Source organism: Neorhizobium sp. T25_13 (genome assembly GCF_002968675.1).
In the GTDB taxonomy this organism is placed as follows: Bacteria; Pseudomonadota; Alphaproteobacteria; order Rhizobiales; family Rhizobiaceae; genus Neorhizobium; species Neorhizobium tomejilense.
Genome location: NZ_PVBI01000021.1, coordinates 1 through 50,758 on the forward strand (window position 1 = coordinate 1; position 50,758 = coordinate 50,758).

A 50,758-nucleotide genomic window follows, 5' to 3' on the forward strand; every position below is an offset into this window, starting at 1 on the left:
GCATGGTCGATCGGGCGCTGATAGGCGGCAGCGGCGCGACCATCTCCGGGCCTCGTCTTGCGACCGCACGCATCCCGGGTGCGGACGAGGGTACGGCGATCAACCGCATCTACGGGACGGCGCGGATCGGCGGCACGCTGATCTGGGCGACACGTTTCGAGGAGGAGGTGACGCGCGAGCGCTCCGGCGGCAAGACGACCAGCGGGCCGCGGGTGGAGACGTTCCGTTATTTCGCAAACCTGGCGGTCGGGCTCTGCGAGGGCCCGATCGCCGGCGTGCGGCGGGTCTGGGCCGATGGACGTGAGCTCGATCTGACGGCGATCGAGATGCGGGTCTATCGTGGCGACGGGGAGCAATTGCCCGATCCGCTGATCGAGGCGAAGCAGGGTGAGGGCAATGCGCCGGCCTATCGCGGACTGGCCTATGTGGTGTTCGAACGGCTGCCGCTCGACAGTTTCGGCAATCGCATCCCGCTCCTGCAGTTCGAGGTGCTGCGGCCGGTGGGCAGGCTCGAGCATCAGATACGCGCCGTGACGATCACTCCGGGCGCGACCGAACATGGTTATGCGACCGTGCCGGTGACGGAGAAGACCGGCGAGGGCAGCGCGCGCATTCTCAATCGCCATACGCTCGCGACCGGAACCGACTGGCAGGCGCCGCTCGACGAGTTGCAGGCGCTCTGCCCGAACCTCGAGCGGGTGGCGCTGGTGGTCTCCTGGTTCGGGACGGACCTCAGGGCAGGACATTGCCGGATCGTGCCGGGTGTCGAAGTGCTCGAGCGGTGGGAGGAGAGCGCGGAGTGGTCCGTGGCCGGGATGTCGCGCGGCGGCGCGCATCTGGTGAGCCAGCTCAGCGGGCCGGCTTTCGGCGGCACGCCGAGCGATGCGAGCGTGGCGCAGGCGATCGCCGACCTCAAGGCGCGTGAGCTGAAGGTCTATCTTTATCCGTTCTTGATGATGGATATCCCGCCAGGCAATGGCCGACCGGACCCCTATGGCGGGGTGGAGCAGGCGGCCTTTCCCTGGCGCGGGCGGATCACCTGTTATCCGTTGTCGGCGGACAAGACTGCAGAAGCGCGGGCGCAGGTGCAGGCTTTCAGCGCGAGTTCCGAGGGATACCGGCGCATGGTGCTGCATTACGCCGGCCTGGCGGCGGCCACGGGCGGGGTCGACGGTTTCATCCTCGGCTCGGAGCTGCGCGGGCTGACGCAATTGCGCGACGAGACGGGGACCTTTCCTTTCGTGCAGGAGCTGGTTCAGCTTGCGGCGAATGTGCGGGCGATCGTCGGGCCGGGGACGAAGCTCACCTACGGCGCCGACTGGAGCGAATATTTCGGTTATCACCCGCAGGACGGTTCGGGCGAGGTGCATTTCCACCTCGATCCGCTCTGGGCTTCGGCGGATATCGATGCGGTCGGCATCGACAACTACATACCGCTCGGCGATTGGCGCGACGAAGATCTTTCGGAGAAAAATCCAGATGGTTTTCGTCTTGCGGATGATGCCCAAGCGATGGCGGCGCAGATCGCCGCCGGCGAGGGTTTCGACTGGTATTATGCGAGCGATGCGGACCGGCGGAACCGGGTGCGGTCGCAGATCAGCGACGGACTGGCGGGTAAGCCGTGGGTCTATCGTTACAAGGACCTCTTGGGCTGGTGGTCGAACCGGCATCATGACCGTGCGGGCGGTGCCGAGACTGCAATGCCCACGGCCTGGGTGCCTGGCATGAAGCCGATCTGGTTTACCGAACTCGGGTGCCCGGCGGTCGACAAGGGCGCCAATCAGCCGAACGTCTTTACCGACCCAAAATCGGCCGAAAGCGCGCTGCCGCATTTCTCGAGCGGCGGGCGGTCGGACAGCATACAGCGTCGGTTTCTGGAAGCGCATCATGGCTGGTGGCAGGGTGACGCGCCGCCGACCGGCATGGTCGATCCAGGCCACGTCTTTGTCTGGACATGGGATGCCCGGCCTGTTCCGGCCTTTCCCGGCGATCTTTCGGCCTGGAGTGATGGCGGCAACTGGCGCACGGGCCATTGGCTCAATGGCCGGCTGGGAGGAACCACGCTTGCCGATGCGATCGCCGCGATCCTGACCGAACATGGTTTTCAAGATTTCGACGTTTCTGAAGTGAGCGGTGACCTGACTGGCTACGTGCAGGGCGAGGTGACTTCCGCGAGAGCGCTTCTGGAGCCGTTGCTCGAGGTCTTTCAAGTGGATGTCGCCGAAGACGGCGGCAGGCTGCGCTTTCGGTCGCGGTTGACGGCGAGCCTGGCGGCGAAGGAGATCGCCATCATTGCCGATATCGAGGATGAGCCGCTGTGGTCGGAAAACCGCGGGCATGACAGCGATTTTGCGGCGGAGGCGGTGCTGACCTCCTACAATCCGAGCCTGGACTACGAACAGGCGGGCGTGCGATCGCGGCGGGCGCGTGCGGAAAGCCAGCGCATCCTCAGTTACGACTTGCCGGCCGTGCTGCCGGAGGAGACGTCGCTCGGTGCGGTCGAGACGCTGCTGCGCACGCACAGGGTCGCGAGGCGGTCGTTGAGTTTTGCGCTTTCGCCGGTGGATATTGCCGTCAAGCCCGGCGATGCGGTGCGGCTGGCTCTGCCGGATGCCGCTGGTCCGGAGGGAACGTTCATCGTCGAACGGATCGAAGAGGGTGCGGCGCGGCGGATCGAGGCGCGGCACCACGCGCCGCTTGCGCCGTTGAATTATGCGATCGGCGAGGGGTACAGGAATGGCGGTAGCGCCGTCTCCGACGCATTTGCGCCGCTACTGCACTTTCTCGATCTGCCGCGGTTTGCGCCCGGCGAGGCAGCGAGCTTCGCCCGCGTTGCGGGTTTCTGCCGGCCGTGGCGGCGGATGGCGCTATCCTCCTCCGTGACGACGGAAGGGTATCGCACGCGCTCGGTGCTCGACCGGCCGGCAAGGGTCGGCATTCTGGCGGCGCCGCTTTCGGGCGGCGCGATCGGGCGCTTCGATCGTGGTCTGACCATGGAGATCGAACTGTTTTTCGGCGGCCTGTCGTCGGCGGACGAGCAGGCGGTGTTGAACGGCGAAAACCGTATTGCCGTGAAAGCGCAGAACGGCGCCTGGGAAGTGCTCGGCTTTGCTGCAGCCGAAGAGACCAGCCCGAATCGCTGGTCGCTGTCGAACCTGTTGCGCGGGCTGGCGGGGACCGAGGATGCCATGTTGGCGGGCGCCGCAGCGGGCGCGGCCGTCGTCGTGCTCGACGAGGCGGTTGTACCGCTGGGGCTGTCGGCGGAGGAGCGCGGCCTGGCCATGAACTGGCTGGCGGAAAGCCTGGGGCAGGCGGGCGGGCGTTCCGGCCCGCATGGATTTGCGGGCGGCATGCGAGCCGAGACGCCGCTTTCGCCGGTACATATCCGCGGCGAGCGGCAGGTCGACGGCGATGCCCGGCTGACCTGGGTGAGGCGTGGCAGGGTCGAGGCGGACAATTGGGACGGGATCGAAATTCCTCTGGACGAGCCGGAGGAGCGCTACCGGCTCGAGGTGCTGGACGGGCCCGTCGTCAGGCGGATGGTCGAGGTGACGGAACCCGCATTCACCTATCCGGCGGCCGACGAGATTGCCGATTTCGGCGGTATCCGATCGAGCCTTTCGTTGCGGGTCCGGCAGATGGGCCGGGCGGTCCCGCTCGGCGTCCCCGCGGAGGCGGCCGTTGTATTCTAGGTTGAAACAAGGAGATGAACATGGATGGCATGAAGGTGTGGTATCAGTCGAAAACGGTCTGGGGCGGGTTGATTGCGGTTGCCGCCTCGCTTCTGCAAGTCATGGGAATTCAGCTCGGAGCGGATGTCCAGGCAGACCTCGCAGAGCTTGCGGTGACGCTGGCGGGGGCTGCCGGCGGGTTTTTCGCGATCTACGGTCGTATCGCGGCCCAGACCGGAATCAGGGGAAAATAGTCCCATGAAGGAAAGCATTACGGACCATTCATTTGCCATTCAGCCGCCTTTGGCTACATAATCCATCACATGCTTTGGACATGAATCCTGTTTGTCTTGTGAGTGGAAATTGTAACCATGGCGCGACTGCCAATCATCGCGATATTGACCGCCGGGCTTGCCGGTTTCGCCGGCTTTTTGCCGGAAAAGGTCTCTGCGAGTGATTATCTCGTCCTCGTCGCAGGCGATTGCGGCTCGGCGGCGTCGCGCGTGGTGCGCGAAACCGGCGGGCGGCTTCTTTCCGCTCAGCCCTCCTCCGATGGCCAGACCTGTGTCGTGACGGTGCTCGTCCAAGGCGATGGCAATCAAAGACCGCGCAAGGTGACCGTCAGGGTTCCGATGTAAAGCGGCTCCGGCGGCGATCATCTGCCGGCATATCATTCGAGGGGCGGTGCATGCGCATTCTGGTGGTCGAAGACGACGTCAATCTCAACCGGCAGCTTTCCGACGCCCTGAAGGAGTCGGGGTATGTGGTCGACCAGGCCTTCGATGGCGAGGAAGGCCATTATCTGGGCGAAACCGAGCCTTATGACGCGGTGATCCTCGATATCGGCCTGCCGGTCATGGACGGCATCACCGTCGTCGAGAAATGGCGTGCCGGAGGCAAGGGCATGCCGGTTCTGATGCTGACGGCCCGCGACCGCTGGAGCGACAAGGTGGCAGGCATCGATGCCGGTGCCGACGACTATGTCGCAAAACCCTTCCATGTGGAGGAAGTGCTGGCCCGCGTTCGGGCGCTGATCCGCCGGGCGGCGGGGCATTCGTCCTCCGAAATCGTCTGCGGGCCCGTGCGGCTCGATACCAAGGCTTCCAAGGCGAGCGTCGAAGGCATCGCGCTGAAGCTCACCTCGCACGAATTCAGGCTGCTGTCCTACCTGATGCATCACATGGGGCAGGTCGTTTCCCGCACCGAGCTTGTGGAGCATATGTATGATCAGGATTTCGACCGCGATTCCAATACGATCGAAGTTTTCGTGGGCCGGCTTCGCAAGAAGCTCGGTGTCGACCTCATCGAGACGGTCCGCGGACTCGGCTACAGGATGCAAGCGCCAAACGATGCGCCCTAAATTCCGGATGATCGGACCAAGATCGCTGACTGCCCGCGTGCTGCTTCTGGCCACGTTGTGGTCGGCGCTGGCTCTGGTCGTCATTTCGATCGTCATCTCGCAGCTCTACCGGCAGTCGGCCGAACGCGCCTTCACCGACCTCCTGCGCGCCCAGCTCTATAACGTCATCAACTCGATCACGATCGGTGACGACAACAAGCTGGCCGGCAGCCCTCAGCTCGGCGACCTGCGTTTCTCGCAGCCCGAGACCGGCTGGTACTGGATCATCGAGCCCCTCGGCACCTTCGCAGCCACGCCGCTGTCCTCCTCCTCGCTCGGCACCTCGAACATCAGCGTGCCGTCGATCCTGGCGGTACCCTTCAACAATCGCTACGAGCGCTTCTACCCCGCGATCGACGCCTACAAGAACCATGTTCTGGTCGCTGAAACCGAAGTCGTACTCGACGGCGAAGGCCGCGCCGCGCGCTTCCGCGTGTCGGGCAATCTCGCGGTTGTCGAGGAGGATATCCAGGCCTTTACCCGCAGTCTCTATATCGCTCTTGCCGTCTTCGGTTTCGGCAGCCTGGTCGTCAACGGCCTGGCGATCCTTTACGGGCTGCAGCCGCTCGACGGCGCGCGACGCTCGCTCGAAAAGGTGCGGCGCGGCGAGGCGGAACGCCTGGAAGGCGAGTTTCCGCGCGAAATCATGCCGCTTGCCAGCGATATCAACGCGCTGATCGAAAGCAACCGCCGCATCGTCGAGCGGGCACGCATGCAGGTCGGCAATCTCGCCCATTCGCTGAAGACGCCGATCGCGGTTCTGCTCAACGAATCGCGTGCCGTCGAAAAGGTGCAGTCGGACATGGTTCGGTCGCAGGCGGAGGGAATGCAGGCGCAGGTGCAATCCTACCTGAACCGTGCGCGCATCGCCGCCCAACGCGAATCGCTGCTTGCCCGGACCGAGCTCGAGCCGGCGCTGGAACGCCTGGTCAGGGTGATGCGACGGCTCAATCCGGAAAAGGAGTTCCACCTGTCGGTCTTCCCGCCGGGCGTGGCGCTTGCCATGGAACAGCAGGACGTCGAGGAGACGGTCGGCAACCTGCTCGAAAATGCCGCACGCTTCTGCGAAACCGGCGTCTGGATCACCGCGACGCCCACATCCGGACCTCAATCCGGCGAAGGCGAAACCGCGCGCCGCTCTTGGGTCGAGGTCGCTGTCGAGGACGATGGCCCGGGACTGGAGCCGGATCAGATCCATGAAGCGATGAAACGCGGCAGGCGCCTCGACGAGAGCAAGCCGGGCGCCGGGCTCGGACTGTCGATCGTGCGGGAGATTACCGGCGAGTATCAGGGTTCGGTCGAGCTGACGCGCGGTACGCGGGGTGGCCTGAGGGCGCAGCTTCTGCTTCCGAGCATCGCCAAGGAAGCCCCGTGATCGTCTGAAATTCACAACAAGGTCCAGCATGACTGTGGCGTAAGGGCAACATCGGCCTATTCCCTGCCGTTGCTTATGGACGGATGGATCGCCTGCTATATCTTTGTCGGAAGAGGCATTTCTATATGTCTGCTAATATGCGGGGAGACTGAAAGATCGTCGGATTTGTGTGTTTTCCCAATGACGCCATAATGATGCCATGCCGGGACCGGACCAGTCTCGGCGAGCTTTCCGAAGAAAACGAGCCGCGACCGGTTTCCGACACGATGCGATTATTGAGCCTTCGAAATACCGTTTCATCGCTTGTGGTTGCCGGCCTGCTGGCAGGTTGCGGCACGTCTTCAGGAGCGGGGACAGGCGGCACGCGCGGCCTGCTGACACCGCGGCCCTCGCCATCCACATCCTATATTTCCGCGCTGCAGGGCGGCATCGTCGGCCGTAGCGGCGCAACGCTTTCGTCAAGCGACCGTTCCCGCGCCCTCGAGGCGGAATATCGCGCCCTGGAAGGGGCGGCGGGCGGCGAGGTAATCACCTGGAAGGGTGACGACGCGAACGGCCAGGTGATCGCCAGCGCCCCCTATCAGGTAGGCACCCAGAACTGCCGTCAGTATCGCCATACGGTAATCATGAATGGCCGCGACATGACGGCGCGGGGCGCTGCCTGCCGCAATTCCAACGGCACCTGGACGCCGCTCACCTGATTTCCTCTGCGGCCGTTTGACATGGGTCATGGCCGCCAGATCGGATCGGCCCCATATGCAGGCTTGAACTTGCGGCCAAAGGCCTCAAATTCGCGTCAACGCCGGCTGCGCTGTTGGAAAGCGCGGGCCGTTGCAGTATTGGGCCACTATGGTTTTATGGATCATCCTCGCAGCTCTGACGGCGGCCGTTGCGGCAATCCTCATTCTGCCTTTCGCCCGAGCCACCAAAACAGCGTCTGCTGACCGTGCCGGAGAGGTCGCCGTCTATCGCGACCAGCTGGCCGAACTGGACCGCGACCGGGCCCAGGGCCTGATCAACGCGGAGGAAGCGGAATACGCCCGCGCCGAAATCGGCCGCCGGCTGCTGGCCGCGGCCGGTGCCGGGGAGGGCAGGGAGATCGCCGCTCCGAAGGCGCGAAAATATGCGCTCGCCACCACTGTGGTCACGCTGGTGCCGCCCCTCGTCGGGCTCTGTCTTTACCTGGCGCTCGGCAATCCCGGGCTGCCGGACCAGCCGCTTGAAGCGCGGCTTGCCAACCCCGGCAACAATGTCGCGCTGCTGGTCGCCAAGGCGGAGCGGCATCTGGCCGAAAATCCCAATGACGGCGCCGGCTGGGATCTGCTTGCGCCGATCTATTTCCGCTCCATGCGGCTTGGCGATGCCGAGATGGCCTACCGAAATGCGATCCGCGTTCTTGGGCCAAGTCCCGTCCGGCTGGCCGGGCTCGGCGAAACGCTGGTCGCATCGAATGACGGGATCGTCACCGAGGACGCGCGTTCCGCCTTCGAGCAGGCGGTGAAGCTGGATCCGAACAATCCGCGTTCACGTTTCTATGTCGGCCTCGGCTTCGAACAGGCCGGCAGGGCGGCAGAAGCGAGGGCGCAGTTCGAGACGATTGCCAAGGGTTCGCCGGCCGATGCGCCGTGGATGCAGCTGATCAACCAGCATATCGTCAAGAACGGCGGCACCATCGTGACGGGACAGGGCACGGCGCAGGCGCCCGGCAATCCGTCCCAGGCAGATATGGCGGCGGCCGCAAACATGTCGCAGGGCGATCGGCAGGCGATGATCCGCGGCATGGTCGACAGCCTTGCGGAACGGCTGAAACAGGACCCGAACAATCTCGAAGGCTGGGTGAGGCTGGTACGCTCCTATTCCGTGCTCGGCGACAAATCCAGGGCCGAGGACGCCTTGAAGAGCGGCCTCAAGCAGTTCCCGTCCTCAGGCGAGCTGGTGGCGCTCGCCAACGAGATGGGGATCACCGTCGAAGGAGTGGCGCAATGACGCGCAAACAGAAACGGCTGGCGGTGATCGCGGGCGGCATGAGCTTCATCCTCGTCGCAGTGCTGCTCGTCATGTTCGCCTTCAGCCAGTCGGTCGCCTATTTCTTCATGCCGGCCGATCTCGCCAAGGCCGACCTCAAGCCTGGCACCCGCATCAGGCTCGGCGGGCTGGTGGCCGAAGGATCGGTAAAGCGCGGCCAGGGCTCGACGGTGAATTTTACGATAACGGACGGAACCGGCAGCGTGCCCGTCACCTACACGGGCATCCTGCCGGACCTGTTTCGCGAGGGCCAGGGCGTGGTGACCGAAGGCGCGTTCGATGCGGCATCGCGCGGTTTCGTGGCCGACAGCGTGCTCGCCAAGCACGACGAGAACTACATGCCCAAGGACGTCGCGGACCGACTGAAGGCGCAGGGCGTCTGGAACGAGGGCCAAGGCAACCAGGGTCAGCCTGATGGCGCCAAGGGGACGGCAACGAGATGATCATCGAGATCGGCCATTATGCACTTGTTCTGGCGCTCGCAACCGCGCTGATCGTCTCGGTGCTGCCGGTCGTCGGCGCTCGGCGCCGCGATGTCGCGATGATGGCGCTGGCCCCGACCGGCTCGCTGGTACTGTTCGCGCTCGTGGCCTTTTCCTTCGGCGTGCTGACCTGGGCCTACATGGTCTCGGATTTCTCGGTCGCGAACGTCTGGGAGAATTCCCACTCGCTAATGCCGCTGATCTACAAGTTCTCGGGCGTCTGGGGCAATCACGAAGGGTCGATGCTGCTCTGGCTGCTGATCCTGGTGTTCTTCAGCGCGCTCGTCGCTGTCTTCGGCCGCAATCTGCCGGATACGTTGAGGGCCAATGTTCTGGCCGTTCAGGCCTGGATCTCGACCGCCTTCCTGTTCTTCATCCTCCTGACCTCCAATCCGTTCCTGCGCCTCGATCCGGCGCCGGCCGAGGGACAGGATCTCAATCCGGTGCTGCAGGATCTCGGCCTCGCCGTACATCCGCCGCTACTCTACCTCGGTTATGTGGGCTTCTCGGTCTGTTTCTCGTTTGCCGTTGCGGCGCTGATGGAAGGCCGCATCGATGCCGCCTGGGCCCGCTGGGTGCGGCCGTGGACGCTCGCCGCCTGGACCTTCCTGACCGCCGGCATCGCCATGGGTTCCTACTGGGCCTATTACGAGCTCGGCTGGGGCGGCTGGTGGTTCTGGGATCCGGTCGAGAACGCCTCCTTCATGCCCTGGCTCGCGGGCACGGCGCTCCTCCATTCGGCGCTGGTCATGGAAAAGCGCGAGGCGCTGAAGATCTGGACCGTGCTCCTGGCGATCATGACCTTTTCGCTGTCGCTGCTCGGCACCTTCCTGGTGCGCTCGGGCGTACTGACCTCGGTGCATTCGTTTGCGACCGATCCGACCCGCGGGATATTCATCCTCTGCATTCTCGGCATCTTCATCGGCGGCGCCTTCGCGCTGTTTGCCTGGCGGGCGCCGATGCTGAAGGCGGGCGGCATTTTCGCACCGATCTCGCGCGAGGGTGCATTGGTGCTCAACAACCTGATCCTGACGGTGGCGACGGCAACGGTGCTGACCGGCACGCTCTATCCGCTCGTCCTCGAAACGCTGACCGGCGAAAAGATCTCGGTCGGCGCGCCGTTCTTCAACATGACCTTCGGCCTGCTGATGCTGCCGCTCCTGGTCGCCGTGCCGTTCGGCCCGGTGCTTGCCTGGAAGCGCGGCGATCTCCTGGGCGCCCTGCAGCGGCTCTATGTCTTTGCCGGCCTGGCATTGGCTGCGGGCCTTGCCTTCTTTTATATCCAGAACGGCGGACCGGTTCTGGCGATCTTCGGCCTGGTGCTGGGTTTCTGGGGCATGATCGGTGCATTCGCCGACCTCTGGTATCGCGGCAATTTTATCAAAGTCGGGCTGTCGGTCGGCCTGAAACGGCTGGCCGGGCTGCCGCGCTCGGTATTCGGCACGGCGATCGCCCATTTCGGCCTCGGAGTGACGGTGCTCGGCATTTTCGCAGCGACGACCTTCGGCACCGAGACGGTGGTCGAGATGAAGCAGGGTGCTTCCGTCGATGCCGGCGGTTATTCGCTGACCTATGACGGGCTGCGCGATGCAGTCGGGCCGAACTATACCGAACAGCGCGGCCATTTCGCCGTCAGCCGCGGCGGGGTCCAGGTGGCGGATGTCTGGTCGTCGAAACGGCTCTATACGGCGCGGCGCATGCCGACGACGGAGGCCGGCATCCTCACCTTCGGGCTCAGCCAGCTCTATGTCTCGCTCGGCGACGCGATGGAAAGCGGCGGCATGGTCGTGCGCATCTGGTGGAAGCCGTTCATTCTCTGCATCTGGGGCGGCGCTCTGGTGATGATGGTCGGCGGGTTTGTCTCACTTTCGGATCGGAGACTGCGTGTGGGCGCGCCGAGCCGGAAGGCGAAGCCGGTCAAGGCCAGGCTGGAGGCGGCGGAGTGATGAAGAGCTATGTCGATAAAGACCCCTCCCCAACCCCTCCCCACAAGGGGGAGGGGCTTCCCCGCTCCATTGTACCCTTGAGATGGATTCGAGGCGTCGCCGCTAGTTTTCTCCCCCCTTGTGGGGGAGATGGCCGGCAGGCCAGAAGGGGATTTTTCTCGTTTCTTCTGCTTTTTCTTGTCTTCCTCGCCCCCCTCCCGGCTTTTGCCGTCAACCCCGACGAAGTGCTCTCCAACCCCGTGCTCGAGCAGCGTGCCCGAAATCTTTCGGCGCAGTTGCGCTGCATGGTGTGCCAGAACCAGTCGATCGACGACTCCAATGCGGAGCTTGCCCGCGACCTGCGCGTGCTGGTGCGCGAGCGGCTGGCGAACGGCGACACGGACGATCAGGTGATCGACTACGTCGTGTCCCGCTACGGCGAGTTCGTGCTCCTGAAGCCGCGGCTCAGCGCCAAGACGGTGATCCTGTGGGCCACTCCCGTCCTGCTACTGCTGGTCGGTGGCGTGGCGATCCTGGTTTTTGTCCGTACGCGTCCCAGCCAACGCGCGGTTGCGGCGCTGACCACTGAGGAACAGGCGCGCATCGAAGAGCTTTTGAAAAAATAGGCGGCGCAAACAGACCGCCGCAAACATTACCAATATTTCATTCGTCCGCCACCTGCAGTTAACCTGCGAGCGCCTATATCTCTTGTCATCCACCGCCTGGCTGACCTCCAGCCAAAATGACTGAAGAGAAGAAGGTAGCTTAAAACATGCGCAATATCGGACGTCCCTCTCTGAAGACCGTCTTGAAGACCACCACGGTTGCTGGTCTTGCCGCGGTCATGCTCTCGAGCGGCATCCCGGCTCAGGTCACGCAGTCCCTTGCTGCTCCGGTCAGCGTCACCGCACCGCAGGCCCCGAGCTTTGCCGATGTCGTTTCGGCCGTTTCCCCCGCCGTCGTTTCCGTGCGCGTCCAGTCTGACGCCCAGCCCGTTTCCGATGACACCAGTTCCTTCAGTTTCGGCGGCCGCGGTTTCGACCAGCTTCCCGACGACCATCCGCTGAAGCGGTTCTTCCGTGAATTCGGCGGCCAGGTGCCGGGCGCTCCCGGTGCTCCGGGCGACCGCAACAACCGCAACCAGGATCGCGCCGACCGCAACGGCCCGCGGGGCCAGGACGGCAACCGTCCTCACCGTCTGCGCCCGGCGGCACAGGGCTCCGGGTTCTTCATCTCCGAAGACGGTTACGTCGTCACCAACAACCACGTCGTTTCGGATGGTTCCGCCTACACGGTCGTCATGAACGATGGTACGGAACTCGAAGCCAAGCTGGTCGGCAAGGACAGCCGTACCGATCTCGCCGTGCTCAAGGTCGACGCCACCAGCCGCAAGTTCACCTATGTCAATTTCGCGGATGACTCGAAGGTCCGCGTCGGCGACTGGGTGGTTGCCGTCGGCAACCCGTTCGGCCTCGGCGGTACGGTCACCGCAGGCATCGTTTCGGCCCGCGGCCGCGACATCGGCTCCGGTCCCTATGACGACTATATCCAGGTGGATGCGGCGGTGAACCGCGGCAATTCCGGCGGCCCGACCTTCAACCTCTCCGGCGAAGTGGTCGGCATCAACACCGCGATCTTCTCGCCGTCGGGCGGCAATGTCGGCATTGCGTTCGCGATCCCGTCTTCCACCGCCAAGGACGTCGTTGCCGACCTGATGAAGGACGGCAAGGTCGATCGCGGCTGGCTCGGCGTGCAGATTCAGCCGGTCACCCAGGATATCGCCGATTCGCTCGGCCTCAAGGAAGCGACCGGCGCCCTCGTCGTTGCTCCGCAGGAAGGCTCTCCGGGTCAGAAGGCCGGCATCAAGGAAGGCGACGTCATCACCGCCGTCAACGGCCAGCCGATCAAGGATGCCCGTGACCTCGCCAAGCGCGTCGCCGCCTTCGGCCCCAACACCAAGGTCGATGTCGACCTGTGGCGCGACGGCAAGGCGCAGAAGATCCCGGTCACGCTCGGCAACCTCCAGAGCGACGAAGCCGCCGCGGCCACGCCGAAGCAGCCCGACGCCCCGGCGCCCTCCAGCGACAAGGCGCTCGCCAGCCTCGGCATCACCGTCGCTCCGGCCGAGGACGGTTCCGGTCTCTCGGTCACCGATGTCGATCCGGACAGCGAAGCCGCTGCCCGCGGCCTGAAGACCGGAGAAAAGATCGTCTCGGTCAACAACCGCAAGGTCACCAGCGCCGCCGATGTCGGCAAGGTTCTCGACCAGGCCCGAAAGGACGGCCGCACCCGCGCGCTGTTCCAGGTGGCCGGTGAAAACAACACCAGCCGCTTCGTCGCCCTGCCGATCAACGAAGGCTGATTTTTTAAAACTAGGTCGCAAGGTCAGGGGCGCCGCCGGCAACGGTCGGCGCCCTTCTTCTTTCCATGGAGCGAGTGATGGAGACGGATACCCGATATTCTGCCGGCACCGCAGATTCCCGTAGTGCAAAGACAGGCGCGGACGCTATTGTCCCGCACATGAAGATTCTGGTGATAGAAGACGACTTGGAGGCGGCAGCCTACATGACCAAGGCCTTTCGCGAGGCCGGGATAGTGGTCGACCATGCAAGCGACGGCGAGAGCGGCCTGTTCATGGGGACCGAGAATTCCTACGACGTGATGGTCATCGACCGCATGCTGCCGCGCCGCGACGGGCTGTCCGTCATCAGCGAACTGAGAAAGCGCGGCGTCAATGCGCCTGTGCTGATCCTTTCGGCGCTCGGCCAGGTGGACGACCGCGTGACCGGCCTGCGCGCCGGCGGCGACGACTATCTGCCGAAGCCCTACGCCTTCTCCGAGCTTCTCGCCCGCGTCGAGGTGCTTGGCCGCCGCAAGGGGACGCCTGAACAGGACATGGTCTACCGGGTCGGCGACCTGGAGCTTGATAGGCTGTCGCACGAAGTGAAGCGCGCCGGCAAGGAAGTGCTGCTACAGCCACGCGAATTCCGCCTGCTCGAATATCTGATGAAGAACGCCGGCCAGGTGGTGACCCGCACCATGCTGCTCGAAAACGTCTGGGACTATCACTTCGATCCCCAGACCAATGTCATCGACGTGCATGTCTCGCGGCTGAGATCGAAGATCGAGAAGGATTTCGAAAAGCCGCTTCTGAAGACGATCCGCGGCGCCGGTTACATGATCAAGGACGAGGGGTAAGCCGAGTTGCTGGCACGCGCCCGCCTGATGTTCCGCTCGACGGCCGTGCGGCTGTCGGCGCTCTATATCCTGCTCTTCGCCTTGTGTGCTGCCTTCCTGGTCATTTACGTGACGGCGATGTCCGAACGGCTGCTGGCGCAGCAGACGCGCCAGTCGCTGCAGGAGGAAGTGCAGGAGATACAGCGCGCCTATGAACGGGGCGGCGTCAGCCTGCTCCTGCGGATGATGGAGCGGCGTGCCCGCCAGCCGGGTGCCAATCTCTATGTGATTGCCGGTCCCAACGGCGAAATGCTCGCCGGCAACGTCGCCGCGGTGCAGCCCGGCGTGCTCGACGAGCAGGGCTGGACGGACATTCCCTTCACCTATGAACCCTATACGGAAGTGGATCGCCGCGGCCGGCATCTGGCGATCGCCAACGTCATCCGCCTCGACAACGGTCTGCGGCTGCTGGTCGGCCGCGATCTCGGCGACCCGAGCCGGTTCCGCGGCATCGTGCGTCGGGCGCTAATGGTGGCGCTGGCCATCATGGGCGTTGGTGCGCTGGTGATCTGGTTCGGCATCGGCCGCAATGCGTTGAAACGCATCGACCGCATGTCGGCGGCGAGCCAGAAGATCATGGCGGGTGACCTTTCGCAGCGCCTGCCGGTCGGCAAGTCCGGGGACGAATTCGACCGGCTGTCGGATTCGCTGAACGCCATGCTCGGACGCATCGAGAAGCTGAACGAGGGTCTGCGCCAGGTCTCCGACAACATCGCCCATGATCTCAAGACGCCGCTGACGAGATTGCGCAACAAGGCGGCCGATGCGCTGGGCGAGGATCGTGCGGACGTGCGCCGGACAGCCCTCGAAGGCATCATCGCAGAGTCCGACCAGCTTATCCGCACCTTCAACGCCCTGCTGATGATCTCCCGTGTCGAGGCGGGCTCGATCGCCGCGGAAATGTCCGATGTCGATCTGTCGGCGATCTCCGCCGACAGCGCCGAGCTCTACGAGCCGGCGGCGGAGGAGGCGGGTCTTTCGCTCAGCACCGAACTCGAACCGGGTCTCGTCGTCACCGGCAACCGGGAGCTCATCGGCCAGGCGATCTTCAATCTCCTCGACAATGCGATCAAATATGCTTCCGAGGGAAGCCAGACGCCGAAGATCGGCGTGAAGCTCGCCAGGAGCGACGGCACGCTCAGGCTCTCCGTCTGCGACAACGGCCCCGGCATCCCGGCCAACAAGCGGGCCGAGGTGACCAAGCGGTTCTTTCGCCTGGACGAAAGTCGTTCCAAACCTGGCACCGGCCTCGGCCTCTCGCTGGTCGAAGCGGTGATGGAACTGCATGGTGGCTCGCTGGAATTCTCCGCCACCGACGAGACGAATGCCGCAGCACCTGGCCTGACGGTCACCATGGTCTTTCCCGTGCCGAAGCCCTAAGTTTCGCCAGGGAAGAATCACGGGAGGTGCCAGTGTCGGAGACCGGAAATCGGCTCGATACGGTGAAGGCGGAGGTGATCCGCCCGCTGAACCAGACGGAAACCAAGGCGGCGATGGCAGCCTTGAAGGATATCGGCAAGTCCGAGCCTTCGGTGGCGGAACTGCTTGGAAAGGACAGCGCGCTTAAGGATTTCATCGTCGCTGCCTTCACCCTCTCGCCTTACCTGCGCGATACTGCGGTCATCACGCCAAGGCTTTTGACGATCGCAATCACCGAGCCGCTGGAGCCGACGCTGGAGCGTCTGGTGGATACGGCCCGCCGGGCCTGGCAGAAGAAGGATGGCAAGGCGCCATCCGAAAACGAGGTGATGGCCGCGTTGCGGGCCGGCAAGCGGGCCTTGAGCTTCCTCGTTGCGCTCGCCGATCTCGCCCGTATCTTTTCCGCCAGGGACACGACGCGTTGGCTGAGCCTGTTTGCCGAAGCCTCCGTCGCGGCGGCGATCGACCACCTTCTGGCCGCCGGTCATGAGAGCGGCAAACTGAAGCTCGCCGACCTCGAAGAACCGAGCATGGACTCGGGCCTGATCGTACTCGGCATGGGCAAGCTCGGCGGCCGCGAGCTCAACTATTCCTCCGATATCGATATCGTCGTCTTCTTCGACCCTGAAACGGGCATCCTTGCCGATCCGCTCGACGGGTCGGAAGTCTACGGGCGGATGATGCGGCGGCTGATCCGCATCCTGCAGGAACGCACGGCAGACGGCTACGTGTTCCGCACCGACCTGCGCCTGCGCCCGGATCCCGGCTCGACGCCGCTCGCCGTCTCGCTCGATGCGGCGCTGATCTACTACGAGGGCCGCGGCCAGAACTGGGAGCGGGCGGCCTTCATCAAGGCGCGGCCGATTGCCGGCGATATCGCGGCCGGCGAAAATTTCATGCGGCTGCTCACCCCCTTCGTGTTTCGCAAATATCTCGATTATGCGGCGATCGCCGACATCCATTCGATCAAGCGGCAGATCCACGTCCACAAGGGCCACGGCGCGATCGCCGTGAAGGGCCATGACGTCAAACTCGGCCGTGGCGGCATCCGCGAGATCGAGTTCTTCGCCCAGACCCAGCAGCTGATTGCCGGCGGCCGCATGCCGCCCCTGCGGGCGCGCGAAACGGAAACGGCGCTGAAGGCGCTCGCCGAGGCGCGGTGGATCGCGCCTGACATCGCCGCCGAATTGACCGAGGCCTACTGGTTCCTGCGCGATGTCGAACACCGAATCCAGATGGTCCACGACGAACAGACCCATAACCTGCCGCAAACCGAGCCCGAACTGAAGCGTATCGCCTTCATGCTCGGTTTTGCCGACACCGCCAGCTTTTCCGCCAGGTTGGAACATGCGCTGAAGACCGTCGAAAAACGTTATGCCCGGCTGTTCGAACAGGAGGCAAAACTGTCCGGCGGCGACGGCAATCTCGTCTTCACCGGCCAGCAGGACGATCCGGGCACGCTGAAGACGCTCGCCTCGCTCGGCTTCGAGCGCCCGGCAGACATTTCCCGCGTTATCCGCACCTGGCACTACGGCCGCTATCGCGCCACCCAATCGGCCGAGGCGCGCGAGCGGCTGACCGAGCTGATGCCGGCGCTGCTGATGGCATTCGGCGAGAGCAAACGTGCCGACGAGGCGCTGCTGCGGTTCGACAGTTTTCTGAGGGGGCTGCCGGCCGGCATCCAGCTCTTTTCGCTGATCGGCAACAATCCGCCGCTTCTGGCGCTGATCGTCACGATCATGTCCTCGGCGCCGCGGCTTGCCGACATCATCGCCTCCAAGCCGCATGTCTTCGACGGCATGCTGGATCCCGGTCTGATGGCCGAACTGCCGACCCGCGACTATCTCTCCTATCGCCTGGCGGCATTCCTGACCGCCGGCCGGCACTACGAGGAAAAGCTCGACCGGCTGCGCATCTTTGCCGCCGAGCAGCGTTTCCTGATCGGCATCCGGCTGCTGACGGGGGCGATCTCGGGTGCCCAGGCGGCACGTGCCTTCACCCATCTCGCCGACCTCCTGATCGACGCCGCGCTGAAGGCGGTGACGGCGGAGATCCGCAGCGCCCATGGCCTCTATCCGGGCGGCCGCGTCGCCGTCATGGGCATGGGCAAGCTTGGCAGTTTCGAACTGACTGCCGGTTCCGACGTCGATCTCATCCTTCTCTACGATTACGATAGCGAGGCGATGGAAAGCGAGGGCGCCAAGCCGCTCGATTCCAGCCGCTATTTTACCCGCCTGACGCAGCGGCTGGTCGCAGCGCTTTCGGCGCCGATGGCCGAGGGGGTGATCTTCGAGGTCGATCTGCGCTTGAGGCCGTCGGGCAACAAGGGGCCGGTCGCCACCCGCATCAACGCGTTCGGCAAATATCAGCGCCAGGAGGCCTGGACCTGGGAACACATGGCGCTCACCCGCGCCCGACTGATCTGCGGCGAGGAAAGCCTTGTCGACGAGGCAAAGGGCCTGATCCGCGAAGTGCTGTCGACCAAGCCCGATATCGCCAGGATCGCCAAGGACGTGGCCGAGATGCGGGAGCTGATCGAGAAGGAAAAGCCGCCGCGCGATATCTGGGATTTCAAGCTGGTTCCCGGCGGCCTGATCGATATCGAGTTCGTCGCCCAGTATCTGCGGCTGGTAGCGCCGGCCAGAGGCGTGACGCTCGATACCTATGGTTTCAGCACGGAAGAAGCCCTGAAGGCGCTCGGCGAAACGCTGATGAAGCCGGCCGATCTTGATATCTGCGTTGAGGCCTTACGGCTTTTCACCGAGCTTTCGCAGATCGTCCGTCTCTGCGTCGACGGACCGTTCGATCCGGGCGAGGCGCCCGCAGGGCTCGTCGAGCGCGTCTGCCGGGCAGGGGATTGCCCGGATATCCGCACGCTGGAGGGCGAGGTAAAGCGGCTCTCGAAGGCGGTGCGGGCGGTATTTCAGACCGTTGTAGCAAAGTGACGGGGCGCATTTGCCCGGTATTTGGCAGCAACCGCCAACACAACTAACAATAATAGCTCCACTGCAACGCCGGAGATGCCTCCCTAGCGCCCGCTGCATCGGCCACTTCCTTGTTCTTTACACGCGAGGATGCCATATTGAGAAGGAGTAGAGGATTTTCGAAGTGAGTGAAAACGAAGAGACAAAATTGCTGGCGCTGATGGAAGCGATGTTCAATGGTCAAAAAAGAACGTTGGGCATGGTTGAAGCCGCCATTGAAAAATTCGGTTCGGTTGAGACGGAAATTACTAAGCTCAATCGCAAGATGAATACCTTGCACGAGCTCGCACTTCGGCAGCACAGTGAGACATCGGGCAGGCTCGAGGCAATCTCTTCGAGAATAGAAGAAACCGAGAGACTCCTCGATGACCGTGCTCGTGACCTTAGCCGAACCCAAATCGATGTCGTGGGCCAGTACAACGAAGTTTTGACCGCCTTGCAGGACGCTTCACATGCGTCTCGCCTCGCCGAAGAGGTCAGTTCGAGATTGACCGAAGTTGAGAACAAGATCGCCCATATGTAAGGCCGAAGATTTTGTTGGCGGTTGCCGCACGATTGAACCTTCGTGGCAGAAGGCCCGGGGCGCGATGAAGGCAAAGCCCTCGGTTCAATTCACGCCACCCGCTTGCGACCGACCAGCATCGGCTGGTCAGGGATAAGCAGCGAGACGACCGTGCCTTCGCCGACCCTTGAACGAATCCGCATCTTGCCGCCGTGCAGGCCGATCAGCGAGCGGGAAATGGCAAGTCCCAATCCCGAACCGCCCTTGCTCTTGGCATATTGGCTCTGCACCTGCTCGAACGGCTGGCCGATCTTGTTGAGCGCGTCCATCGGAATGCCGATGCCGGTATCGGCGATCGTCAGCAGCACCCCTTTTTCCATCTTGCGGGCACGCAGTTCAATCCTGCCGCCGTGGTTGGTGAACTTGACCGCGTTGGAGAGGATGTTGAGCATCACCTGCTTCAATGCGCGGCGATCGGCCACCATGTTGAGGCTGTCACACAGGCGCTGATGGATGGCGATCTGCTTGTCCTGGGCCGAGATCGAGGTGAGGCGCAGGCTTTCCTCGATCAGCGGCTTCAGGTCGACCGCCTCGCACTGGATGCGCATGTGGCCGGCCTCGATCTTCGACATGTCGAGGATGTCGTTGATGACGTTGAGGAGATGTTTGCCGCTGTCGTGGATGTCCTTGGAATATTCCGAATATTTCGGCGAGCCGAGCGGTCCGAACATGCCGTTCGTCAGGATTTCCGAGAAGCCGAGGATCGCGTTGAGCGGGGTCCTGAGTTCGTGCGACATGTTGGCGAGGAATTCCGACTTGGCCTTGTTGGCGGCCTCCGCACGGTCCTTTTCCGCCTGATAATTGGCATTGGCGATCGAAAGCTCGGATTTCTGGCGCTCCAGTTTCTTCTGCGAGGAGGAGAGGTCGCCGATCGTCGCCATCAGCCGGCGCTCGCTGTCGCGCAGCCGTTCCTGGTGGCGCTTCAGCAGCGTGATGTCGGTGCCGACCGAGACCAAGCCGCCGTCGCGGGTGCGGCGCTCGTTGATCTGCAGCCAGCGCTCGTCGGCGAGCTGCACTTCCGTGGTGCGCGAAAGGCCGCTGCCGTCCGGATCGGCGACACGGCGCTCGATGACAGGGCGCGCTGCGGCGGCGTTGACGGCGTGACGCTCGGTGCCGGGCACCAGCACGCTGTCGGGCAGGCCGTAAGCCTGCTGGAAATGGGTGTTGCACATCACCAGGCGGTCGTTCTTGTCCCAGAGAACGAAGGCTTCGGACGTGCATTCGATCGCGTCCGCAAGACGCTGGTCGGCTTCCGCATAACGCTGGGCAAGGCGGTGCTGCTCCGTGACGTCCATGGCGATGCCGATGACGTGGGTACGCCCCTGACTGGTCTTCACCAGTTGGGCGCGGGCGCGCATCCAGACGTAATGGCCAGCCGCATGGCGCATGCGAAAAACCTGGTCGACCTGCTTGGCATTGCCGCGGCTGATGGCGCGGGCGAGCGCATAGATATTGCCGTCGGTCGGATGCATCATCCGTGCGGCATCGGTAAACGAGATCACGTTGCCGGCAGGCGGCAGGCCGAGCATCTCGTACATCGATCCGGACCAGAACAAGCGCCGGTTGCTGACGTCGAAATCCCAAAGCCCGCAACGGCCGCGCGACAGCGCCGTCTCGATGCGCAGGTTGGATTCGACGAAGGTTTCGTCGGCCTCGCGAGCGCGTTTCACCTGCATGTAATAGGCGTAGAGGATGACCAGCAGGATCGCCGAAATGCCGGTGAAGAGCGTGACGTTGAGGGAGACGTCGTGACGCCACGCCAGATTAATGCGCTCCAGCGAATAGGCGGCCACGATCAGCACACCTTCGCTGCCGACCATCTCGATGGCCGCATAGTGCGGAACTTCGCCGAAATAGGTCTCGATCACGCCGCTCTCGTCGCCGAATCGCCGCAGTGCCGCAGTTTCCGGCAGGACGGAGGTCAGGCGCCGGCCGACATAGCTGGCGGCCTGCTTGGTCCCGCCGAAGATCCGGCCGGTTTCGTCGACGAAGAGGAAGAAGGCCTCGGCCTCCAGGCGTTCCTGCGGCAGAAAGGTCCCAAGGCGTTCTTCCGCGGCGGCGCGGTCCCGACCGATGAGTGCCGTTGCGTCGCCTGAGAAGGCAGCACTCGCCGCGGCTGCCATCAGCGCGGTTGCCTGCCGTGCGGCATCTTCCATCCGCGTGTATTCGGAGACGATGCCGAGAATGCGCGACGCGGCAACGACGGTGAGGAAGGCGATGATAAGAAGGGGGATCGAACGCTTGAGAACGAGTTCCACCCGCGGCATCTGCCGCGCGATGGGCTTGACGGAGAGCCGGGCCTCATCCGGGATGACCCGCCGCAAACTTCCAAGGCTTGGAAATTTTAGACGCAGCCGCCCCTCGGCCGCGGTTGCCCGCCGCACGTCCGACATGGTTTTCATGGTATCCCTCATGGTGATTCGGCGCGCCGCTCGCCCGAATCTGCCTTAATGAATCACTAGTGATTCTTCGTGTCCAGAGGCTTGCTAAGATTTTTTTAACAATTTGATTCAATTGCGAATCGGAAGAGTCCAGCGAGGGCGGCAAACCGGCCGTCTCAGGAGACGGCCGGGCTTTCGGAAAGGTTGGTGCGTGTGGCCGCGATCGAAATCACCGCCAGCGTGATGATTGCACCGCCATAGATATACGCGGCATTGGAGAGGCCGAGCGTAGGGGCGATCAGTCCGGCCGCTATCGCGGGGATCGAGAACGCGAGGTAGCTCTCGACCAGGAAGGCTGCGAACAGGCCGGCGCGTTCGTGGCTTTCGGCAAGCGGCAGGACGACCTTCAGAATGTTCGAGAAGATCGATCCGAAGCCGAGACCGGCGGCCGCCGTGCCGAGGAAGAGAAGCCCGACGGCCTCGAGGTATACGCCGGAGAGCGTGATCAGGACGCCGATTATCAGCGTGGACCCGCCGGTGAAGAGAACCCGCTGTGGCGCCCATGTGCGGAAGATGAAGACCGAGGCTGTAGCGCTGAGCATCAGCGTGGCGACGACCGTGCCGCCGACGAACGGTGAGGTGACGCCGGTCGCAACGGCGACCAACGTCGGCATCAGCGACAGATAGAAGCCCGCGAGCGCCCAGCCGGCGATATTGACCGGCGTGACCTTCAGAAGCGTCGCGCGGGCCCGCCGCGGTACGCTGATATGCGGGCGCATGGCGGCGAGCGCGCCCGGCCGTCCGGTGATGGTCTCCGGCATGAAGGCAAGCGCGATGATGCCGGCCACCGTCACGATGAAAAGAAGCGCATAGATGAGGTGCGTCGGCGCGGGTGCGAAGGCGACGAGCGTGCCGCCGGCAAGCGTGCCGACCATCAGGCCGAGAAAGGCGGTGATGCTGTTGAGCGTCGGCCCCCGGCGCTTGTCGGTATCGAGGATCGTCGCCCCGAAGGTCGGGAAGGCGATGCCAGTCGCGAAACCCTGGACGATACGGCCGATGAGCAGCATCGTGCCCGATTCAGCCAGCATGAAGACGATCAGCGCCGCGGCGTTGAAGATCAGTGCCAGCAGGATCAGCGGGCGGCGCCCGAGATAGTCCGAAAGCCCGCCGACGGTCAGAAGCGCTGCGAGCAGCGCGAAGGAATAGGAACCGAAGATCAGGGTGATCATCGCCGGCGAGAGATGAAAAAGTTCCTGGTAGAGATGGTAGAGCGGCGTCGGTGCGCTGCTGGTCGCGGAGATCAGCATCGCGAATATGAAACTGTAGACTGTCATCCGGAAAGCGGACGGGGAATTGGGCGAGGGGAGGATGCTGCTCATGGCGGTTCACCTTAACGCAAATTCTTAGCGTTAGCCGGATGTAGTTGCATTGCCGGATTAATGCAATATCTTTGCGTTAAGGAATTTCATATCTCCGGCACGTGCCGGCAAGGAGAACAGATTGGCCAGGGAAATGGTGCGCCAGGGTGGGCGCAGTGCCCGCATACAGTCCGAGGTGCATCGCACGGTACGGGATATGCTGAAGACCATGGATCGCGGCGAGATCACCGTGCCGATGATTGCGGAAAGATCCGGCGTGACGCCGTCGACCATCTATCGCCGCTGGGGCGATCTGTCCGAACTCCTGGCGGATGTCGCGGTCGCGCGCATGCGCCCGGTCGCCGACCCGGAAGATACCGGGGCGATGGGGTCCGATCTCGAAACCTTCATTCTTCAATATGCGGAGGAGATGTCGTCGAAGGTCGGACGCTCGATGCTGGCGGACGTGCTTGGCAGCATGGAAGGCGCCGCGGCGGGCCGCTGCTGCCAGTTTACCTACGATCACCTGGAGACGTTGCGCGAGCGCGCCTTGACGAGGGGCGAGACGGGCTTCGACGTAGGCGAAGCAATCGACGTCGTCGTCGCGCCGATCATCTACCACATCCTGTTCGGCGATCGCGAGCTGACGACCGACTATTGCCGCTCGCTGGTTTCCCGCTTCCTGGAAAAATGCGCCGGCGCTTGAAGCCGGCGCCTCAGGTTCAGCCTTTCAGCATCCGCTCGACGATGTCTCGCACGTCGGTCGAAAGCGTTGCAGCCTGTTCGATCGTGGTCAACGCCGCGCGGGCATGGTCGGCGCGCTGGGGTTCCAGCGACCGCCACGAACGCATCGAGGTCAGGATTCGGGCCGCAAGCTGCGGATTGCGCGGATCGATCGCCAGGATCTGCTCGGCCAGGAACCGGTAACCTTCGCCATCGACGCGGTTGAAGCCGGTCGGATTGCCGAAGGCGAACGTGCCGATCAGCGAGCGCACCCGGTTCGGATTGCTGGCGATGAAGCGTGGGTTTTCCATCAGCGCCCTGACGCGGGCAAGCGCGCCCGCACCCGGAATGGTCGCTTGGGCCGAGAACCACTTGTCGACGACAAGAGCGTTGCCGTCGAAGCGCGCGAGGAACGTGGCGAGCGCGTCTGTCGTTTCCGGCGCGTCCGGGAAACGATGGGCGAGCACCGCCAGCGCCTGGGCGAGATCGGTCATGTTGTCGGCGGATGCGAAGGCTGCGGCCGCGCGGGCCGGTGTTCCTTCCGCGTAGGTCAGGTAGGACAACGCGGTGTTGCGCAGCGAGCGCTTGCCCGCGCTTGCCGCATCCGGTGTAAAGGCACCCTTGACCTTCATGTCCTCGAACAGGCGCAGGAAGGTCCTGATGCCGGCCTTGGCAATTTCCGAAAGAATGGCGTTGCGGCCCGCATGGATCGCATCCGGGTCGTTGTTGCCGCCGAGTTCGCGGGCAATGTCGGCCTCGCTCGGCAGCGTCAGCGCCTGGGCGCGGAAGGCGGGTTCCAAGGTCTCGTCGCCGGCGGCTTCCAGAAGGGCCGCGACGAAAGACGGGTCGCAGGTGATTTTTTTGCCGTCCCGCGCGTTGCGCGCCGCCTGCATCAGGTTCGGCAGGGCAAGATCGGTCAGCGCCTGCCAGCGGGCGAAGAGGTCGGTGTCGTGGCGGGCGATATGGGCAAGATCGGCCGGCGTCTGGTCGAGATGCAGGTTGATCGGCGCCGAGAACGAACGGTTGAGCGACAGGACGGGACGGGAGGAAACGCCCGAGAAGGTGAAGGTCTGCCGGCGCTCGGTCAAATGCAGCACTTCGCCGGTGACTTCGCCGCCCGCGACCTTGGTCGGCACTGCCGCCGAGCCGTTGTCGAGGATGAGCGCGAAGGAGAGCGGGATGTGCATCGGCTCCTTGGCCGTCTGGCCGGGGGTCGCCGGGATCATCTGCTCGAGTGACAGCTTGAAGGTGCCGCTTGCCTGGTCGTAGTCGCTCGACACCGTGACCAGAGGCGTACCTGCCTGGTGGTACCAGAGCGAGAACTGCGTAAGGTCGCGTCCGCTCGCGTCCTCGAACGACTTGACGAAATCCTCGACCGTCGCGGCCTGCCCGTCGTGGCGCTCGAAATAGAGGTCCATGCCCGCCTTGAAGTCGTCACGGCCGAGAAGCGTGGCGATCATGCGGGTGACTTCCGAGCCCTTTTCGTAGACGGTGGTCGTGTAGAAGTTGTTGATTTCGCGATATTTGGTCGGGCGGACCGGATGCGCGAGCGGGCCGGCGTCTTCCGGGAACTGCTCCGATTTCAGGTGCCGCACCTCGGCAATGCGCTTCACCGCGCGCGAACGCTGGTCGGCGGAAAACTCGTGGTCGCGATAGACCGTCAGGCCTTCCTTGAGGCAGAGCTGGAACCAGTCGCGGCAGGTGATGCGGTTGCCGGTCCAGTTGTGGAAATATTCGTGGGCGATGATCGCCTCGATATTGGCGTAGTCCTGGTCCGTCGCGGTTTCCGGGTCGGCGAGCACGTATTTGTCGTTGAAGACGTTGAGGCCCTTGTTCTCCATGGCCCCCATGTTGAAGTCCGACACGGCGACGATCATGAAGATGTCGAGGTCGTATTCGCGGCCGAACCGTTCCTCGTCCCACTTCATCGAGCGCTTCAGCGCGTCCATGGCATAGGCCGCGCGTGCCTCCTTGCCGTGCTCCACATAGATCTTCAGCGTCACCTCGCGCTCGGACATGGTGACGAACGTGTCCTCGACCACGCCGAGATCGCCGGCGACCAGCGCGAAGAGATAGCTCGGCTTCGGATGCGGGTCGAACCAGGCGGCAAACGCGCGGCCCTCGTCATAGCCGGCGCCGCCGAGGAAATTGCCGTTCGACAGCATGACCGGGTTGGCGGCCTTGTCGCCGATGATGGTGATCGTATAGGGCGCCAGCACATCCGGCCGGTCCGGGAAATAGGTGATGCGGCGGAAGCCTTCCGCCTCGCATTGGGTGCAGTAGATGCCGTTGGTCCGATAGAGGCCCATCAGCTGGGTGTTGGCTTCCGGATTGATGAAGGTGGTGACGGTGATTTCGAAGGGAGCGTCGGCCGGCAGGTCGCGGATCGTCAGGCTTTCCGGCGTCGCATCGTATTGCGCCGCGGGCACCTCGTTCTGGTCGAGCAGCAGTCCGGACAGCGTCAGTTCGTCGCCATCCAGCACCAGCGGCGCCGAAGGGTCGACACCTTGGCGCCGGTGGAAGATCAGCCGCGCATCAACCTTGGTGTTGGTTGGGTCGAGCTCGAAGGTCAGATCGACGCGTTCCAGGACGAAGTCGGTGGGGCGGTAATCTGCCAGATGAACGATCTGGCCCGTATCTGTTCGCATGTTGCTTCCTGAACCGGCTCTTCAAATTGGTGTCGGGAGCTTCGCACCACTCCCCTTCGAACTGGCACACACCCGTCGCCGCGGGGATAATTGCACGCAATGCTAAACGATTGTTGAAACTTTGGCTAAAATAAAGCGTGATTTTGATCCGCTGTATTTCGCGCAATCTTTCACAAGGTCACGGATATTGATCGACCTATCATCAGTTTTGATCCCCCTCACGGCACTTTTCCGTTACTTTGCCGTCAAACTGAATCTCACCCGATCACCTCTCCAAAACGCCCTGTCCGTGCGGACTGGATTTCCACCGAAAATCCCCCAAGAATCCCCATGAGTTGTTGATGGCCGCCGATGCCCTGAATCCCCTGCGCGGGATCATGTTCAAAGTCACCTCCGTGGTGATCTTCGTGATGATGCAGACCTGTATCAAATCCGCAGGTCCCGATATCCCGGCAGGCCAGATCACCTTCTATCGTTCCGCCTTCGCGCTCGTGCCGATCATGGTCTATCTCGCCGTCCAAGGCGAGTTGCGCGGCGCCTTCCACACGAACAGCCTGACCGGCCATGTGAAACGCGGTTTTCTCGGCATTCTCTCGATGGTCTTCGGCTTTTACGGCCTGGTGCACCTGCCGATGCCGGATGCGATCGCGATCGGTTATTCCTCGCCGCTCCTGGCGGTCGTCTTCGCCGCGATCTTCCTGAAGGAGACGGTGCGTATCTACCGCTGGAGCGCGGTCATGGTCGGCATGGTCGGCGTGGTGATCATCTCCTGGCCGAAGCTCACCATGTTCGAACAGGGCGGCATGGGCTCGGAACAGGCAATGGGCGCCGCCTCCGTCATCCTCTCGGCGGTGCTGGCCGGCTTTGCGATGATCCAGACGCGCCAGCTCGTACGCACCGAGAAGACGGCGACGATCGTGCTCTATTTCTCGCTGTCCGGCGCGCTGTTTTCACTGCTCAGCCTGCCCTTCGGCTGGGCAGAGCTGACGATGCCGGAGAAGCTTTTCCTGATCGGCTCCGGGTTCTGCGGCGGCATCGGCCAGATTTTGCTGACCGAAAGCTATCGCAATGCGGATGTGTCGACGGTCGCGCCGTTCGAATACACCTCGATCCTTCTCGGGATCTGCATCGCCTATGTTCTGTTCGGGGATGTGCCGACGGCGGCCATGCTGGTCGGGACGGCGATCACGGTATCTGCGGGGATTTTCATCATCTACCGCGAGCATCAATTGGGGCTCGAGCGGAAGGCGGCGCGCAAGGCTTCGCCGCCCGGGGCTTGACCCCCGGGACGTGAATAAGTCGGATGCTTAAAGCGGGATGGCCGCGGCGACCGGGTTGGCCGCTTCGCTGGAGGCGCGGACAGCACCGGCGCGGCTGTATTCGCGCGATGCGTTCACGGCAGCGCCGATGTGAGAAAAGTTCTCACGCAGGGTGCGGATCGGGTGGAGGATGGCCGTCATGGCTGATGCTTCCTTGGTCGCGCGATCAACGTTCGCGGAAATCGGCGAAGACCGAAGCCGGACGAGTGACGCCGACCGGGCGCGCCATGGCGCAGGAGGTGAGTTGCTCGTTCGTCGCGGAGCCGAAATGGTGATAGCCCTTCGTGGACCGCGGCGACAGGCCGGCGATGCGAAGAGTTTCGAAGCCCGAATGGATCGGGCGGAAGCGGGTCGTCATTGGCCTTGGTTCCTTAAACCTAGAATTCCTCCCAAGACACAGGCCTAATATTGCAATGCAGCATCGATTCTGCAATGCAGCAAAACGCTGCACTGCCATGCGCGGGTTGCATGGCATTTTTCATATTTCCGTAACTTTGCTGAAATTAGGGTTCAATTTGCCTGAAATGCGGGCAATCACTGCGCCGACAAACGCATTTTGAACATCAAAAGGTCCTGCCAGGCGAGCGCCTTGTTGGCAGGGGCCGCGAGCAGTTCCTGCGGATGCAGGGTAGCGATCGCCGAAAGCGTCACGCCGCCGAAACCGATGTCCCGCCATTCGCCACGCATCGAATGGATCGTCCCATTGCCGCCGAAGAAGAAACGGGCCGGGAAGTTGCCGAGGAGCAGCAGGAGTTTCGGCTCGGCAAGCGCCACCTGGCGCTCCAGGAACGGCCGGCAGATATCCATCTCGGCCTGCGACGGCATGCGGTTGCCCGGCGGCCGCCATGGGATGACGTTGGTCAGCAGAACGCCGTCGCGGGAAAGCCCGATCGCCCCGAGCATGCGGTCGAGCAACTGCCCCTGCCGCCCGGAGAAGGGAATGCCGTCGCGATCGTCGTCCGCATTCGGCATCGGGCCGATTACCATGATGCCGGAGGCGGGATCGCCGCTCGCAAACACCGTGTTGCGAGCGCCGTTCTTCAGGTTGCAGCCGTTGAAGGCCTCGAGCGCCGTCTTCAGTTCGTCGAGCGAACGGGCGCTTTCGGCCGCAAACCGTGCCGAGGCAACCGCCTGTTCGTCCGGTACCGATACGGGCGCGGAGGCAGGTGGAGGTGCTGACGCGCGCGCCGTCGGAGCTGTACGTTTCGGCGTTGCCGCGGCTGCCTGGGAGGTCGGCGCCTGCTCATAGTTCGTCGGCTGCTGCTGCCGGGCAGACGCGGGCGCCCTGGCATCGGCCTGCGCCGCCTTCTGGGCCGCAAATTGCGCGAACCGGTCCACCGGTTCATCCTCGACAAGCCACTCCACGCCCGCATCCGCATAGAAATGCAGAAGGGCGGCGAGCTCGGGAGCGTCCATGTCTTTGACGAGGTTCATCTGATTCACACTACAGCATGTGGCGTGGGAGAGGGAACCGGTTTTGGGCTCGAACGGGCGTTGGCATGTGGACGGAGGGGGCTCGGCTGGCCGATCTCCCCCCTTGAGGGGGAGATGCCCGGCAGGGCAGAGGGGGGTGACCTCTCCGCACATTCGTCGGCCGAATGTTTTGCTGCACCGTCGCTACCCCCCTCTGTCACCTACGGTGACATCTCCCCCTCAAGGGGGGAGATCAGTGGGAGTACGCCGCCCTCAAGCCGCCCATTGCGCGACATCGTCGCTCTCGCCGATCAGCGCCAGGCCGTGGGCGATCGACAGCAGTTCGCCGCCGGTCTCGATCTTGCCGGCATCGAATCGCTGCGTGAAAATCCGCCGAACGGCTGGCACGAAGGAGGTGCCGCCGGTCAGGAACACCTTGTCGATCTCGGAAGGTGCGGTGCCGGTCTTTTGCAGCACCTCGTCGAGCGCACCTTCGATACGGCCGAGGTCCTCGGCGATCCAGCCTTCGAAATCGGTGCGCTTCACCATTTTCCGGCCAGCACGCCCAAGCGGCGCGAAGTTGAATTCCGCTTCCTCGGCTCCCGACAGCGCCATCTTGGTCGCCGAAATCGCCTGGTAGAGCGGATATCCTTCGTCGTGGTCGACGAGATCGACGAACAGTTCGAGCTTTTCCGGCTCCAGCGCCGAGCGCACCAGCGATTTCAGGTCGGCGAATTCGCGCGTGGCCTTGAAGATCGACAGCTGGTTCCAGCGGCCGAAATTGACGTAATAGCCGGCCGGCACGTCCAGCACCTTGTCGAAACTCTTGAACTTGCTGCCCTTGCCGATTTCCGGGGACACCAGGTTGTCGATCATCCGGTAGTCGAAATGGTCGCCCGCGACGCCGACGCCGGAATGGCCGATCGGGGTGGCGGTCAGCTTGCCGGCCTTGGTTTCGAAGCGGATCAGCGAATAGTCGGTCGTGCCGCCGCCGAAATCGGCGACGAGAACGGTGGCGTCGCTCTTCAGCGTCTGGGCAAAATAATAGGCGGCCGCGACCGGTTCGTAGACATAGTGGATTTCCGGAAAGCCGAGACGGGTCAGCGCTTCGTTGTAGCGTTCGGTCGCCAGCTTCGGATCCGGATTGGCGCCGGCGAAATGCACCGGCCGTCCGGCGATCACCCGCGACACGTCGGTCGGCCAGTTGTCCTCGGCATAGATCTTCAGGCGCTTCAGGAAAATCTCCATCAGGTCCTCGAAGACGTGCCGGCGGGCAAACACCAGCGTGCCCTGGAACAGCGCGCTTGCCGCAAACGTCTTGATCGACTGCAGGAATCGACAGTCGCCGGGATTGTCGATGAACTGGCGGATCGCCGCCTGTCCGGCCTCGACCTTCAGCGCCTGCGCCCCCATCACCGGATCCTTCATGAAGGAGAGCGCCGTGCGCATCGAATCGCTCTCGCCGGCGCTGCTGGAAAACCGCATCGAATGCGTGGTGCTGCCGCCATCCGCCAGTGCCAGAACCGTATTGGTCGTGCCGAAATCAAGCCCGAGCGCCCGTGCCATCGCCGTGCTCCTTTTACCCATCGAAAATCATTGAACCGGAACCCCCGGCGATGCGCCGGCAGGTTCCGAATGCGAAAAGGGCGCTTCTGGCGCCCCGGAATTTTTGAGAGGGCGGGTGATCGCACAAGGCAGGCGGGATGGCAACCCCGAAGACCCTAGATTTCCAGCTGCCGGCGCGTCTCCGCCGCCTGCTGCGCAAGCCAGTTCCTGAACATTTCCATGGCCGGCGTCACGGTGCGGGATTTGAGCCTGGTCAGCCAGTAGCTGCCCTTGGAGATATAGACCGGAAACGGCTGTTCGATCATGCCGGCGGCAAGTTGGCGGGAGAACATCAGGGGAGGGGCGAGCGCCACGCCGGCCCCTTGCATCGCCGCCTCGACCATCAGCACGGAACTGTCGAACACCAGTCCGCGGATCTGCGGCGCGGCGACATGGGCCGCCTCGAACCAGCCCGGCCATTCGTCGGCGCGGTAGGAACGCAGCAGGACCTGGTGCGCGACGTCCTCCGGGGTCTTGAGCTGTCTTGCGATCGGCGGAATGCAGAGAACGGACAGCGGCGCCTCGAACAGCGGTTCCGCCTCGATATCGTGCCACGCGCCGTTGCCGAACTTGATCGTGTAGTCGAGTCCCTCGGCGGCGATGTCGACGCGGTTGTTGTTGGTGGAAAGCCTCAGATCGATGAACGGATATTTTTCTCGGAAATCGGAAAGCCGCGGCAGCAGCCAGCCGACCGCCAGCGTGCCGACCGCGCCGAGCTTCAGCACCTCGCGCACATGCCCGTCTTCGAAGCGCTCCAGCATCGCGGCCATGCGGTCGAAACTGTCCTGCAGCGCCGGCAGCAGCGCCAACCCTTCCTCGGTGATCATCAGTCCGCGCGGCAGGCGGCGGAACAGTGTCACGCCGAGCCGCTGTTCGAGCAGCTTGACCTGATGGCTGACGGCGGCCTGGGTGACGCAGAGCTCGATCGACGCACGGGTGAAGGAGAGATGCCGCGCGGCCGCCTCGAAGGCCCGCAGCGCGTTCAGCGGCAAATATGGTCGAACCATGGCCATGCCCTAATTTGATTTATGCCTGACCGCAGATATCATCGTTTGATTAGGGCTTACAAGCCGACCTAGAAAAGCCGTGTCACCCCATTTGGAGCACCGCGATGGCTTTCAGAAATTCTTTTCTTCTCGCATTTTCCCTCGGAATTACCGCGACTTTTCTCGATTGCACCTCTGCTGGTGCCGCCGATCCGATCCGCTGCACCGTCATCATCGACGAGGCGAGCGGCGATGCGCTTTACCGCGAGGGCACCTGCGATCAGGGCTTTTATCCCCAGTCGACCTTCAAACTGCCTTTGGCCATGATGGGCTACGACGCCGGCATCCTCACCGACGCCCAGAACCCGCGCTGGAAATACCAGGCGAAGTTCAAGGGACCGGAGCGGGTGAAGAAGGATGTCGATCCGCTGATCTGGGAAAAGGAATCGATCGTCTGGTATTCGCAGGAAATCGCCCGCAAGCTCGGCAAACCCAAATTCGCGGACTACATCCAGCGCTTCGGCTACGGCAATCGCGATATCTCCGGCGGCCCGGGCAATACCGACGGCCTGACCGAATCCTGGCTGATGTCGTCGCTGAAGATTTCGGCCGACCAGCAGGTCCAGTTCCTGCGCCGTTTCCTCAATGGCGGCCTGCCGATCTCCGAACATGCGGTCGACATGACGCTGGCGATCGTGCCGCATTTCGAGGCCGGCGATGGCTGGGACATCCAAGGCAAGACCGGTTCCGGCTGGCTGCGCGACAAGGCCGGCAAGGTGGACTACGACCGCCCGCTCGGCTGGTTCGTCGGCTGGGCCATGAAGGACGAACGGCGCGTCATCTTTGCAAGGCTGCTGGTCGATACCAAGCGGTACCCAAACGAGCCGATCAGCTTCGTGGTACGGGATTCGCTGATCAAGGATTTGCCGAAACTGGCGGAAAGTTTCTGATTTTCCAGCCCCTTGCCTGAAACTGAAAGCGGCCGGGCGACCCCCAAGCCCGACCGCCGCAGCGCGTACGCAGTACTACGCTGCACGACCTATAAGAAGCTTTAGAGGTGGCTAATGCAAACGGAGTCCGTTGTTCAGGTTATCGATTAAGGTTACCTGCATTGACGCCTGCCCGCCAGCCCGTTCAGGCGGCGGGCAGAGGGCGTCACTCCGCCGCAATCGACCTCGGCGCGTCGTCGTTCGCCTCGTGCAGGTCCTTGTCCTTCTTCGTCCAAAGCCTCCCGAGGAAGCGGCCAAACCGATCCATCTCCACGAAGATGACGGGCGTGATGAACAGCGTCAGCGCCTGGGAAACGATCAGCCCGCCGACGACGGCGATGCCCAGCGGCTGGCGAAGCTCGGAAGAGGCACCGGTGCCGAGCGCGATCGGCAGCGCGCCGAGCAGGGCGCAGAAGGTCGTCATCATGATCGGCCGGAAACGCCGCACGCAGGCCTCGTGGATTGCGACGGCCGCCGTTTCCCCTTTCGAGCGCATCGTCTCCACCGCCACGTCGATCATCATGATCGCGTTCTTCTTGACGATCCCGATCAGCATCAAGAGCCCGATCAGCGCGATGATCGACAGGTCGAAACCGAACAATTTCAGCGCCAGCAACGCTCCGAAGGCCGCGGCCGGCAGGCCCGACAGGATGGTCAGCGGGTGGATGAAGCTCTCGTAGAGCACGCCGAGCACCACGTAGATGGTGAGCACCGCAGCCAGAATCAGCATCGGCGTATTGCCCTGGCTCTGCTGAAAGATCTGCGCCGTGCCGCCATAGGAGGTGAACACGTCGTTCGGCATCTGCAGGTTCGCCTTGATCTGGTCGACCGCCGCCGTCGCATCGGAGAGCGAGACGCCGGCCGGCAGGTTGAACGACACGGTCGTCGAGACCAGCTGGCCGGTCTGGTTGATGGTGACCGGTGCGGTCTGGCGCACCACCGTCGCGAAATTCGAGAGCGGCACCAGCGAGCCGTTCGAGGACAGCACCCTGACACCCTGCAGCATCTGGTCGTTCCATTGCTGGGTATTGTCGAACTCGGTGATCACGTCGTAGCTGTCGCCGGTCGACTGGATTTCGGCGGCCGTATAACCACCGAACGCCATCTGCAGCGTCTTGCGCAACTCGTCGTCGGTAATGCCGAAGGACGCTGCCTTTTCCGGATCCACCTTGATATTGGCCTCGATCGCGTCGTTCTGGGCGTCGGAGGTGACATCGGTGAAATGTGCCCGGTCGGCGCGCATCGCGGCCTGGATCTTGTCCGACCATTCGGTGGTCTGCGAGGCATTCAGCGCCTGGACGACGAGCTGGTATTGGCTGGCCGTCGCGCGGCCGCCGAAGCGCAGGCTCTGCTGCGGCGTGATGAAGGTCTTCATGCCGGCGAAGCCGGATGTCGCCTGCCGGAGTTCGCGCAGCGTCTGGTCGAGCGGAGGACGCTGGTCCCGGTCCTTCAGTTCCACCCAGATCGTGCCGTTGTTGAGCGAGCTGCGGCCGTTGCTGCCGACGATCGAGGTGACGTGGTTGACTGCGGGGTTCTTCTGAACGGCGGCGGCCACCTGCGCCTGCAGGTCGCGCATCGCCGGATAGGAAATGTCCTCGCGGGCCTGCGTCGAGATCGTCAGCCGGCCGATATCCTCCTGCGGAAAGAAGCTCGTCGGCAGCGTCCAGAACAGATAGACCGAGGCGCCGACCGAGGCGAGGAAGACGAGAAGGATGATCGCGCGGTTGCGAAGGCACCAGCCGACCGCCCGGTCATAGCCGTTGAGCGTGCGGCTGAAGCCGGCGTCGAAGACACGCACCATCAGGCCCGGGTGGTGTTCGGCGCCGGATAGACGCGACCCGAGCATCGGCGTCACCGTCAGCGAGATGACGGCCGAGGCGACGATGGCGAGCGCCACCACCATGCCGAATTCGTTGAACAGCCGCCCGACTACCCCGCCCATCAGGAGGATCGGGATGAACACCGCGATCAGCGACACCGACATGGAAATGATCGTCGAACTGACTTCGCCTGCCCCCTGCAGGGCCGCCTGCATCGGCGCCATGCCGTCCTCGACATGCCGCATGATGTTTTCCAGCATGACAATCGCATCGTCCACCACCAGGCCGACCGCAAGCGTCAGCCCGAGCAGCGAGATGTTGTCGATACTGTAGCCGAGCACATACATGGCGCCGAACGTGGTGATCAGCGACAGCGGCACGGCAAGCCCCGGAACGAGGGTGGCGGTGATCCGGCCGAGGAAGAGATAGATGACCAGCACGACGAGGCCGATCGTCAGCATCAGCGTGAACTGCACGTCCGAGATCGAAGCACGGATCGCCGTCGAGGAATCGTTCATGATGTTGATCGACACGGCGGCCGGCAGCTCGGCGGACAGTCCGGGCAGTTTTGCGCGCACCGAATCGACGACATCGACGGTGTTGGCGTCCGGCTGGCGCTGGATGGCGAGGATGATCGACTGGTTGCCGTCATACCAGCTTCCCGCGTCGAGATTGGCGACGCTGTCCTGAACGTTGGCGACGTCGCCGAGATGGACGGGGGCGCCGTTCGGACTGGCGATCACCAGCGAACGAAATTGGTCGGCATTGGTGCGCTGGGTATCCGCATTGATGGTCAGCCGCTGGCTGTTGTTCTCGAGCGAACCGACCGGCGCCTGGCTGTTGGCGGTGGAGATCGCATTGGTGACGTTGTCGACGCCGAGATTGCGTGCCTGCAGCTTGTTGGGATCGACCTCGACGCGCACCGCATAGGTCTGGGCGCCGAAGATCGATACTTCCGCGACGCCGGGAAGCGTGGAGAGCGAGGGGGAGAGCACGTCCTCCGCGATCTCGTCGATCTTGCTGCGCGGCATCGTATCGCTGCGGATCGACAGGAGCAGGACCGGCGCGTCGGCCGGGTTCGTCTTGCGGTAGCTCGGCGGCGTGGTCATGTTGTCCGGCAGCTGCCGGGTCGCATGCGAGATCGCCGCCTGCACGTCGGCCGCCGCCGCGTCGATATCGCGGTTGAGATCGAACTGCAGCACGATCGAGGTATTGCCGAGCGAGTTGGTGGCGCTGATTTCGCTGATGCCGGGAATCGTCTCGAACTGCTTGATCAGCGGCGTCGAGACCGCCGTCGCCATCGTCTGCGGCGAGGCACCGGTCAGCTGCGCGGAGACGTTGATGGTCGGGAAGTCGACCTGCGGCAGGGCGGCGACCGGCAGCAGCTGATAGCCGGCAAGGCCGGCGAGCACGGCGCCGATGGCAAGCAGCGTGGTGGCGACCGGGCGGCGGATGCAGAATTGCGGGATCATTGCGCTGCCCCCACTTCGACCGGCTGATCATTGCCCTTGGCGCCGGCCGTCTTCTGGCCGTTGCCGAACTGCTCGACGACGGTGGCGCCATCGACGAGCTGCACCTGGCCTTCGACCACCACATGCGCGCCTTCGGTCAACCCACTGGCAATCGCCGTGTCCGGGCCGTTGGAACGCGCCACCGTGACCGGTGTCACATGCACTCGTCTGTCGTCGCCGACCGCGTAGACGAATGGTCTATCGACGCCCGGATTGACCGCCACCGTCGGCACCACGATGTCCTCGGCGTCGCTCTCAAAATGCACGGTGACATTCAGCGATTGCCCCGGCCACAGCATTCCGGACGGATTGTCGAACCGCGCCTTGGCAAGGATCGTACCCGACGCCGGATCGACAGTGTTATCGAAGAAGCTCAAGGTTCCCTTGGCCGAAGTGCCGCCGCCCTGAGGTACGGCATCGACCATTACCGCCTTCGCCGTCGCGCCCTGCTTGAGCTGACCGAGATAGGCTTCGGGAAGGTGGAATTTTACGTAGATCGGATCGTATTTGGCGATCGTCACCACCGCCGATCCGGCGCTGAGATAGGCGCCGGTGCTGATGTCGATATCGCCGAGCCTGCCGTCGAAAGGCGCGCGGATATCGGTATGGTCGAGGTCGATCTGGTCGGAGGCAATCGCCGCATTGTCGCTCTGCACGGTGGCGGCCGCGGTATCCTGCGCCGCCTTCGCCTGGTCGACGGTTTGCTGGGTGCCGGCATTGCCGCGCAGCAAGTCGTTGGCGCGGGCAAACGCCGTCTGGGCCTGGGTGAGCGTCGCCTGGTCGCGGGCGAGCAGCGCCTTGTCCTTGTCCAAAGCAGCCTTGGCCGTGCGGTCGTCGAGCTTGGCGATCAGGTCGCCCGACTTGACGAATGCGCCGTCGATCGCCGCGATGCTGACCACGATACCCGGTTGCTGGGCGGCGATCGTGGTATTCTCGTCGGCATTGGCCGCACCCGAGGCTGTGACGTCCATCGGCAGGGCGGTGCGGGTGGCGGCGACCGTCTTGACCGCCGGCGGTGGACCGCCTGCGCCGCGCCGGCGCGGGCCCTGCGGCTGACCTTCGCCGGGAGCGGCAGAGGCCTGCTGGCTGAGGGATGAAAGAAAGGGAATCCGATCGCGGAGCTCCCAGCCCGCAACGCCGGCAACAACAAGAATGCCGGCAAAAATCCAGATCTTCTTCATGGGGTGACCGCTCGCCTGTGGTTGTGCTCGATGGTATCGGCCCATCGAACCGCCCCTATTGCGGCGCAAAAAAGACAAGTTTTTACCGACCGGCTCACTAACTGGTGAAGGCGGATTAAAGGTTTGTAATGAAGGGCTTAGATGAACTGGAGTTAATTTTCTTCGCCTTTTGGCTGCGCAGGAGAAGCGCTGCCAACCGGCCTAGCGCAGGAACCGCTGGGCGCCCCAGATGACGGCAAGGCCGATGATCGCGACGCCGGCGCCCCTGATGATCCAGGGCGTCTGGTTGATCATGAAACTGCTGGCAGGATAGGGGAAGGCGCCGGTGCCTTGGCCGATCCAGATGAGGCCGATCACCACCATCAGGATGCCGATGATCGAAAGCGCAAGTCGAGTGAATTTCATGGAAGAATCTCCGAGGGCAGGGTCTGGAGATCATAGGCGTGGGCGGGTGCTCCCGCGAGACGCTTTTGCGTGATGTCGGGTCGTCCGGAAACGTCTCCGGTCAGACGTCTTCGTAATAGGTGGCGATCAGCGACCGTGGTGCCGGTTCTTCGCCGTCGGCCAGGAAGAAACTGCCGGCGATCCGGCTCGAAGGCGACAGGCTGTCGAGAAGATTGCGGACCACGACATCGTCCACGGCCTCGAGGCTTCGCGCATGCATGTTTCCCGATCGGCCGGAGATCGCCGAGGTCTCGGCCGCGTGCCGGGTTGCTGCTTCCCAGGTGCCGGCATAGGTCGCGACCTGCCCGGCCGCAAGTGTTGCCGAGATCGAGGCTGCCGAGGAGGCAGCGGAAGGCGCCGCGGCGTGAGGCACGGCGGAGGGTACACTGGGCGGGGTAGCCTCGGTCGCCCCCGAAACGCTTTCGATCATGCCGGCGATCCTTTAATTTTGGGGGGCCGGCTTGCCTCTTAACTCAGGCGAATTGAGATACCGCCAACAGCGGCACCCCAATTCGATTTAATGTTTAACGACCTGGATTTAACCCTCTTTCGCAAGCTTCAGATCGAGCGCGACGCACCACCATCGACTCGGAGCATCGTGCCGGTGACATAGCTTGCCGGGACCGAGCAGAGAAACGCACCGGCGGCCGCGAATTCCTCGACCTTGCCGAGCCGGCCGGCGGGAATGGTCTTCAGCGAGGCGGAGCGGATTTCCTCCACTGACTTGCCGGTGCGCTTGGCATTGGCGCCGTCGAGTTCGTCGATACGATCGGTATGAATGCGGCCTGGAAGCAGCATGTTGCAGGTAATGCCGAAACCCGCCACTTCGGTCGCGATCGTCTTGTTCCAGCCGACCAGCGCCGAGCGCAGCGTGTTCGACAGCGCCAGATTGGCGATCGGCTCGAAGACGCCGGAGGAGGCAACGGTCAGGATGCGGCCGAACCCTTGTTCCTTCATCTGCGGCAGGAGGGCGTTGGTGAGCGTGATGACACGCAGCACCATGGACTGGAAGAAGATGTCGAGCTTGTCGGCGGTCATGTCTTCTGTCGTGCCCGGCGTCGGCCCGCCGGTATTGTTGACCAGGATGTCGATACCGCCGAGCTTCTCCTTGACGGCAGCCTTCATCGCTTCGACGAAATTCTCCTCGGAAAGATCGCCCCAGACCCAGTCTGCTTTCCCTTTGCCTTCGGCATTGATCGCCTTGCAATTGTCCGCCAGCCGCTCCCCGGAGCGCCCGACGAGGAGAACGTGGGCGCCTTCGCTCGCAAGCGCCTTGGCAATACCGAGGCCAAGCCCGCGGGACGAGGCGAGCACGAGAGCGCGTTTGCCGTTGAGACCGAGATCCATGATTCTATTCCTTCCCCAATTCCTGTGATCGGTTGTCGGGCCTTTATAGCAGCGGCAGAAGGCTGCGAAAGGTCGATCTTGCTTTCTGCGGTTCGGTGCCTATAATTGACGTGAACGTAAACGTAATATGAGAAAACCGAAACGCCATTTGCGCGAATGACAAGGCAGAGGACGTTTTCCCGCCTCGACAAGCCGGGGCGGTTTTGTCAAACAGGTTGCCTGAATAAAGCCGGAAGGGGCCGGCGAGCGGAGTTGGATATGAACGAGCAAGAACTGCCAGAACGCGAGAGCATGGAATTCGACGTGGTGATCGTCGGCGCGGGTCCTGCGGGGCTTTCGGCCGCGATCCGCCTGAAACAGGCCAATCCGGACCTGACCGTCGTGGTGCTCGAAAAGGGTTCGGAAGTCGGCGCCCATATCCTCTCCGGCGCGGTGGTCGATCCGGTGGGCATAGACGCCCTGCTGCCCGGCTGGCGCGAGGAGGACGGTCATCCGTTCAAGACCCCGGTCACCGCCGACCATTTCCTGTTTTTAGGCCCGGCAGGCTCGATCCGGCTTCCGAACTTCATGATGCCGCCGCTGATGAACAATCACGGCAACTATATCGTATCGCTTGGGCTTGTCTGTCGCTGGCTGGCCGAAAAGGCCGAAGCGCTGGGCGTCGAGATCTATCCGGGCTTTGCCGCCACCGAAGTGCTCTATGACCAGAACGGCGCGGTCAAGGGCGTGGCGACCGGCGACATGGGCGTCGAACGCAATGGCGAGCCCGGCCCGGCCTTTACCCGCGGCATGGAACTGATCGGCAAGTACACGCTGATCGGCGAGGGCGTGCGTGGATCGCTCGCCAAGCAGTTGATCCTGCGGTTCGACCTGCAGAAGGATCGCGAGCCCCAGAAATACGGCATCGGCCTCAAGGAACTCTGGCAGGTGAAGCCGGAAAATCATCGTCCGGGCCTGGTGCAGCACTCGTTCGGCTGGCCGCTCGGCTTGTCGACCGGCGGCGGCTCGTTCCTCTATCACCTGGAAGACAATCTCGTCGCCGTCGGCTTCGTGGTGCACCTCAACTACAAGAACCCGTATCTCTATCCGTTCGAGGAGTTCCAGCGCTTCAAGACGCATGATGCGATCCGCGGAACCTTCGAGGGCGCCAAGCGCCTCTCCTACGGCGCCCGCGCCATCACCGAGGGCGGATATCAGTCGGTGCCGAAACTGACCTTCCCGGGCGGCGCCCTGATCGGCTGTTCCGCCGGCCTCGTCAACGTGCCGCGCATCAAGGGCAGCCACAACGCCGTCCTGTCCGGCATTCTCGCCGCCGACAACATCGCCAGGGCAATCGAAGCCGGCCGCGCCAATGACGAAGTAATCGAGATCGAAAACGAATGGCGCTCGACGCCAATCGGCACGGACCTTAAACGGGTGCGCAACGTCAAGCCGCTCTGGTCGAAGCTCGGCACCGGCCTCGGCATCGCGCTCGGCGGTCTCGACATGTGGACCAACACGCTGTTCGGTTTCTCCTTCTTCGGCACGCTGAAACACGGCAAGACCGACGCGGCCTCGCTGGAACCGGCAGCCAAGCATAAAAAGATCGTCTATCCGAAGCCGGACGGGGTGCTGACCTTCGACCGCCTGTCCTCGGTCTTCCTGTCGAACACCAACCACGAGGAAGACCAGCCGGTCCATCTACAGGTCAAGGACATGGACCTGCAGAAGCGCTCGGAACTGGAAGTCTATGGTGGCCCCTCGACGCGCTACTGTCCGGCCGGCGTCTACGAATGGGTGGAGAAAGACGGGCAGGAAGTCTACGTGATCAACGCCCAGAACTGCGTCCACTGCAAGACCTGCGACATCAAGGACCCCAACCAGAACATCAACTGGGTCCCCCCGCAGGGCGGCGAAGGGCCGGTCTATCCGAATATGTGAGGCTCGTGCCTGTCGCGGAGTTCGCCAGAGCGAGGCCCCAAGCAGATCACTCCGGATTACCCTCCCAAGTGCCATCCGGGTTCCAGCGTCGGCGTGGCGGATCTTCCAGATCCGGCGCGCTGCCTCCAAGCATGATCAACCTCTGCGCTGCCTCGTGCTGGACGAGAAGCGTGAGGGCTCTTTTGATCACGTCGGAGGTATTTTCGATCCCGCTGAATTCCTTGGCCTCTGCAAGTAATTTTTCGTCGACGGTTATGGTCGTGCGCATATCCTAGCCTCCCGGTCGCCCACATCAGATGATGCATTTCCCATCTCACGCATGGCAATGTTGCATCTCTACATCAGCACCCTTCTGACGCGTTCGTGATGACTGGGGCGATCACCCGTTTAGCACTTCATTAACCATAATATTCTTAAGGTCAGCGTCATTCTCTCGACGCACCAAGGACACATTCATGTCGATTTCTCGTCGCGGCTTTCTTGCGGGTCTGCCGCTTCTGCTTGCCGGTTGCGCTTCCACCATCAACGATCAGACGAACTACGCAGCGCTGCCGAACGAACAGTTTCCGCTGAAGACCGTGCCGGTCGAAAACATCAAGCCGGAGCTGCGCCGCACCGAAGTCGCCTATGTCACCCCGCACGCCGCCGGCACCGTGGTCGTCGATACGCCGGCCCGCCGCGCCTATTATATCCTCGGCAACGGCCGCGCGATCCGGTATGGCGTTGGTGTCGGCCGGGCCGGACTGGCGCTTGCCGGCAATGCCTATGTCGGCCGCAAGGCCGAATGGCCGACCTGGACCCCGACCGCAAACATGCAGCGCCGCGAGGAGCGATACCGGAAACTCGCAGGCGGCATGCAGGGCGGCCCGAACAATCCGCTCGGCGCCCGCGCCATGTATCTCTATCGCGGCGGCAACGACACGCATTTCCGCATCCACGGCACCAACCAGCCGCAATCGATCGGGCTTGCCATGTCGAGCGGCTGCATCCGCATGATGAACCATGACGTCGTCGATCTCTACAGCCGCGTCAAGGTTGGCGCCAAGGTCGTCGTCATCCAGGCCTGATCCACCGCCAGGCCGCTAAGAAAGCCCGCCGTTTCAGCCACGGCGGGCTTTCTTTGTTTTGTACAAGGCCTCGTCAGAAGCCCGAAAGCACCAGCTTGCCCTTGGTTCGGTTGCTTTCGACCATCGCGTGCGCCTTCTTCAGGTTAGCGGCGTTGATCGGCCCCAGGGTTTCAGCAAGCGTCGTGCGGATCTTTTTGGCATCGACCAGTTCTGCGACATGGTTCAAGAGCTTGTGCTGCTCGATCATGTCGGCGGTCTGGAAGACGGCACGGGCGAACATCATTTCCCAATGCACCGACAGCGCCTTGCTCTTGAAGGCGCGCAGGTCCATCGGCTCCTTCGGATCGTCGATCAGCGCGAGGCGGCCCTGCGGGGCGATCAGCTCCAGGATATCCTTGAGGTGGTTTTCCGTATGGGTCGTGGAGAAGACGAAGGCGGGCGCGCCGATCGCCATCTGGGCGAGCTGCGGCGCCATAGGCTTTGAATGGTCGAGCACGTGGTGGGCGCCGAGTTCCTTGATCCAGGCTTGTGTTTCCGGCCGAGAGCCGGTGCCGATCACCGTCACGTCGGAGAGTTCGCGCAGGAGCTGGATGGCGATCGAGCCGACCCCGCCGGCGCCGCCGATGACCAGCACCGCGTTCCAGGCACCCGCCACCTTGTCCTGCACCTTCATGCGGTGGAACAGTGTCTCATAGGCGGTGATCGCCGTCAGCGGCAGGGCGGCTGCTTCCTCGAAGCTCAGGGTCTTCGGCTTGAAGCCGACGATGCGCTCGTCGACCAGATGGAATTCCGCATTGGTGCCCGGCCGGTTGATCACGCCGGCATAATAGACCTCGTCGCCCGGCTTGAAGAGTTTGACGCCCGGGCCGACCGCCTTCACCACGCCGGCAGCGTCATAACCGAGGATCCGGTGCTGGCCGGGCTCGACCGCTGCCGAGCGGCGCACCTTGGTATCGACCGGATTGACCGAGACAGCCTTGATCTCGACGAGCAGATCGCGGCCCACCGCCTCCGGCATGGGCAGCTCGATGTCGATCAGCGAGGTTTCGGCGGTAATGGGCTGGGGAGTATTGAAGCCGACGGCGCGCATGGAACGTCTCCTTGGTGTGTGTCCTGTTGTCCGGAGACTAGATGGCGCCTATGTTCAAGGAGCGCAAGAATGCACATTTTTGGTCTATAGTACCGAAAAGTATACCGTGAAAGGACGCTGACCATGTCGAAACCCCGTGCCAAGTTGACCGACAATTTCCCAGGCTGCCCGGTGGAATCGACCCTGAGTTTCCTCGACGGAAAATGGAAGGGCGTCATCCTCCATCATCTTCTGGAAGACGGTACGCTGCGCTTCAACGAACTGCGCCGCCGCATTCCGGCGGTCACCCAGCGCATGCTGACAAAGCAGCTGCGGGAACTGGAAGAGGCGGGTCTGCTGTCGCGCACCGTATTTCCAGTCGTGCCGCCGCGCGTCGATTATGCGCTGACGCCGATCGGCCGCAGCCTGGAACCGGTCATCGCCGCGCTCCGCCTCTGGGGCAAGGAACACGTCATCTGCGAGAATGGCCAGAAATACATGGTGATGCCGGAGGAAGAGGCTGCGTCGAAAGCGGCTTAGTCATCGAAGCGCTGCGTGTTCATGCGGACTCTAACGGGAGACGGCAGCGCAAGCCACCCCCTCATCCGACCCTTCGGGCCACCTTCTCCCCGCTGGGGAGAAGAGGGAATGTGCCGCGACCTCTCGATCATCCTCTCCCCTCGGGGAGAGGTCCGCCGAGCAAAGCGGAGGCGGGGTGAGGGGGCTGTTGGCTCTCAGGCCGCCGCGGTCTTCCGGTCGAGCGCCGCAGATACAGCAAACACCCCAAAGCCGAGCAGCGACAGCGCCGCCCCGACATAACCAGTCGCGGCAAACCCCCAGCCCCAGGCAATCACCAGCCCGCCGAGCCAGGCGCCGAGCGCATTGGCGATGTTGAAGGCCGAATGGTTGGAGGCGGCGGCAAGCGTCTGCGCGTCGGCGGCGACGTCCATCAGCCGCGTCTGCAGTGCAGGGCCAGCAGCGAACCCGCAGCCAATCAGGAAGACGCAGAGGCAGAGCACGGCCGGATATTGCGCCCACAGGCCGAAGGCGCCCATGACGACGATGTTGAACAGCATCACGCCGCCGATCGTGCCCTTGAGCGACAGGTCGGCCAGCCGCGAGCCGACAATATTGCCGACATTCATGCCAATGCCGAACAGCGTGAGCACGATCGCCACCATGCTGACCGACATTCCGGCCGTCACCGTCGTGGTCGAGGCGATGTAGCTGAACACCGAGAACATGCCGCCGAACCCGACCGCCGCGATGCCGAGCGTCAGCCATACCTGCGCGCGGCCGAAGGCGCTGAGCTCGCGCCAGATGCTGGCGCCCTCATGCACCGCGTCGCGCGGCTGGAAATACCAGAGCAATGCCACCGTCACGACGCCGATGCCGCCGACCAGGAAGAAGGCGGCGCGCCAGTTGAGCATTTGTCCCATGAAGGTGGCGATTGGCGTGCCGACGAGGGTCGCGACGGTGAGACCGAGCATCACCCGGCCGACGGCGCGGGCGCGTTTATTGGGCGGCACCATCGAGGCAGCCACGAGAGCCGCGACGCCGAAATAGGCGCCATGCGGCAGGCCGGTGATGAACCGCAGCGCGGTAAAGCTCCAGAAATCCGGTGCCATGGCACTCAAGATGTTGCCGAGCGCGAACACCGTCATCAGGATCAGCAGCAGCGACCGCCGCGTCATCCGGGCAGCAGCGACCGCGATGATCGGCGCACCGATGACGACGCCGAGAGCATAGGCGCTGATCACGTACCCCGCCATCGGAATGCTGACCTGATAGGTGGAGGCGACATCCGGCAGCAGGCCCATGATGGCGAATTCGCCGGTGCCGATGCCGAAGCCTCCGACCGCCAATGCGATCTCGATCAGGATGACGGCGAGCCGCGAAAGAGCGGGTGCACCATCAAAATCCTGGGCTTCCGAACGGTCCCGTGCGGATTGAAAATCGGCGGCAGTATCGGTCATAATGTTGAATCTGCTGGAAAAAGACGCGGGTAGGATGTGGGAGGCATCCACCCGCTCTGGAGGTGAGCGGGTCATCGAAACGACCGGGCTTCAGACTAACATGGCATTGTGCGTTGCGGTAGTATCCGCCATTTATTCAGGCGCGCCCTCACGGGATTGTGAGTTTTTTCCTGAAGCGACGGCGGGCTTGTTGATAAAGGTCCGGGTCGCAACCATTTCTCTGATGGGCCGTTGTCCCGCGCCAAATCCGCTCCTCTGCAAGCGAGATCAAATGAACCTTTTTGCCGTCTTCAACCGCGATGGCGGTACCTTCCGAACAACCGATATGGACGCCTATTGTGCTCGAGCAGCCGAGACGTTCAAGGCGGCCGGTCACGAGATCGAATGCCATGTGGTGTCCGGCAAGGACGTGGTCGCGACCATGGAAAAGGCGGCCTCGACGACCGGCGTCGAAGGGCTGATCGCCGGTGGCGGGGACGGGACCATCTCCGCGGCCGCCGGCATCGCCTGGAAAAGCGGCCTGACGCTCGGCGTCGTTCCGGCCGGTACCATGAACCTTTTCGCCCGCTCGCTGAGACTGCCGCTCGATATCTGGCAGGTGCTGGATGCGTTGGCCGACGGCACGCCGGAAAACATCGATATCGCCAGCGCCAACGGCAAGAGCTTCGTGCACCAGTTTTCTGCCGGCATGCATGCGCGCATGGTGCGCTACCGCAATTCGATGACCTTCGCCTCGCGGCTGGGCAAGATACGCGCAAGCACGCGGGCAGCGATCGGCGTCATGTTCAATCCGCCGGAATTCGAGGTGGAGTTCAACGCCGGCGGCAAGATCGGGCACCGCAAGGTCTCGGCGATTTCCGTCTCCAACAATGAATTCGGCCGCGATCCGCTGATGTTCGCCGACAGCCTGACCGGCGGCCATCTCGGCTTCTATGTCGCCGATCCGCTGACGCCGGCGGGGGTGGTGCGGCTGACGTTCGATATCATGCGCGGCCGGCTGAAGGAAAACGCGGCCGTCACGGCGATGACGGCGACCGAACTGGAACTGCACTTCCCCCGCGAGCGCCACGATATCCGCTGCGTCATCGACGGGGAATTGCTGCCCATGGATCGCGACGTGCTCCTGAAGATCCATGCGGGCGAGCTGACCGTGCTGGTCAACCGGCCGCAGGAGCGTGTGACGCAGGAACGGGACGGCAGCGGCATCTGAGCGGGTTCGCGGCGGTATCCGAACCGTTCTGCCGCCTCTTCAGATGGATGAAACGACCCGATTTCGCCCGAGCGATTTGGCCTCGTACAGGTTCACATCGGCGGCTCTGAGGCATTCAAGAGGATCGAAGCCAGAAGCACAGTGGATAGCTCCTATGCTGGCCGACACCGGAACGGTCGATCGTGAGGCGGAGCGCACATCCAGGCCTTCGATGAGTTCACGGATATCCTTGCACCATCTCAACATCTCGTCGACGGTCAGGCCACCTTGAAAGAGAGCGAACTCTTCGCCCCCGAGGCGGCCCGCTATGTTGAATTGCCCGTCATACGCGGCGAGTATCTGCCCGGTTCGGCGAAGGACCTCGTCACCGGTCGCATGGCCGTAGCGATCGTTGATCGATTTGAAATGGTCGAGATCCAGGAAAATAAGGGCACCGGTTAGACCCTCCCTGCTGAAGGTCTGCAGTTCCTCCATGAAGGCACTGCGGTTCAACAGCCCGGTCAGCCCGTCCCGGCGGGACTGCCAGTGAAGTTCCTCGTAGGCGGCGGCCAGTTTCGCGAGTGCGTCAGAGGCCACGGCTTCCGCACGTCGAACGCGCTCTGTCTGGCTAAAAAGCACGGCCGAGGCGGGAATGGAGATAGCAAGCGGGCAAACGATGGTCATCACCAGGCCGGCACCGGCGACTTCCCCGCCCAGCATCGGAACGAAGGCAAACGATAGAGCCAGAGATGCAAGCAGGGACAAAAGTCCGGCAAAGAGTGACTTGGCGATAACAATATGCATCGATTTTGCCGCAAGACTTCAAATATCAAGCTTCCTTAGCCCCCATGAATTTAAGATAGGTTGAAACATTCGCTTAAACATCGATCGTGTGCGGTCAATGCGCTGGTCAATCAATCGCAGGAACAGGATGGCAGCGGCATCTGAGCGAGTTCAGGGCCTGCAATACAACCTCTTGCATCCGCTTATTCATATCTCGTTAAGTGGGGAACATTAGATTTTCAACCATTGATAGAATCATTGGTTGGTCTGGCCATGAAGCGCCCGACAAATCGCGGCAATGCCCATCAAGGGTGGTGCGTCGCGGGCGAGGGCCGGCATGACTTCCATCTCCGCTGTTCAACCTGGAGCTCTGCTGATCCTTCAGCAGGCGAACGCCCAGCCTGCTGAAACTGACGAAGACAAGGAAAAGAAAGCCGATCTCGTCAAGGTGGCAAACGGTATTACCGGAGAACCCGCTGAAGAGACGCTGAAGGCCGCCTTTGCGATCAGCGTCGCATTCATGGAACTGGACGCCAAGGGCGAACTGGCCGCCGAGGCGATGGAGTTTATCGACTCGGATCAGTTCAAGGTCACCGACCTGACCGTCAAGCAGACGCTGAAGCAGGTGATCTCCGAAAGGGGATGGGAATTCATGCAGCTGGTGAAACAGCAGCAGGAGGCCCATGACGGTGCTATTTCGCGCGAAAACCTCTTCGCAATCGTGCTTCCCCAGATGATCGTCAAGAACCGCGAGCGTTTCACCGAAGACGAGATCGAGCTTTCGGTGAAGTTCGAGGACAAGAGCGGCATCATCGTCTTCATTCCCGACAGCGAGGGGAACAGCACCTATAGCGACCTCATGAAAGCGATGAAGGAGGAAGAGATCAACGCTGCCAAGACCGGCGACGAGACGGCCTTGCGTGAACTCGGCATGGAACTCGGTTCATATGCCACCGCCTGGAGTGATGCATTCGGCTTCAAGCCAGGCGATGTATTTATGTTTGTTGACGTGAAGGATATTCTCTACGCAGCATGGATGAAGCCCTAAATCCGCGGCAGATAGGTCTGGTAGTCGAAATCCGAGACCGTGCGCAGGTAGGTGATCGCCTCCTTGCGCTTCGTGTCGCCATAGAGCTTCTGATAGCGCGCTCCAAACACGTCGGCGATGAAGGGCGAGGCGGAAAACTCCTCGACCGCCGTCAGGAAGTCGTGCGTCAGCTTGTTTGTACCGGCCGGCGGCTCCTTTCCGGGTTCGGTCGCAGGGCCCGGATCGAGCGTTTCGTCCAATCCTAAAAGCATGCCGCCGAGGATGGCGGTGAGCAGCAGGTACGGATTGACGTCGGCGCCGGCGACGCGGTGTTCGATGCGGGCGGCAGGCCCTTGGGCGTCCGGAATGCGCACCGCGGTCCCCCGATGACCGTAGCCCCAGTCGATATCGACCGGCGCGAAGGAACCCGGCTGGAATCGGCGGTAGGAATTGGCAAACGGCGCGAAGATCAGCTGTGCATCGCGCATCGTGTCCAGCATGCCGGCGCAGACGGATTTGAGCCGCACCGGATCGCCACCCCTGGCATCCAGCACATTGTTGCCGTCCCGGTCGATGATGCTCGCATGCACATGCAGGCCGGAGCCCGCATGCTCCGCGTAGGGTTTTGCCATGCAGGTGGATTTGAGACCATGCTTTCTAGCCGCCTGTTCGGCGATGCGCTTCAGGTAGATGCAGTCGTCGGCGGCCGCCAGCGCGTCGGCGCGGTGCAGAAGATTGATCTCGAACTGGCCGGGGCCGAATTCCGCGGTCGTCGCATCGGCCGGCAGGTCTTGGAGTTTCGCCCAGGCCCGCACCGTCTGAAGATAGTCGTCGAGCGCATCGACGGCCCTCATGTCGTAGAGCTGGAAGCCGTTCGGCTCGCCGCGATACATGAGGCTGGCCGGCGGGCGTGGCCTGCCGGTCTCGCGCCAGTCGTCCTCGATCACGTAGAATTCGAGTTCGGTCGCCACGACCGGCGTCAGGCCACGTTCGTCGAAACGCTTGAGAAGGGCCGCGAGGATGGCGCGGGGATCCATGAAGGAAGGCGTGCCATCGAATTCGTGCATGGTCGAGAGAACTTGCTTCGACCCTTCAGGCGCCCATGGCATCGGCGCAAGGCTACGCCGGTCGGGAAGGCAGATCCCGTCCGGATCGCCGACCGACAGCGACAGGCCGGTAATGTCGTCGTTGTCGTCGCCCCAGATATCCAGCGACTGGGTGGAGGAGGGCAGGCGCACCGTACCGTCCCAGACCTTCTTTTCAGCCTCGAGCGGGATTTGCTTGCCGCGCAGGTCGCCGTTCATGCCGACGAGCAGGATTTCGATGCGGGGCGGGGCGGTCTCGTCAGCCATGGGAAATGTCTTCTGCGGGGTGTTGCGGAACTCTGTTCGTAGCCGATAAGAATTGACGGCACAATCTAAGGCAGAGAGACAGTCATGACCGATATGCCGCCGCTTTCCAATCTCGCCGCCATCGATGCCGCGCATCACTTGCACCCGTTCTCGGACATGAAGCAGCTGAACGCCAAGGGAGCGCGGATCATCCAGCGCGCGGAAGGCGTCCATATCTACGATTCGACAGGCAAGAAATATCTCGACGCCTTTGCCGGCCTCTGGTGCGTCAATGTCGGTTACGGCCGCAAGTCGATCGCCGACGCCGCTTATGCCCAGATGCAGGAACTGCCCTATTACAACACCTTCTTCGGCACCACGACGGCGCCGGCGGCATTGCTCGCCCAGAAGATCGCCTCCCATACCGGCGAAAGGCTGAAGCGCGTCTTCTTCACCAATTCCGGCTCGGAGGCGACCGACACCTGGTTCCGCATGGCGCGGGTCTACTGGAAGGCTTTGGGCAAGCCGGAGAAGACCTTGGTCATCGCCCGCAAGAACGCCTATCACGGCTCGACGGTCGCCGGCGCCTCGCTCGGCGGCATGAAGCTGATGCACGAACAGGGTAACCTGCCGATCGAGGGTGTCCACCACATCAACCAGCCCTATTGGTATGCCGAGGGCGGTGATCTCTCGCCTGCCGAATTCGGCCTGAAAGTCGCCCGAGAGCTCGAGGCGAAGATCGACGAACTCGGCGAAGACCGCGTCGCCGCCTTCGTCGCCGAGCCGATCCAGGGGGCAGGGGGCGTTATCATTCCGCCCGAGACCTACTGGCCGGAAATCGCCCGCATCTGCAAGGCGCGCAACATCCTGCTCGTTTCCGACGAAGTAATCTGCGGTTTCGGCCGCCTGGGCACCTGGTTCGGCCACCAGCATTTCGGCTTCGAGCCGGATCTGGCACCGATCGCCAAGGGCCTGTCCTCCGGCTACCTGCCGATCGGCGGGGTGCTGGTCAGCGACCGCCTCGCCGACGTGATGGTCGAGGAGTTAGGCGATTTCTACCACGGCTTCACCTATTCCGGTCACCCGGTTGCGGCTGCCGCCGCGCTGGAAAACATCCGCATCATCGAGGAGGAGGGGCTGGTCGAGCGCGTCCGCGACGATATCGGCCCCTATTTTGCCGCTGCCTGGAAAAGCCTGGAGGATCACGCGGTGGTCGGCCAGGCCGAAAGCACCGGCCTGATCGGCGGCCTGCAGCTTGCAGCGGATAAATCCACCCGCCGGCGTTATGCAAAGCCTGACGATATCGGCACGCTGGTGCGCAATCACTGCGTCGAGAACGGCCTCATCCTACGCGCCACTGGCGACCGCATGCTTGCTTCGCCAGCGCTGACCATCAGCCGTTCGGAAGTGGATGAGGTAATCGAGAAGCTCCGGGCGGCGCTCGATCATTTGAAAGATAGCGTTAGGGAGTGAGCCGGTGCGGCACCCTTAACCCTCCCCCTTGTGGGGAGGGTGGCCGGCAGGCGGGAGGGGTTTTGATGCGGAGCGAAGACCCCTCCCCAACCCCTCCCCACAAGGGGGAGGGTTAAGGG

At 63.1% G+C, this 50,758-nt stretch carries 42 protein-coding genes; 24 read left to right on the plus strand and 18 right to left on the minus strand.

The annotated features are described in order from the left end of the window. From C5J22_RS28560 to C5J22_RS28630, 15 genes are all read left to right on the plus strand, one after another. A partial coding sequence (locus tag C5J22_RS28560) for a glycoside hydrolase/phage tail family protein (RefSeq protein WP_105441012.1) occupies nt 1–3,692 on the plus strand: 3,692 nt, incomplete at its 5' end. Nucleotides 3,693–3,712: 20 nt separating this feature from the next. Beyond that, nucleotides 3,713–3,925 carry a hypothetical protein gene (locus C5J22_RS28565; protein ID WP_105432298.1) on the plus strand — a complete coding sequence of 71 codons (213 nt, stop codon included), beginning with the start codon at nt 3,713–3,715 and terminating at the stop codon, nt 3,923–3,925. Nucleotides 3,926–4,042: 117 nt separating this feature from the next. Further along, entirely contained in the window at nt 4,043–4,309 is a 267-nt protein-coding gene (locus tag C5J22_RS28570) for a hypothetical protein (RefSeq protein WP_105405477.1), read from the plus strand. A 50-nt stretch (nt 4,310–4,359) separates the two neighbouring features. Beyond that, entirely contained in the window at nt 4,360–5,031 is a 672-nt protein-coding gene (locus C5J22_RS28575; RefSeq protein WP_105441013.1) for a response regulator transcription factor, read from the plus strand. Between the two features lie 7 nt (nt 5,032–5,038). Beyond that, nucleotides 5,039–6,445, plus strand: coding sequence for an ATP-binding protein (locus C5J22_RS28580; RefSeq protein ID WP_371412680.1), 1,407 nt, complete (start codon nt 5,039–5,041; stop codon nt 6,443–6,445). 266 nt (nt 6,446–6,711) lie between these two features. Beyond that, nucleotides 6,712–7,146: a hypothetical protein gene (locus tag C5J22_RS28585; RefSeq protein WP_105441042.1), complete on the plus strand. Its 435-nt coding sequence runs from the start codon at nt 6,712–6,714 to the stop codon at nt 7,144–7,146. Nucleotides 7,147–7,294: 148 nt separating this feature from the next. Next, nucleotides 7,295–8,431: a c-type cytochrome biogenesis protein CcmI gene (gene ccmI / locus C5J22_RS28590; RefSeq protein ID WP_105441014.1), complete on the plus strand. Its 1,137-nt coding sequence runs from the start codon at nt 7,295–7,297 to the stop codon at nt 8,429–8,431. Then, the gene (gene ccmE / locus C5J22_RS28595) at nt 8,428–8,913 is read left to right on the plus strand and encodes a cytochrome c maturation protein CcmE (RefSeq protein ID WP_105441015.1); all 486 of its coding nucleotides are present in this window, start codon (nt 8,428–8,430) and stop codon (nt 8,911–8,913) included. The genes ccmI and ccmE overlap by 4 nt, the downstream gene beginning before the upstream one ends. Further along, nucleotides 8,910–10,898 (plus strand): heme lyase CcmF/NrfE family subunit, encoded by a 1,989-nt coding sequence (locus tag C5J22_RS28600; protein WP_105441016.1) that lies wholly within the window; start codon nt 8,910–8,912, stop codon nt 10,896–10,898. The genes ccmE and C5J22_RS28600 overlap by 4 nt, the downstream gene beginning before the upstream one ends. Before the next feature lie 167 nt (nt 10,899–11,065). Next, complete coding sequence (locus C5J22_RS28605; RefSeq protein WP_105441043.1) at nt 11,066–11,503, plus strand: cytochrome c-type biogenesis protein; 438 nt, start codon at nt 11,066–11,068, stop codon at nt 11,501–11,503. Between the two features lie 146 nt (nt 11,504–11,649). After that, the gene (locus C5J22_RS28610) at nt 11,650–13,239 is read left to right on the plus strand and encodes a Do family serine endopeptidase (protein WP_105441017.1); all 1,590 of its coding nucleotides are present in this window, start codon (nt 11,650–11,652) and stop codon (nt 13,237–13,239) included. A 158-nt stretch (nt 13,240–13,397) separates the two neighbouring features. After that, nucleotides 13,398–14,075 (plus strand): response regulator transcription factor, encoded by a 678-nt coding sequence (locus C5J22_RS28615; protein WP_046628356.1) that lies wholly within the window; start codon nt 13,398–13,400, stop codon nt 14,073–14,075. Nucleotides 14,076–14,102: 27 nt separating this feature from the next. Beyond that, nucleotides 14,103–15,494, plus strand: a complete 1,392-nt coding sequence (locus C5J22_RS28620; RefSeq protein ID WP_172746812.1) for an ATP-binding protein — start codon at nt 14,103–14,105, stop codon at nt 15,492–15,494. A 32-nt stretch (nt 15,495–15,526) separates the two neighbouring features. Then, complete coding sequence (locus tag C5J22_RS28625) at nt 15,527–18,478, plus strand: bifunctional [glutamine synthetase] adenylyltransferase/[glutamine synthetase]-adenylyl-L-tyrosine phosphorylase (RefSeq protein ID WP_105441018.1); 2,952 nt, start codon at nt 15,527–15,529, stop codon at nt 18,476–18,478. Nucleotides 18,479–18,641: 163 nt separating this feature from the next. After that, nucleotides 18,642–19,040 carry a hypothetical protein gene (locus C5J22_RS28630; RefSeq protein ID WP_105441019.1) on the plus strand — a complete coding sequence of 133 codons (399 nt, stop codon included), beginning with the start codon at nt 18,642–18,644 and terminating at the stop codon, nt 19,038–19,040. 89 nt (nt 19,041–19,129) lie between these two features. On the opposite strand, the gene C5J22_RS28635 is transcribed toward C5J22_RS28630, so the two are convergent. Next, complete coding sequence (locus C5J22_RS28635; RefSeq protein WP_105441045.1) at nt 19,130–21,472, minus strand: PAS domain-containing sensor histidine kinase; 2,343 nt, start codon at nt 21,470–21,472, stop codon at nt 19,130–19,132. Between the two features lie 164 nt (nt 21,473–21,636). Further along, entirely contained in the window at nt 21,637–22,839 is a 1,203-nt protein-coding gene (locus C5J22_RS28640) for an MFS transporter (protein WP_105441020.1), read from the minus strand. Nucleotides 22,840–22,960: 121 nt separating this feature from the next. Here C5J22_RS28640 and C5J22_RS28645 point away from each other — a divergent pair, with 121 nt between their 5' ends. Next, nucleotides 22,961–23,524: a TetR/AcrR family transcriptional regulator gene (locus C5J22_RS28645; protein WP_105441021.1), complete on the plus strand. Its 564-nt coding sequence runs from the start codon at nt 22,961–22,963 to the stop codon at nt 23,522–23,524. A 16-nt stretch (nt 23,525–23,540) separates the two neighbouring features. Here the strand turns inward: C5J22_RS28645 and pepN are convergent, their stop codons facing one another. Then, the gene (pepN, locus tag C5J22_RS28650; RefSeq protein ID WP_105441022.1) at nt 23,541–26,189 is read right to left on the minus strand and encodes an aminopeptidase N; all 2,649 of its coding nucleotides are present in this window, start codon (nt 26,187–26,189) and stop codon (nt 23,541–23,543) included. Between the two features lie 341 nt (nt 26,190–26,530). Between pepN and C5J22_RS28655 the strand changes: the two genes are divergently transcribed. Next, a complete protein-coding gene (locus tag C5J22_RS28655; protein WP_105441023.1) occupies nt 26,531–27,469 on the plus strand; it encodes a DMT family transporter in 939 nt (312 codons plus the stop codon). Between the two features lie 27 nt (nt 27,470–27,496). Here C5J22_RS28655 and C5J22_RS31410 read toward each other — a convergent pair whose 3' ends face one another. The 5 genes from C5J22_RS31410 to C5J22_RS28680 all read right to left on the minus strand — a co-directional run bounded on the left by C5J22_RS31410 (nt 27,497) and on the right by C5J22_RS28680 (nt 31,533). Then, a complete protein-coding gene (locus C5J22_RS31410) occupies nt 27,497–27,649 on the minus strand; it encodes a hypothetical protein (RefSeq protein WP_172746810.1) in 153 nt (50 codons plus the stop codon). 25 nt (nt 27,650–27,674) lie between these two features. Next, nucleotides 27,675–27,866: a hypothetical protein gene (locus C5J22_RS28660; protein ID WP_037080985.1), complete on the minus strand. Its 192-nt coding sequence runs from the start codon at nt 27,864–27,866 to the stop codon at nt 27,675–27,677. A gap of 176 nt (nt 27,867–28,042) precedes the next feature. Continuing rightward, entirely contained in the window at nt 28,043–28,942 is a 900-nt protein-coding gene (locus C5J22_RS28665) for a uracil-DNA glycosylase family protein (protein WP_105441046.1), read from the minus strand. Nucleotides 28,943–29,194: 252 nt separating this feature from the next. Beyond that, nucleotides 29,195–30,487 carry an Hsp70 family protein gene (locus tag C5J22_RS28675; protein ID WP_105441025.1) on the minus strand — a complete coding sequence of 431 codons (1,293 nt, stop codon included), beginning with the start codon at nt 30,485–30,487 and terminating at the stop codon, nt 29,195–29,197. A 155-nt stretch (nt 30,488–30,642) separates the two neighbouring features. Next, a complete protein-coding gene (locus C5J22_RS28680) occupies nt 30,643–31,533 on the minus strand; it encodes a LysR family transcriptional regulator (protein ID WP_105441047.1) in 891 nt (296 codons plus the stop codon). Between the two features lie 104 nt (nt 31,534–31,637). Here C5J22_RS28680 and blaOXA point away from each other — a divergent pair, with 104 nt between their 5' ends. Beyond that, on the plus strand, nt 31,638–32,462 hold the full coding sequence (gene blaOXA / locus C5J22_RS28685; RefSeq protein ID WP_105441026.1) for a class D beta-lactamase: 825 nt from the start codon (nt 31,638–31,640) through the stop codon (nt 32,460–32,462). 205 nt (nt 32,463–32,667) lie between these two features. On the opposite strand, the gene C5J22_RS28690 is transcribed toward blaOXA, so the two are convergent. The 5 genes from C5J22_RS28690 to C5J22_RS28710 all read right to left on the minus strand — a co-directional run bounded on the left by C5J22_RS28690 (nt 32,668) and on the right by C5J22_RS28710 (nt 38,804). Then, entirely contained in the window at nt 32,668–35,793 is a 3,126-nt protein-coding gene (locus C5J22_RS28690; protein WP_105441027.1) for an efflux RND transporter permease subunit, read from the minus strand. Beyond that, a complete protein-coding gene (locus C5J22_RS28695; RefSeq protein WP_105441028.1) occupies nt 35,790–37,013 on the minus strand; it encodes an efflux RND transporter periplasmic adaptor subunit in 1,224 nt (407 codons plus the stop codon). Before C5J22_RS28695 ends, C5J22_RS28690 begins: the two co-directional genes overlap by 4 nt. A gap of 201 nt (nt 37,014–37,214) precedes the next feature. Next, nucleotides 37,215–37,418, minus strand: coding sequence for a hypothetical protein (locus C5J22_RS28700; protein WP_105441029.1), 204 nt, complete (start codon nt 37,416–37,418; stop codon nt 37,215–37,217). 100 nt (nt 37,419–37,518) lie between these two features. After that, a complete protein-coding gene (locus C5J22_RS28705) occupies nt 37,519–37,887 on the minus strand; it encodes a hypothetical protein (RefSeq protein WP_105427215.1) in 369 nt (122 codons plus the stop codon). Nucleotides 37,888–38,015: 128 nt separating this feature from the next. Next, nucleotides 38,016–38,804, minus strand: a complete 789-nt coding sequence (locus C5J22_RS28710) for an SDR family oxidoreductase (protein ID WP_046668450.1) — start codon at nt 38,802–38,804, stop codon at nt 38,016–38,018. 258 nt (nt 38,805–39,062) lie between these two features. On the opposite strand from C5J22_RS28710, the gene C5J22_RS28715 reads away from it, so the two are divergent. Next, nucleotides 39,063–40,724, plus strand: a complete 1,662-nt coding sequence (locus C5J22_RS28715; RefSeq protein ID WP_105441030.1) for an electron transfer flavoprotein-ubiquinone oxidoreductase — start codon at nt 39,063–39,065, stop codon at nt 40,722–40,724. Nucleotides 40,725–40,770: 46 nt separating this feature from the next. Here C5J22_RS28715 and C5J22_RS28720 read toward each other — a convergent pair whose 3' ends face one another. Further along, nucleotides 40,771–40,992: a type II toxin-antitoxin system VapB family antitoxin gene (locus C5J22_RS28720; RefSeq protein WP_105441031.1), complete on the minus strand. Its 222-nt coding sequence runs from the start codon at nt 40,990–40,992 to the stop codon at nt 40,771–40,773. A gap of 187 nt (nt 40,993–41,179) precedes the next feature. Between C5J22_RS28720 and C5J22_RS28725 the strand changes: the two genes are divergently transcribed. Beyond that, nucleotides 41,180–41,791 (plus strand): L,D-transpeptidase, encoded by a 612-nt coding sequence (locus tag C5J22_RS28725; RefSeq protein ID WP_105441032.1) that lies wholly within the window; start codon nt 41,180–41,182, stop codon nt 41,789–41,791. Nucleotides 41,792–41,864: 73 nt separating this feature from the next. On the opposite strand, the gene C5J22_RS28730 is transcribed toward C5J22_RS28725, so the two are convergent. Continuing rightward, nucleotides 41,865–42,881 carry a zinc-binding alcohol dehydrogenase family protein gene (locus C5J22_RS28730; RefSeq protein ID WP_105441033.1) on the minus strand — a complete coding sequence of 339 codons (1,017 nt, stop codon included), beginning with the start codon at nt 42,879–42,881 and terminating at the stop codon, nt 41,865–41,867. A 123-nt stretch (nt 42,882–43,004) separates the two neighbouring features. Here C5J22_RS28730 and C5J22_RS28735 point away from each other — a divergent pair, with 123 nt between their 5' ends. Continuing rightward, nucleotides 43,005–43,400, plus strand: a complete 396-nt coding sequence (locus C5J22_RS28735; protein ID WP_105441034.1) for a helix-turn-helix domain-containing protein — start codon at nt 43,005–43,007, stop codon at nt 43,398–43,400. A 194-nt stretch (nt 43,401–43,594) separates the two neighbouring features. Here the strand turns inward: C5J22_RS28735 and C5J22_RS28740 are convergent, their stop codons facing one another. Beyond that, complete coding sequence (locus tag C5J22_RS28740; protein ID WP_105441035.1) at nt 43,595–44,836, minus strand: MFS transporter; 1,242 nt, start codon at nt 44,834–44,836, stop codon at nt 43,595–43,597. Between the two features lie 271 nt (nt 44,837–45,107). Here C5J22_RS28740 and C5J22_RS28745 point away from each other — a divergent pair, with 271 nt between their 5' ends. After that, nucleotides 45,108–46,046, plus strand: a complete 939-nt coding sequence (locus C5J22_RS28745; protein WP_105441036.1) for a diacylglycerol kinase family protein — start codon at nt 45,108–45,110, stop codon at nt 46,044–46,046. A 39-nt stretch (nt 46,047–46,085) separates the two neighbouring features. Here C5J22_RS28745 and C5J22_RS28750 read toward each other — a convergent pair whose 3' ends face one another. Next, entirely contained in the window at nt 46,086–46,829 is a 744-nt protein-coding gene (locus tag C5J22_RS28750) for a GGDEF domain-containing protein (protein ID WP_105441037.1), read from the minus strand. 316 nt (nt 46,830–47,145) lie between these two features. On the opposite strand from C5J22_RS28750, the gene C5J22_RS28755 reads away from it, so the two are divergent. Then, nucleotides 47,146–47,856, plus strand: a complete 711-nt coding sequence (locus C5J22_RS28755; protein ID WP_172746811.1) for a hypothetical protein — start codon at nt 47,146–47,148, stop codon at nt 47,854–47,856. Here C5J22_RS28755 and C5J22_RS28760 read toward each other — a convergent pair. Further along, complete coding sequence (locus tag C5J22_RS28760; protein WP_105441039.1) at nt 47,853–49,187, minus strand: glutamine synthetase family protein; 1,335 nt, start codon at nt 49,185–49,187, stop codon at nt 47,853–47,855. The two genes, C5J22_RS28755 and C5J22_RS28760, sit on opposite strands and share 4 nt — an antisense overlap. Before the next feature lie 84 nt (nt 49,188–49,271). Here C5J22_RS28760 and C5J22_RS28765 point away from each other — a divergent pair, with 84 nt between their 5' ends. After that, a complete protein-coding gene (locus C5J22_RS28765; protein WP_105441040.1) occupies nt 49,272–50,639 on the plus strand; it encodes an aspartate aminotransferase family protein in 1,368 nt (455 codons plus the stop codon). Nucleotides 50,640–50,758 lie beyond the last annotated feature (119 nt).

Coding starts and splice junctions, on each gene's coding strand:
- pepN (WP_105441022.1), bottom strand. CDS start 26,189: ATGCGAACAGATACGGGCCAGATCGTTCATCTGGCAGATTACCGCCCC.
- C5J22_RS28610 (WP_105441017.1), top strand. CDS start 11,650: ATGCGCAATATCGGACGTCCCTCTCTGAAGACCGTCTTGAAGACCACC.
- C5J22_RS28710 (WP_046668450.1), bottom strand. CDS start 38,804: ATGGATCTCGGTCTCAACGGCAAACGCGCTCTCGTGCTCGCCTCGTCC.
- C5J22_RS28695 (WP_105441028.1), bottom strand. CDS start 37,013: ATGAAGAAGATCTGGATTTTTGCCGGCATTCTTGTTGTTGCCGGCGTT.
- C5J22_RS28715 (WP_105441030.1), top strand. CDS start 39,063: ATGAACGAGCAAGAACTGCCAGAACGCGAGAGCATGGAATTCGACGTG.
- C5J22_RS28580 (WP_371412680.1), top strand. CDS start 5,039: ATGATCGGACCAAGATCGCTGACTGCCCGCGTGCTGCTTCTGGCCACG.
- C5J22_RS28585 (WP_105441042.1), top strand. CDS start 6,712: ATGCGATTATTGAGCCTTCGAAATACCGTTTCATCGCTTGTGGTTGCC.
- ccmI (WP_105441014.1), top strand. CDS start 7,295: ATGGTTTTATGGATCATCCTCGCAGCTCTGACGGCGGCCGTTGCGGCA.
- C5J22_RS28615 (WP_046628356.1), top strand. CDS start 13,398: ATGAAGATTCTGGTGATAGAAGACGACTTGGAGGCGGCAGCCTACATG.
- C5J22_RS28665 (WP_105441046.1), bottom strand. CDS start 28,942: ATGAACCTCGTCAAAGACATGGACGCTCCCGAGCTCGCCGCCCTTCTG.
- C5J22_RS28735 (WP_105441034.1), top strand. CDS start 43,005: ATGTCGAAACCCCGTGCCAAGTTGACCGACAATTTCCCAGGCTGCCCG.
- C5J22_RS28575 (WP_105441013.1), top strand. CDS start 4,360: ATGCGCATTCTGGTGGTCGAAGACGACGTCAATCTCAACCGGCAGCTT.
- C5J22_RS28740 (WP_105441035.1), bottom strand. CDS start 44,836: ATGACCGATACTGCCGCCGATTTTCAATCCGCACGGGACCGTTCGGAA.
- C5J22_RS28640 (WP_105441020.1), bottom strand. CDS start 22,839: ATGAGCAGCATCCTCCCCTCGCCCAATTCCCCGTCCGCTTTCCGGATG.
- C5J22_RS28680 (WP_105441047.1), bottom strand. CDS start 31,533: ATGGTTCGACCATATTTGCCGCTGAACGCGCTGCGGGCCTTCGAGGCG.
- C5J22_RS28745 (WP_105441036.1), top strand. CDS start 45,108: ATGAACCTTTTTGCCGTCTTCAACCGCGATGGCGGTACCTTCCGAACA.
- C5J22_RS28765 (WP_105441040.1), top strand. CDS start 49,272: ATGACCGATATGCCGCCGCTTTCCAATCTCGCCGCCATCGATGCCGCG.
- C5J22_RS28660 (WP_037080985.1), bottom strand. CDS start 27,866: ATGACGACCCGCTTCCGCCCGATCCATTCGGGCTTCGAAACTCTTCGC.
- C5J22_RS28700 (WP_105441029.1), bottom strand. CDS start 37,418: ATGAAATTCACTCGACTTGCGCTTTCGATCATCGGCATCCTGATGGTG.
- C5J22_RS28720 (WP_105441031.1), bottom strand. CDS start 40,992: ATGCGCACGACCATAACCGTCGACGAAAAATTACTTGCAGAGGCCAAG.
- C5J22_RS28620 (WP_172746812.1), top strand. CDS start 14,103: ATGTTCCGCTCGACGGCCGTGCGGCTGTCGGCGCTCTATATCCTGCTC.
- C5J22_RS28570 (WP_105405477.1), top strand. CDS start 4,043: ATGGCGCGACTGCCAATCATCGCGATATTGACCGCCGGGCTTGCCGGT.
- C5J22_RS28750 (WP_105441037.1), bottom strand. CDS start 46,829: ATGCATATTGTTATCGCCAAGTCACTCTTTGCCGGACTTTTGTCCCTG.
- ccmE (WP_105441015.1), top strand. CDS start 8,428: ATGACGCGCAAACAGAAACGGCTGGCGGTGATCGCGGGCGGCATGAGC.
- C5J22_RS28600 (WP_105441016.1), top strand. CDS start 8,910: ATGATCATCGAGATCGGCCATTATGCACTTGTTCTGGCGCTCGCAACC.
- C5J22_RS28705 (WP_105427215.1), bottom strand. CDS start 37,887: ATGATCGAAAGCGTTTCGGGGGCGACCGAGGCTACCCCGCCCAGTGTA.
- C5J22_RS28655 (WP_105441023.1), top strand. CDS start 26,531: ATGGCCGCCGATGCCCTGAATCCCCTGCGCGGGATCATGTTCAAAGTC.
- C5J22_RS28730 (WP_105441033.1), bottom strand. CDS start 42,881: ATGCGCGCCGTCGGCTTCAATACTCCCCAGCCCATTACCGCCGAAACC.
- C5J22_RS28675 (WP_105441025.1), bottom strand. CDS start 30,487: ATGGCACGGGCGCTCGGGCTTGATTTCGGCACGACCAATACGGTTCTG.
- C5J22_RS28690 (WP_105441027.1), bottom strand. CDS start 35,793: ATGATCCCGCAATTCTGCATCCGCCGCCCGGTCGCCACCACGCTGCTT.
- C5J22_RS28725 (WP_105441032.1), top strand. CDS start 41,180: ATGTCGATTTCTCGTCGCGGCTTTCTTGCGGGTCTGCCGCTTCTGCTT.
- C5J22_RS28635 (WP_105441045.1), bottom strand. CDS start 21,472: ATGTCGGACGTGCGGCGGGCAACCGCGGCCGAGGGGCGGCTGCGTCTA.
- C5J22_RS28760 (WP_105441039.1), bottom strand. CDS start 49,187: ATGGCTGACGAGACCGCCCCGCCCCGCATCGAAATCCTGCTCGTCGGC.
- C5J22_RS31410 (WP_172746810.1), bottom strand. CDS start 27,649: ATGACGGCCATCCTCCACCCGATCCGCACCCTGCGTGAGAACTTTTCT.
- blaOXA (WP_105441026.1), top strand. CDS start 31,638: ATGGCTTTCAGAAATTCTTTTCTTCTCGCATTTTCCCTCGGAATTACC.
- C5J22_RS28755 (WP_172746811.1), top strand. CDS start 47,146: ATGACTTCCATCTCCGCTGTTCAACCTGGAGCTCTGCTGATCCTTCAG.
- C5J22_RS28565 (WP_105432298.1), top strand. CDS start 3,713: ATGGATGGCATGAAGGTGTGGTATCAGTCGAAAACGGTCTGGGGCGGG.